Source organism: Paraferrimonas sp. SM1919, from assembly GCF_010993985.1.
Taxonomy (GTDB): Bacteria; Pseudomonadota; Gammaproteobacteria; order Enterobacterales; family Shewanellaceae; genus SM1919.
This window is the reverse complement of sequence record NZ_WINH01000006.1, coordinates 57,672-115,342: the sequence shown is the minus strand read 5'-3', so window position 1 is coordinate 115,342 and position 57,671 is coordinate 57,672. Positions and strand designations below refer to the sequence as shown.

At 42.8% G+C, this 57,671-nt stretch carries 55 protein-coding genes (2 of these 55 cut by a window edge); 31 read left to right on the top strand and 24 right to left on the bottom strand.

The features are described 5' to 3' along the window. The 7 genes in view from gspH to GFB48_RS05330 are tightly spaced (at most 3 nt apart) and all read left to right on the top strand, a layout consistent with a single transcriptional unit that may run on beyond the window. On the top strand, positions 1-34 hold the 3' portion of the coding sequence (gene gspH, locus GFB48_RS05360; RefSeq protein WP_163932252.1) for a type II secretion system minor pseudopilin GspH. 611 nt of this gene lie to the left of the window's left edge; only the last 34 of its 645 coding nucleotides appear in the window; its start codon lies beyond the left edge, outside the window; its stop codon occupies positions 32-34. Further along, complete coding sequence (gene gspI, locus GFB48_RS05355) at positions 34-402, top strand: type II secretion system minor pseudopilin GspI (protein ID WP_163932249.1); 369 nt, start codon at positions 34-36, stop codon at positions 400-402. The genes gspH and gspI overlap by 1 nt, the downstream gene beginning before the upstream one ends. After that, entirely contained in the window at positions 383-1,105 is a 723-nt protein-coding gene (gene gspJ, locus GFB48_RS05350; RefSeq protein WP_163932246.1) for a type II secretion system minor pseudopilin GspJ, read from the top strand. Before gspI ends, gspJ begins: the two co-directional genes overlap by 20 nt. Further along, positions 1,098-2,081, top strand: a complete 984-nt coding sequence (gspK, locus tag GFB48_RS05345) for a type II secretion system minor pseudopilin GspK (protein ID WP_163932243.1) — start codon at positions 1,098-1,100, stop codon at positions 2,079-2,081. Before gspJ ends, gspK begins: the two co-directional genes overlap by 8 nt. Then, positions 2,078-3,283 (top strand): type II secretion system protein GspL, encoded by a 1,206-nt coding sequence (gspL, locus tag GFB48_RS05340; protein ID WP_163932239.1) that lies wholly within the window; start codon positions 2,078-2,080, stop codon positions 3,281-3,283. Before gspK ends, gspL begins: the two co-directional genes overlap by 4 nt. Position 3,284: 1 nt before the next feature. Further along, the gene (gspM, locus tag GFB48_RS05335; protein WP_163932236.1) at positions 3,285-3,764 is read left to right on the top strand and encodes a type II secretion system protein GspM; all 480 of its coding nucleotides are present in this window, start codon (positions 3,285-3,287) and stop codon (positions 3,762-3,764) included. A gap of 3 nt (positions 3,765-3,767) precedes the next feature. Next, complete coding sequence (locus GFB48_RS05330; RefSeq protein ID WP_163932234.1) at positions 3,768-4,520, top strand: type II secretion system protein N; 753 nt, start codon at positions 3,768-3,770, stop codon at positions 4,518-4,520. A 48-nt stretch (positions 4,521-4,568) separates the two neighbouring features. Here GFB48_RS05330 and GFB48_RS05325 read toward each other — a convergent pair whose 3' ends face one another. The 3 genes from GFB48_RS05325 to trxA all read right to left on the bottom strand — a co-directional run bounded on the left by GFB48_RS05325 (position 4,569) and on the right by trxA (position 7,030). After that, complete coding sequence (locus GFB48_RS05325; RefSeq protein WP_163932232.1) at positions 4,569-5,105, bottom strand: outer membrane beta-barrel protein; 537 nt, start codon at positions 5,103-5,105, stop codon at positions 4,569-4,571. Between the two features lie 115 nt (positions 5,106-5,220). Continuing rightward, positions 5,221-6,492 (bottom strand): transcription termination factor Rho, encoded by a 1,272-nt coding sequence (gene rho / locus GFB48_RS05320; RefSeq protein WP_163932229.1) that lies wholly within the window; start codon positions 6,490-6,492, stop codon positions 5,221-5,223. 211 nt (positions 6,493-6,703) lie between these two features. After that, positions 6,704-7,030, bottom strand: coding sequence for a thioredoxin TrxA (trxA, locus tag GFB48_RS05315; protein ID WP_163932226.1), 327 nt, complete (start codon positions 7,028-7,030; stop codon positions 6,704-6,706). A gap of 216 nt (positions 7,031-7,246) precedes the next feature. On the opposite strand from trxA, the gene rhlB reads away from it, so the two are divergent. Further along, positions 7,247-8,533 carry an ATP-dependent RNA helicase RhlB gene (rhlB, locus tag GFB48_RS05310; protein ID WP_163932224.1) on the top strand — a complete coding sequence of 429 codons (1,287 nt, stop codon included), beginning with the start codon at positions 7,247-7,249 and terminating at the stop codon, positions 8,531-8,533. Beyond that, positions 8,533-9,435: an exopolyphosphatase gene (locus GFB48_RS05305; RefSeq protein ID WP_163932221.1), complete on the top strand. Its 903-nt coding sequence runs from the start codon at positions 8,533-8,535 to the stop codon at positions 9,433-9,435. The genes rhlB and GFB48_RS05305 overlap by 1 nt, the downstream gene beginning before the upstream one ends. A gap of 7 nt (positions 9,436-9,442) precedes the next feature. Here the strand turns inward: GFB48_RS05305 and GFB48_RS05300 are convergent, their stop codons facing one another. Beyond that, a complete protein-coding gene (locus GFB48_RS05300; protein ID WP_163932218.1) occupies positions 9,443-9,844 on the bottom strand; it encodes a thioredoxin family protein in 402 nt (133 codons plus the stop codon). 103 nt (positions 9,845-9,947) lie between these two features. Between GFB48_RS05300 and chrA the strand changes: the two genes are divergently transcribed. Further along, a complete protein-coding gene (gene chrA, locus GFB48_RS05295; RefSeq protein WP_163932215.1) occupies positions 9,948-11,099 on the top strand; it encodes a chromate efflux transporter in 1,152 nt (383 codons plus the stop codon). A gap of 16 nt (positions 11,100-11,115) precedes the next feature. Here the strand turns inward: chrA and GFB48_RS05290 are convergent, their stop codons facing one another. From GFB48_RS05290 to cutA, 3 genes are read right to left on the bottom strand one after another with little or no spacing between them, the layout of a single operon-like run. Then, complete coding sequence (locus tag GFB48_RS05290) at positions 11,116-12,129, bottom strand: hypothetical protein (RefSeq protein WP_163932212.1); 1,014 nt, start codon at positions 12,127-12,129, stop codon at positions 11,116-11,118. Between the two features lie 9 nt (positions 12,130-12,138). Further along, the gene (locus GFB48_RS05285) at positions 12,139-13,914 is read right to left on the bottom strand and encodes a protein-disulfide reductase DsbD (protein WP_163932209.1); all 1,776 of its coding nucleotides are present in this window, start codon (positions 13,912-13,914) and stop codon (positions 12,139-12,141) included. Further along, positions 13,911-14,216 (bottom strand): divalent-cation tolerance protein CutA, encoded by a 306-nt coding sequence (cutA, locus tag GFB48_RS05280; RefSeq protein ID WP_163932207.1) that lies wholly within the window; start codon positions 14,214-14,216, stop codon positions 13,911-13,913. Before cutA ends, GFB48_RS05285 begins: the two co-directional genes overlap by 4 nt. Before the next feature lie 163 nt (positions 14,217-14,379). Here cutA and GFB48_RS05275 point away from each other — a divergent pair, with 163 nt between their 5' ends. Beyond that, entirely contained in the window at positions 14,380-14,889 is a 510-nt protein-coding gene (locus GFB48_RS05275; RefSeq protein ID WP_163932204.1) for an FxsA family protein, read from the top strand. On the opposite strand, the gene GFB48_RS05270 is transcribed toward GFB48_RS05275, so the two are convergent. Then, complete coding sequence (locus GFB48_RS05270) at positions 14,876-16,204, bottom strand: MATE family efflux transporter (protein ID WP_163932201.1); 1,329 nt, start codon at positions 16,202-16,204, stop codon at positions 14,876-14,878. The genes GFB48_RS05275 and GFB48_RS05270 overlap by 14 nt on opposite strands. A gap of 170 nt (positions 16,205-16,374) precedes the next feature. Here GFB48_RS05270 and GFB48_RS05265 point away from each other — a divergent pair, with 170 nt between their 5' ends. Beyond that, positions 16,375-16,665, top strand: coding sequence for a co-chaperone GroES (locus tag GFB48_RS05265; RefSeq protein ID WP_163932198.1), 291 nt, complete (start codon positions 16,375-16,377; stop codon positions 16,663-16,665). A 20-nt stretch (positions 16,666-16,685) separates the two neighbouring features. Continuing rightward, on the top strand, positions 16,686-18,329 hold the full coding sequence (gene groL, locus GFB48_RS05260) for a chaperonin GroEL (RefSeq protein ID WP_163932195.1): 1,644 nt from the start codon (positions 16,686-16,688) through the stop codon (positions 18,327-18,329). A gap of 616 nt (positions 18,330-18,945) precedes the next feature. Here groL and GFB48_RS05255 read toward each other — a convergent pair. Beyond that, complete coding sequence (locus GFB48_RS05255; RefSeq protein ID WP_163932192.1) at positions 18,946-22,950, bottom strand: heparinase II/III family protein; 4,005 nt, start codon at positions 22,948-22,950, stop codon at positions 18,946-18,948. A gap of 295 nt (positions 22,951-23,245) precedes the next feature. On the opposite strand from GFB48_RS05255, the gene GFB48_RS05250 reads away from it, so the two are divergent. After that, positions 23,246-23,812: a hypothetical protein gene (locus GFB48_RS05250; RefSeq protein WP_163932189.1), complete on the top strand. Its 567-nt coding sequence runs from the start codon at positions 23,246-23,248 to the stop codon at positions 23,810-23,812. Positions 23,813-23,966: 154 nt separating this feature from the next. Continuing rightward, positions 23,967-26,585, top strand: coding sequence for a phosphoenolpyruvate carboxylase (gene ppc, locus GFB48_RS05245; RefSeq protein ID WP_163932187.1), 2,619 nt, complete (start codon positions 23,967-23,969; stop codon positions 26,583-26,585). Between the two features lie 320 nt (positions 26,586-26,905). Here the strand turns inward: ppc and GFB48_RS05240 are convergent, their stop codons facing one another. Together GFB48_RS05240 and GFB48_RS05235 are read right to left on the bottom strand one after the other, a co-directional pair. Further along, a complete protein-coding gene (locus GFB48_RS05240; RefSeq protein WP_163932184.1) occupies positions 26,906-27,118 on the bottom strand; it encodes a hypothetical protein in 213 nt (70 codons plus the stop codon). Positions 27,119-27,196: 78 nt separating this feature from the next. Beyond that, on the bottom strand, positions 27,197-27,346 hold the full coding sequence (locus GFB48_RS05235; RefSeq protein WP_163932181.1) for a hypothetical protein: 150 nt from the start codon (positions 27,344-27,346) through the stop codon (positions 27,197-27,199). Positions 27,347-28,008: 662 nt separating this feature from the next. Between GFB48_RS05235 and GFB48_RS05230 the strand changes: the two genes are divergently transcribed. Then, positions 28,009-28,695, top strand: a complete 687-nt coding sequence (locus GFB48_RS05230) for a hypothetical protein (protein ID WP_163932179.1) — start codon at positions 28,009-28,011, stop codon at positions 28,693-28,695. 58 nt (positions 28,696-28,753) lie between these two features. On the opposite strand, the gene ispB is transcribed toward GFB48_RS05230, so the two are convergent. After that, a complete protein-coding gene (ispB, locus tag GFB48_RS05225) occupies positions 28,754-29,725 on the bottom strand; it encodes an octaprenyl diphosphate synthase (RefSeq protein ID WP_163932176.1) in 972 nt (323 codons plus the stop codon). 262 nt (positions 29,726-29,987) lie between these two features. Between ispB and rplU the strand changes: the two genes are divergently transcribed. The 3 genes from rplU (at position 29,988) to cgtA (ending at position 31,879) form a co-directional block, all read left to right on the top strand. Beyond that, entirely contained in the window at positions 29,988-30,299 is a 312-nt protein-coding gene (gene rplU / locus GFB48_RS05220) for a 50S ribosomal protein L21 (protein WP_163932392.1), read from the top strand. A 14-nt stretch (positions 30,300-30,313) separates the two neighbouring features. Further along, positions 30,314-30,571, top strand: coding sequence for a 50S ribosomal protein L27 (gene rpmA, locus GFB48_RS05215; RefSeq protein WP_163932173.1), 258 nt, complete (start codon positions 30,314-30,316; stop codon positions 30,569-30,571). Between the two features lie 132 nt (positions 30,572-30,703). Then, positions 30,704-31,879, top strand: coding sequence for an Obg family GTPase CgtA (cgtA, locus tag GFB48_RS05210; protein ID WP_163932170.1), 1,176 nt, complete (start codon positions 30,704-30,706; stop codon positions 31,877-31,879). 162 nt (positions 31,880-32,041) lie between these two features. On the opposite strand, the gene GFB48_RS05205 is transcribed toward cgtA, so the two are convergent. The 4 genes from GFB48_RS05205 to GFB48_RS05190 form a co-directional block, all read right to left on the bottom strand. After that, complete coding sequence (locus GFB48_RS05205; protein WP_163932167.1) at positions 32,042-32,461, bottom strand: hypothetical protein; 420 nt, start codon at positions 32,459-32,461, stop codon at positions 32,042-32,044. Next, positions 32,458-33,132 carry an RHS repeat-associated core domain-containing protein gene (locus GFB48_RS05200; RefSeq protein WP_163932390.1) on the bottom strand — a complete coding sequence of 225 codons (675 nt, stop codon included), beginning with the start codon at positions 33,130-33,132 and terminating at the stop codon, positions 32,458-32,460. The genes GFB48_RS05205 and GFB48_RS05200 overlap by 4 nt, the downstream gene beginning before the upstream one ends. 378 nt (positions 33,133-33,510) lie before the next feature. Next, positions 33,511-33,936, bottom strand: coding sequence for a hypothetical protein (locus GFB48_RS05195; RefSeq protein WP_163932164.1), 426 nt, complete (start codon positions 33,934-33,936; stop codon positions 33,511-33,513). Continuing rightward, positions 33,923-34,345, bottom strand: coding sequence for a hypothetical protein (locus GFB48_RS05190; protein WP_163932161.1), 423 nt, complete (start codon positions 34,343-34,345; stop codon positions 33,923-33,925). Before GFB48_RS05190 ends, GFB48_RS05195 begins: the two co-directional genes overlap by 14 nt. Positions 34,346-34,615: 270 nt before the next feature. Here GFB48_RS05190 and GFB48_RS05185 point away from each other — a divergent pair, with 270 nt between their 5' ends. The 6 genes from GFB48_RS05185 to GFB48_RS05160 are packed head-to-tail and all read left to right on the top strand — an operon-like array spanning position 34,616 to position 41,551. Continuing rightward, complete coding sequence (locus GFB48_RS05185) at positions 34,616-34,990, top strand: MerR family DNA-binding transcriptional regulator (protein WP_163932158.1); 375 nt, start codon at positions 34,616-34,618, stop codon at positions 34,988-34,990. A 37-nt stretch (positions 34,991-35,027) separates the two neighbouring features. Next, entirely contained in the window at positions 35,028-36,197 is a 1,170-nt protein-coding gene (locus tag GFB48_RS05180) for an isovaleryl-CoA dehydrogenase (RefSeq protein ID WP_163932155.1), read from the top strand. A gap of 10 nt (positions 36,198-36,207) precedes the next feature. Further along, entirely contained in the window at positions 36,208-37,815 is a 1,608-nt protein-coding gene (locus GFB48_RS05175) for a carboxyl transferase domain-containing protein (RefSeq protein ID WP_163932152.1), read from the top strand. 8 nt (positions 37,816-37,823) lie between these two features. Further along, positions 37,824-38,618: an enoyl-CoA hydratase/isomerase family protein gene (locus tag GFB48_RS05170; RefSeq protein ID WP_163932149.1), complete on the top strand. Its 795-nt coding sequence runs from the start codon at positions 37,824-37,826 to the stop codon at positions 38,616-38,618. 3 nt (positions 38,619-38,621) lie between these two features. Further along, a complete protein-coding gene (locus tag GFB48_RS05165) occupies positions 38,622-40,652 on the top strand; it encodes an acetyl/propionyl/methylcrotonyl-CoA carboxylase subunit alpha (RefSeq protein ID WP_163932147.1) in 2,031 nt (676 codons plus the stop codon). Positions 40,653-40,654: 2 nt separating this feature from the next. Continuing rightward, positions 40,655-41,551: a hydroxymethylglutaryl-CoA lyase gene (locus GFB48_RS05160; protein ID WP_163932143.1), complete on the top strand. Its 897-nt coding sequence runs from the start codon at positions 40,655-40,657 to the stop codon at positions 41,549-41,551. 2 nt (positions 41,552-41,553) lie between these two features. Here GFB48_RS05160 and GFB48_RS05155 read toward each other — a convergent pair whose 3' ends face one another. Further along, complete coding sequence (locus tag GFB48_RS05155; protein ID WP_163932140.1) at positions 41,554-42,012, bottom strand: Lrp/AsnC family transcriptional regulator; 459 nt, start codon at positions 42,010-42,012, stop codon at positions 41,554-41,556. A gap of 138 nt (positions 42,013-42,150) precedes the next feature. On the opposite strand from GFB48_RS05155, the gene GFB48_RS05150 reads away from it, so the two are divergent. From GFB48_RS05150 to GFB48_RS05140, 3 genes are all read left to right on the top strand, one after another. Beyond that, entirely contained in the window at positions 42,151-45,654 is a 3,504-nt protein-coding gene (locus tag GFB48_RS05150; protein ID WP_163932137.1) for an indolepyruvate ferredoxin oxidoreductase family protein, read from the top strand. 119 nt (positions 45,655-45,773) lie between these two features. Next, complete coding sequence (folA, locus tag GFB48_RS05145) at positions 45,774-46,256, top strand: type 3 dihydrofolate reductase (protein ID WP_163932134.1); 483 nt, start codon at positions 45,774-45,776, stop codon at positions 46,254-46,256. A gap of 108 nt (positions 46,257-46,364) precedes the next feature. Then, positions 46,365-46,745 carry a DUF3718 domain-containing protein gene (locus tag GFB48_RS05140; RefSeq protein ID WP_163932132.1) on the top strand — a complete coding sequence of 127 codons (381 nt, stop codon included), beginning with the start codon at positions 46,365-46,367 and terminating at the stop codon, positions 46,743-46,745. A gap of 75 nt (positions 46,746-46,820) precedes the next feature. Here the strand turns inward: GFB48_RS05140 and GFB48_RS05135 are convergent, their stop codons facing one another. The 7 genes from GFB48_RS05135 to lptD all read right to left on the bottom strand — a co-directional run bounded on the left by GFB48_RS05135 (position 46,821) and on the right by lptD (position 55,588). Continuing rightward, on the bottom strand, positions 46,821-48,851 hold the full coding sequence (locus GFB48_RS05135) for a methyl-accepting chemotaxis protein (RefSeq protein ID WP_163932129.1): 2,031 nt from the start codon (positions 48,849-48,851) through the stop codon (positions 46,821-46,823). 88 nt (positions 48,852-48,939) lie between these two features. Beyond that, entirely contained in the window at positions 48,940-49,752 is an 813-nt protein-coding gene (locus tag GFB48_RS05130) for a symmetrical bis(5'-nucleosyl)-tetraphosphatase (RefSeq protein WP_163932126.1), read from the bottom strand. After that, positions 49,752-50,135: a Co2+/Mg2+ efflux protein ApaG gene (apaG, locus tag GFB48_RS05125; protein WP_163932121.1), complete on the bottom strand. Its 384-nt coding sequence runs from the start codon at positions 50,133-50,135 to the stop codon at positions 49,752-49,754. The genes GFB48_RS05130 and apaG overlap by 1 nt, the downstream gene beginning before the upstream one ends. Next, positions 50,135-50,941, bottom strand: a complete 807-nt coding sequence (rsmA, locus tag GFB48_RS05120) for a 16S rRNA (adenine(1518)-N(6)/adenine(1519)-N(6))-dimethyltransferase RsmA (RefSeq protein WP_163932119.1) — start codon at positions 50,939-50,941, stop codon at positions 50,135-50,137. The genes apaG and rsmA overlap by 1 nt, the downstream gene beginning before the upstream one ends. Beyond that, on the bottom strand, positions 50,938-51,924 hold the full coding sequence (gene pdxA / locus GFB48_RS05115) for a 4-hydroxythreonine-4-phosphate dehydrogenase PdxA (RefSeq protein WP_163932388.1): 987 nt from the start codon (positions 51,922-51,924) through the stop codon (positions 50,938-50,940). The genes rsmA and pdxA overlap by 4 nt, the downstream gene beginning before the upstream one ends. Before the next feature lie 5 nt (positions 51,925-51,929). Continuing rightward, positions 51,930-53,225 carry a peptidylprolyl isomerase SurA gene (surA, locus tag GFB48_RS05110; RefSeq protein WP_163932116.1) on the bottom strand — a complete coding sequence of 432 codons (1,296 nt, stop codon included), beginning with the start codon at positions 53,223-53,225 and terminating at the stop codon, positions 51,930-51,932. A gap of 89 nt (positions 53,226-53,314) precedes the next feature. Further along, the gene (lptD, locus tag GFB48_RS05105; RefSeq protein ID WP_163932113.1) at positions 53,315-55,588 is read right to left on the bottom strand and encodes an LPS assembly protein LptD; all 2,274 of its coding nucleotides are present in this window, start codon (positions 55,586-55,588) and stop codon (positions 53,315-53,317) included. Between the two features lie 180 nt (positions 55,589-55,768). Between lptD and GFB48_RS05100 the strand changes: the two genes are divergently transcribed. The 3 genes in view from GFB48_RS05100 to djlA are tightly spaced (each overlapping or abutting the next) and all read left to right on the top strand, a layout consistent with a single transcriptional unit that may run on beyond the window. Then, a complete protein-coding gene (locus GFB48_RS05100) occupies positions 55,769-56,752 on the top strand; it encodes an aminoglycoside phosphotransferase family protein (RefSeq protein ID WP_163932095.1) in 984 nt (327 codons plus the stop codon). Next, complete coding sequence (gene murU / locus GFB48_RS05095) at positions 56,740-57,408, top strand: N-acetylmuramate alpha-1-phosphate uridylyltransferase MurU (RefSeq protein ID WP_163932093.1); 669 nt, start codon at positions 56,740-56,742, stop codon at positions 57,406-57,408. Before GFB48_RS05100 ends, murU begins: the two co-directional genes overlap by 13 nt. Beyond that, positions 57,398-57,671: the start of a co-chaperone DjlA gene (gene djlA, locus GFB48_RS05090; RefSeq protein WP_163932089.1), read on the top strand. 467 nt of this gene lie beyond the right edge of the window; only the first 274 of its 741 coding nucleotides appear in the window; it begins with the start codon at positions 57,398-57,400; its stop codon lies beyond the right edge, outside the window. Before murU ends, djlA begins: the two co-directional genes overlap by 11 nt.

The following is a 57,671-nucleotide window of genomic DNA, read 5'->3' as shown; positions in this document are numbered from 1 at the left end:
TAAAGTGGGTCGTGAGTTAGAGGACGAAAGCTGATGGCGAAGCAACAGGGCTTAACCTTGCTAGAAGTGTTAGTGGCGATGGCGGTATTTGCTACTGCGGCCAGTGCAGTAATGTCTTCTTTATCGACCCAGACACGCAACCTTCCTAAACTTGAACAGCGCACCTTCGCTAGTTGGGTAGCCAATAATCAAATGGTTGAAATTAGACTGACCGAGAAATTTCCCGCTATTGGTGAGAAACGTGGCGAAGTCGAACAGTTGGGTGAGACCTGGTATTGGCGCCAAAATGTAGTAAAAACCATGGATGACAAGTTCCGCCGTATTAATATTAGCGTGAGTCCGAATCAAAATATGAATCCTGTGGTTGTAGAACTGAGTAGTTATGTCAGCGATAACAACTAAGCAGCAGGGGTTCACCCTAATTGAGGTGATCATTGCTATTGCGATTCTGGCCATGATTGGTTTAGCTACTAATAGTGTACTGAGCACGGTAGTTAATAATAATGATAAAAGTAAGGCATTTGAAGTTCGCCTAAAAGGTTGGCAACAGGGGATGTCCGTAATTGAGCGAGACTTGGGGCAAATGGTCGCTCGTACTTTTCGGGGTGAAGAAGAACATGGTACCCAAGTATTTATGCATGGTACTGGAATGCTCGATTCAGACTCCCAGGAATTAATTTTCCACCGCTTGGGCTGGTCTAATGGTGATGGCATGTTACCTAGGGGATCTTTGCAAAGCGTCGCTTATCGGGTTAGGGAAAATAAACTTGAACGCTTACATTATATTTATCCAGAAGCAGTTACTGGGGTCGAGCCTTTTGTGACTGTGTTGCTTGAGGGTGTGCTTGAGGTTAATTATGCTTTCTTTTTAGATGGCAGTTGGCAAAATAAAACCGATATGCTTAATTTGCCCCAAGGTGTGGCCATTGAGATAGAGTTTGAAAATAATCATAAGCTGTTAAGGAAGTTTTTACTGCCTGATGCCATGTTAAGTGCTGATGTGGCCGAGCAACAATATAACGAAGCTGGGGAAGGTGAGCAAAACCCAGATGGGAATAGCGACCCAAACAATCCTAACGGTGCAGGCGGGGCTGTCAATGAATAAGCAAACAGGGGTTGCCCTGTTACTGGTGCTGATGGTGATGGCTATTTTAGCCACAGTGGCGGTAGAAATATCCGGTCGTACTCAATTAGCCCTCAAGCGCACCATGCATATGGCGAACAATGAGCAGGGATATTGGTATGCCATTTCTGCTGAAGAACTTGCTAAAAAAGTGCTTAAACAAGATTTAGATGATGCTAAAGGAAAGGTTAATTTGCAGCAATTTTGGGCCAGTGACAATATTGTTTTTCCAGTTGATGAGGCACAACTTGCAGGTAAGATTAAAGATATGCGCGCTTGCTTTAATGTCAATGCATTAGCGCAAGCCCCGAGCAATGCCGAACAACAGTTGTCTAAGCAGGCACTAGCTACAAGACAGCTTCAGAGTCTATTAGAATCTTTGCAGTTAAACGGTGCGGCAGCAGAACAGCTAAGCCATGGGATTGCGGATTTTGTGGATTCAGATTCAGAAACCGCGCCTTATGGAGCAGAAGATGCTGACTATGAAGCAAGGCCAATTCCATATCGAGCAGCGAATACCTTACTACAACATAAAAGTGAATTGAGATCGATTTTAGGTATAAATGAACGAACCTATTTTGCGATCAAGGATTTGGTGTGTGCTATCCCTGGCAACCAGTCGCAAGTGTTAAATGTGAATACCCTTGATCAAGAGCACGGGGCAATACTATCGGCAATGCTACTTGGTGCTGTGACTGTTGATGAAGCTGCGAATATTATCAGTCGCAGACCGGCTGAGGGTTGGGATAGTCTCAATGATTTTTGGCAAGACTCTGGGGTTGATAGCAATGCCTTAGAGGCCAACGTAAAGAGTACTTTGGTGATCAGCAGCGACTATTTTGAGCTGCAAGCTGGTGTCCAAATTGATGGGAATGTATTTTTGCTCAGCAGCATTTTAAAAAAGAGTAATAACAATCAAATGAAAGTGTTAAGTCGCCAATTAGGAGGGCAGCAATGAGTGAGCGTTTATATCTGCATTTACCTGCGCAGCCTAATCAAAGCTGTAACTGGATGGTTTACAACCATGCTGAGCAAGAAATTATTGCATCAGGTGAGTTGGTTAATATCCAAGAATTAAATAGGCTTAAAGGCCATGCCCTTGATAAACCTGTTGATGTATTGATACCAACACAGACGACCTCTATTTTAAGTGCTCAATTGCCTGAGAAAGGAACTCGCCAAGCGCTTAAGGCGTTACCTTTTATGCTTGAAGATGAGCTATCTGAAAGTGTTGAGCAATTACATTTTTGTGCGACTAAGGTAGTAAATAATCAAGTTGATGTTTGTGTGGTTAATCACCAGCAGATGCAACTTTGGTTGAGCTGGTTGGCTGATGCTCAAATCCAACCAAACCGCATTGTGCCAGACGCATTAGCGCTGCCAACTCCAGAAATGGGTTGCTGGAGTGTGTTAGAGATAAACGGCAAGTATCTCATTAAGACTGCTAAGTCTAAAGGTATGGTAATCGCACCTGACTGGTTTCCTATGGTCGCTCAACGAACGGTTAAAGCCGCGATTAACGATGAGCAACCGATTCCAGTAATTGAGGCGTATTCACCTCTTGAAGTGCCCATGATGTCGGTAGAGCAACAACAGCTCGATTTACCAATGTTATTACTTGCTAAAGGTGTCGACCAGGTTGATATTAATTTATTATCAGGGGTTTATGCACCTAAGAGTGACTTTAGTAATTACTTACTTCCTTGGAAAAAGGTCGCTATTGCGGCCAGTGTTTGTCTGGGGCTAGCCTTGGTTAACAAGGGCGTTAATCAATACCACTATAACCAGCAAGCACAAGCCTATAAAGAACAAGCGGAAGCTACATATAGGCAGTTGTTTCCCCAAGAGAAAAGGATAATTGGGGTAAAGAGGCAAATAGACAAAAAATTATCAGAACTCAATGGCGGTAATGGTGGTGGGCAATTCCTGTCAATGTTAGAACAGCTTAGCCAGGCGTTTTCCCAGGTTAAGCAATTAAAGCCAACAGGCATGCGCTTTGATAACAAACGTAATGAACTCAGGTTGCAAGTTAGCGCTAACAGCTTTGCTGAGGTAGAAGCATTCCAACAGTTAGCTGCTCAGAACTTTAAATTAAAGGTGGGTTCAATGAGTCAAAATGATGGTTTGGTCACCGGCACTATTACGATTACGGAGCTGTAACATGGAACAATGGTGGAAGGCGCTGAGCCAGCAGGAGCAAAAGCTGCTAATGATTGCTGCAGCAGCGTTAGCAATACTGATTTTTTATGTGGGTGTATGGCAACCTTTAACGGGTTCTGAACAGGCGGCATATAACAAGATGCAGCAGCAACAAAGAACCTTACTGCATGTCCAACAAGTTGGTAATAAAATAGCCTCCCTTCAAGCAGCTGGTGGAAGTAAAAATCAAGCCGGCACAGGCTCTATTAATAGTATTGTTAATAGTACTGCTAAAAATTTTGGTATTGGTATCGCTAGAATGCAGCCACAGCAACAGCAGCTGCAGTTATGGCTTGATGATGTTGCCTTTGATGATTTATTAAATTGGTTACAAGAACTCACATCCAATTATGGCATTACCATAGAAAGTATTGATTTTAGTAATACTGATGCAGCGGGAATGGTTAAAGTCAGACGTTTGCAAATATCAAAAGGGGCTTAATTAATGTCTAAAGTAAAATGGATAGTGTTAGCCATTGTGGTTTACTTGGTGTTTTTATTGGCGAGCTTTCCAGCGCAATTTATTACTAATAATCTTAAGCTTAAGAATATCAGCTTTAACGGGGTTACCGGCACGCTCTGGTCTGGAGCATCTTCTTCTATTGCGATTGATAATATTTCGATTGAGCAGGTGAGTTGGACCCTAAATCCATGGTCATTATTGACCGGTGAATTAGCCGCAGAAATGAAATTTGGGAAATTCAACTCAAAATTAAAAGGTCAACTAAAGATGGCCTATGGATTGAATGGAGCTAAATTGCAAGATCTGCAGTTTGAGGCCCCATTGGCGCAACTGGTTGCCGGAAAAAAACTATTACTCAATAGCAAGCTAAGTGGCGCGTTGTCGGTTGATATAGCAGAATTTAGTCAGGGGCAGCCATGGTGCATGCAGTTAGCGGGTGATATTAAAGTACAACAGTTACAGGTGAATAATGGTTTCGGCCAGTTTCCACTAGGTAATGTGCAAGCTGTATTATCATGTAAACAAGGCAATGTTAATTTGGCTATTGCAGAAAACCACAATCAATTAGGTTTGCAAGCTCAGCTACAAGTAACGGATAAACAATATAAAGTGGTCGGTAGTATCGGTGTCACCAGCGAACAGCCCGAGAAATTACGTCAAGGTTTAACTATGTTAGGTAAGCCTGATGTCAATGGTCGCTATCAAATTGATTATCAAGGAAAGCTTCCCATATAAACGATTAAGGCCTCATAAGAGGCCTTAATATTCGGGGATAAGGTTCGCTTAGAACTGAAATTGCAAGCCCATCGCTAAGCCTGAACGCTCAGTGTTGAATGGATAGTGATAGTAACTGTGATGATATTTTGTTTCTAAATAATGGTAGCCCACACGCATCACAATACCACGAGACAACGAGGCTTTAATGCCAGCTTGAGCCATATAGCCAAAGCCATGTTGATGATCATAAGCACTTTTACCTCTGACATTTCTGGTTACGCTAGCCAGACCGAACTTTAAATAAGTTGCTACATTTGCATTCAGTGGAAATGACATTACCGGAGCAAAACTCAGTACTTTGGTATCACCCCACAAGCCACTGCCGTTTAAATCAAAAGAATGATAGCCAGCTTCTAAGGCGACAGACTCATTGAGATTTAAACCGCCATAAAGCCCAGTACTGTGATTACTGTCATAGATACCATTGATATGGCTGCGCTGTTCATTCAGTTCAACACCGGCATACAAACCTTCGTGAAAAATTGAGGCTTGTGAATGGAACGGCAGCATAGCCACCAAGGCTGCAAAAATCACTTTGTTCATAATGTTTCCCATAAGAATTTTTAGCAGACAATAGCGTATTTTGCTTGCGCTAAACTGAATATAAAAAAAAAGCACCCCAAATGGAGTGCTTTGTAAATAAATGTTTTTAAATCAGTTATTTCTTGGCTGTAGCTTGTTTCATGGCAGTAAAGAATTCATCATTGGTTTTAGTCATAGCCAATTTATCAATTAGGAATTCCATACCTTCAATTTCCTGCATTGGGTGGATGATTTTACGCAAAATCCACATCTTTTGCAGTTCATCGGCCTTAGCTAGCAGTTCTTCACGACGAGTTCCTGATTTATTAAAGTAAATAGCAGGGAATACACGTTTCTCAGCAATCTTACGAGACAGGTGCAGTTCCATGTTACCAGTACCTTTAAATTCTTCGTAAATCACTTCATCCATCTTAGAGCCAGTGTCTACTAGCGCGGTAGCAATAATGGTTAAGCTGCCACCTTCTTCAACATTACGGGCTGCACCGAAGAAACGCTTAGGACGATGTAAAGCGTTAGCATCGACACCACCCGTTAGTACCTTACCGCTTGAAGGAATTACCGTGTTGTAGGCACGCGCTAGACGAGTAATAGAGTCAAGTAGAATAACTACGTCTTTCTTGTGCTCTACTAAGCGCTTAGCTTTTTCAATCACCATTTCAGCTACTTGTACGTGACGTGAAGCCGGCTCATCAAAGGTTGAAGCGACTACTTCGCCTTTAACTAGGCGAGTCATTTCGGTTACTTCCTCTGGACGCTCATCAATAAGTAGTACCATTAACTCACATTCTGGATGGTTGTAGGCAATAGATTGAGCGATATTTTGTAGTAGTAGGGTTTTACCCGCTTTAGGTGGCGCGACAATGAGACCACGTTGACCTTTACCGATTGGGCTTGCTAAGTCTAAAACACGAGCCGTAATATCTTCAGTCGAGCCATTGCCTCGTTCCATGCGTAAACGCTCATTGGCATGCAGGGGGGTAAGGTTTTCGAAAAGGATTTTATTGCGAGAGTTTTCTGGGCGGTCGTAGTTAACTTCGTTAACTTTTAATAGGGCAAAATAGCGTTCCCCATCTTTGGGCGGGCGAATTTTACCCGAGATGGTATCCCCCGTTCTTAGTGTAAAACGACGGATCTGTGAAGGAGAAACGTATATATCATCAGGGCCAGCTAAGAATGATGCATCTGCACTTCGTAAGAAACCAAAGCCATCTTGTAAGATTTCTAATACGCCGCCACCAAAAATGTCTTCACCGCTTTTAGCGTGATTTTTTAAGATAGCAAAAATAATGTCTTGTTTACGAGCTCTGGCATGGGTGTCTAAACCCATAGATTCAGAAATGTTTACTAGTTCGGCTACGGATTTTTTCTTAAGTTCAGTTAGATTCATTATAGAGAAGTCTTGTTTGTGATTGGGTGGTCAGTCACCACAGTTATTATCCTACAGGGTTTGTGAAACATGCTGGATAGTTGAGAAGGTTTGTGAAATGAAACACTGGTTAATAAATTAGCACCAACTGCGGAAATCGTCCAGTGCTTTACAAAAGAAATTGCACCTTTAGCGGCTAAAGGTGCAAAAAATTCAAAATAGAAACTTAAATTTAAAGGTTTTCATCGATCAGCTTTTGCAGATCGGTTTTAGAGGCGGCACCTACTTGAGTCGCTATTTTTTCACCGTTTTTAAGAAGCACTAGTGTCGGAATACCACGGACACCAAATTTCGCTGGCGCTTCTCTGTTATCATCAACATCAACTTTAGCTACCACAACTTTGCCTTGGTTGTCTGCTGCGATTTCATCAAGAATTGGTGCAATCATTTTACAAGGACCACACCATTGAGCCCAAAAATCAACCAGTACAGGAAGTTCACTGCTGTTTACGGTTTCTTCAAAGTTTGCATCGTTAAGGTGTAGGATTAAATCGCTCATTATTGGCTCCAAAGTTTATTTATATTGTGAATATGGAGATTTATTGCTAATAATTCAAGGCATAAAGATATAAATTGCCTATAAGCAAGTATTGTTAGTAGCGCAGTTTTTTCTTAACCATATGATATCTATATGTTTTGAGTAATCTTGTGCGGTTAATGTTTAACAAGTAAGTTAGTGTTTCTTCTTTATACTGGAACTGGTATTCTATGCGCCATGAGTAGCACACATTTATCAACGCAGAAATTTTCCGAACTTGGCTTACATGAAAAAGTAGCTGAGGCTTTGGCGACTTCGGGATTTGAGTTCTGCACCCCGATCCAAGCTGGCACCTTACCCCTAGCAATTGATGGCAAAGATATTGCCGGTCAAGCGCAAACGGGTACCGGTAAAACCTTGGCTTTCCTAGTTTCGACTTTTAATCATCTAATGAATACTGCAGCAGTAGAAGGTCGTACTCAAAACCAACCAAGAGCCATAATTTTGGCGCCAACTCGTGAACTAGCCATTCAAATCCATAAGGATGGTAAAGACCTTAGCCGCATTACAGGTCTTAAGATGGGCATTGTTTATGGTGGTGAAGGTTATGAAGTTCAACGTGAAGTGTTAGACCAAGGTGTAGATATCCTCATTGGTACAACAGGTCGCATGATTGACTTCTATAAGCAAGGTGCGTTTAAGCTTGATGGTGTGCAAGTAATGGTACTTGATGAAGCTGATCGCATGTTTGATTTAGGCTTTATTAAAGATATTCGTTATTTATTCAGACGTATGCCTGCTCCACAGCAACGACTAAACTTGTTGTTTTCGGCAACACTGTCGATGAAAGTGCAAGAGTTAGCTTATGAGCATATGCAAGATCCTGTGCATATTCAGGTTGAACCTGAGCGCAAGACAGGGCAGCGAATTCAAGAAGAGCTATTCTATCCTTCGATGCAAGACAAAATGGCATTGCTGTGTACCTTGATTGAAGAAGAATGGCCAGATAAGGCGATTATTTTCTCTAATACCAAGTATGGTTGTGAGAAAGTTTGGGGTCAACTTGATGCCGATGGCCATCGTGTAGGTCTGCTGACTGGTGATGTGCCACAGAAGAAACGTCTCAAGATTTTAGAGCAATTCACTTCTGGTCAAATCGATCTGTTAGTCGCGACAGATGTTGCTGCCCGTGGTCTACATATTTCAGATGTGACCCATGTATTTAACTACGATCTACCAGATGACTGTGAAGATTACGTTCACCGAATTGGCCGTACTGGCCGAGCAGGGGCGACGGGACATTCAATCAGCTTTGCCTGTGAAGAATACGCATTAAACTTACCAGACATTGAAACTTACATTGAACATGCCATTCCTGTAAGTAACTATGATGCTGATGCTTTAATCTCAGACCTGCCTGCACCTACACGTTTATACCGTAAACCACAGCCGGCAAGTCGAGCTCGTGGCGGTAATCGTAGTAATTCAGCAAACAAACCACGTCAAAGGCAGCATAAATCTTAATGACCCAGCCGTGCTTTGCCGTTATCACCTTGGGCTCTAACTCGTTTAATATGTTAGTGGCCCAAGAGATTGATGGCCGGATCGAACAAATCGCTAAATACAAACAAAAAGTTCGCTTGGCTGAAGGCATTAGTGCAGATTTAAGCTTAAGCGACGTTGTTGCTAAGCGTGGTTTAGATTGCTTAGCATGGTTTAATTCGAAGCTGATTGAGCATGGTATACCTGCCGAGCGTACCCGTGTGTTAGCGACTGCGACCTTACGCCAAATTAGCAATAAAGATGATTTTTGTAAGTTGGCGCTTACTTACCTCCCTGTTCCTGTTGTTATTATTAGTGGCGAGCAAGAAGCCGAGTTTATTTTTTTAGGAAGCGGAATCACGGATAGTGCGGATCATGCCGTGCTCGATATTGGTGGTGCTTCGACTGAAATTATTATTGGCAATAATCATCAGATTAAACACCTAGTTAGTTTAGATTTTGGATCGGTGCAAATTAATCGCAGCTATCAAGCTGATTTTAAAATAATAACCGAGCAAGCATATCAAACTGTAAAACAACAAATTTCCCTGCATATCAATCAACAGGCGCCTTGGCTTAAACAGCACCTTGGCTTAGTTTGTGTGGGTCGTTCAGGGGCCATACAATCAGTGATCGAAGTTATGCAAGCTCAAAACTTGGGAAATAAGATCACTGATGACATTTTGAAAAGATTAAATAGCCAAGTCATTGGTCAAAACTGGATGACCCCAGAAGTAGAAGGTTTATCGCTAGAACGACAACCTACTTATTGTGCGGCCTTGATGCAGCTAACCGCGCTAATCGAACTTCTGAAGTTTGAACATATTGCGCTTTCTAAAGGTGCGCTGCGTGAAGGCTTACTGGCTAATTGGCAGCGCATTTAAACTTCGATCAAAGCGCTTGCTTGATAATATTAAATAAATCTTGCTCAAGGCTGTCTTGAGCTTTTTCTACTATCCTACCGACTTCCTGATTATTAAGCATTACTATCGTTGTTGGAATCCGTTCAAATTGATAGTCAGCAAGGGCATCGTTCGGGGCTTTTTTAGCTCGGTCTACGCCAATAAATTCAAGCTTAATATTGGCATTAGCTGCCCGCTGTAACACTGCAATCAGTGCTGGTGTGTCTCGGATGCAATCTGGGCACCAAAGGCCAGTAATTTGCACAATTTTAATTTCATCAGTAATTTTAGATAATTGGCTAATTGCCTCGTTATCGGCTTGATATTGCTTTGCCTTTTGGGCTAAGTCTTCACGGGTTAATAATTGTTCTGGGGTAAGTTTGCCTAGCATAATGACAATTTCCTAAAATTGAGATGTCTCTATTGTAATGCAATACAGTTGTCATATGTGACTGCTAACATGACCTGTTCCATAAAAATTATAAAGAGTGACTATGTTTGAAGTATTTAAACGCTTTTTCTTATTAGGCTGGGTAAGCTTTGGTGGCCCAGCTGCTCATATTGGCTATTTTCACAAAGAGTTCGTTGAAAAACGTCAGTGGCTAAGTCAGCAAGATTATGCCCAGATGGTGGCTTTGAGTCAGTTTTTGCCTGGGCCAGGTTCGTCACAGGTGGGGTTTGCTTTAGGTTATCAGCGAGCCGGTATTCTTGGTGGCCTAGCTGCCTTTTTAGGGTTTACCATTCCTTCTGTCATTATCATGCTGGTGTTTGCCACGCTAAACCAATCATTGCTAAGCAATGAATGGTTTATGGCAATTATTCATGGCTTAAAGCTATTGGCTGTAGTGGTAGTCAGTGATGCCATTATTGGTATGTGGAGCAGCTTCTGTAAGCAAAAACGCACTAAGTTTATTGCCTTAGCTATGGCGGTGCTGATGTTGCTGTTACCTGGACTATCGACGCAAATGCTTGGCTTGTTAGCGGCGGCGGTGATCGGTTCGCTATGGTTGGGTAAAGACAAAGAAGGTCATAGTAAAGCTAAAACCATCATGCCAAACTGGCTGGCGTTAAGCGTATTTGCGGGTCTTTTTGTGGCGATGCCATTTATGGTCAGTCAAGGCTCTGTTGCGGGCTTGTTTAATGACTTTTATCAGGCGGGGGCATTAGTATTTGGTGGCGGCCATGTGGTGTTACCGCTATTGCAAAATATCGTCGGCGAGCAGTTATCTAGTGATGCTTTCTTAGCGGGTTATGGGGCTGCCCAAGGGGTGCCTGGGCCTATGTTCACCCTCGCTACCTTTTTAGGTTTTGAGGCCAATCCCGATATGCCAATCATCGCCGCATTAGTGGCGACATTGGCGATATTTCTGCCTGGACTGTTGTTAGTGGTGGCTTTCTTTAACAGCTGGCAATCGCTGGCGAACAATCCAGTATTCGCAGGTGCCGCTGCAGCTATTAATGCGGCAGTAGTGGGGCTATTAATTGCTGCGCTATATCAACCCATTTTTACCTCTTCGGTCGTTTCAGACGTTGACGCTGCCATAGTGGTTTTGGGCTTTGGTCTATTGCGTATTGCTAAGCTGCCTATTCTGGCATTAATTGGCTATTTTGTACTGGCGACTCAGGCTGCGCATTGGTTGTTGTAGTCTTTGAAGGGGCAGATTACTTAGGCTGACACTTACCCACCTCAAATTTATAACCGTATGGCTGCTGTTTATCAGGGGTGATAAACAGCATTTCAAATTCATTAATTGAGATCAGGTGCTGCTTAGGCTCTAGCTCACAGTGACTGTGTGCATAGCTTTCAAAATAATAAACAAAGTGCGCCACCATTTGAGTTAATCCTTTAGGGATCCCTGTATTCATGTTTTGCATTTCCTTCAACTGCTCTGATGATGGCGCTTCATTTAAAACAACAACTTGTTGCTGATTAAGCTCTTTTGCAAGTACAGATTGCTTTTGCTCAATACCCTCAACTATCTTTTCTATCTGCTCCTTATTTTTTTCACTTTCTTCCGCGGTGGTGTAAAGGTCTTGCACTATGTTAAATAAGGAAATCATGGCAACCGGGATCAGAATAAGTCGAGCCAACATACTGCGAATCCGGTAGTGCTTATCTAGAAAGAGTGCATCTTCTTGAATCGGGGCCAAGTGCAGGATCGGACTAAACAGCATCATAATAATAAGCACGATAAGTAGTATTAGCATGCAGGCTATCGAGAAAGCGGTAAACCAAAATGGGGCTAATACCATGACCGTAAAGGTCAGGCTATAGGTTAGTGCAGTTGGTTCAACGCCAGTGGTAATGTTAATTAACTGAGCTGATAGAGCAAGGGTGAGGTTGGTACCAAAAATGTAGCCAAAAATAAGTAGACCGCGCCCTATAGTGGTATCCCATACCTTCCGGAAAATTATTTGTAATTCATAAATGAGACCAATACAGGCGAGGGTGCTAAAAACAAAAGTAAGGTTGATAGTTACAGTGACAGGAAACAGTAAAATAGGGATGACAAATGCCAGTAAATAGCATTTTTGGCTGAAATTTAATTTATGCCATATCGTCTTAGGTTTGCTGGCTAAGCTTTCAAAAAGGCCTCTAGAATTATTGGCAATGGTACTAAAGATGCTTTTTATATTGTCTTTAAAGGTACCTATCTTTAACACTTCCCTGTGCATTGAATTCCCTTACAAATTATCTAGATGGGCACCAAAGTCATTAGCATTCATAAAACCGGTAACAGTTTGTTGCTGTAGGTAGTTACCTTGCTCATCAAAAAAGATAATGCTTGGCAGCCCTAAAATATTAAAGTGTTCCAGTAGCTCAATATCAGTTTCATCATTGGCGGTGACATCGGCTTGCAGTAATAGCATATTGTCAAACCTTGCCTGTACTTCAGGGGCATTAAAGGTTTGGTGTTCAAAGTCTTTACAGGCGACACACCAATCTGCATAAAAATCGAGCATTACTACTTTGCCAGAATTTTGAACTTTAGCAAGTTGCGCTTTCACATCGGCTAGGCTTTTAACCTGTATAAATTGGCTATGGGCAACAACTTGTTGGCTGCTGGTAGCAAAATACTTATTGTTAATGGCTAGCGCACCGATAACGACTAAGGTAAATAGCAGTACTTCCCTGGTGCTTTTATGCCAACTGGCTTGGGTGTTCTTATTGTGGTGATACCAAAAGGCAATGGCACCAATACCCAGTAGTGCCCACAGTACGTCGGTCCAGATGCCCACATACATTCTCTCAATAAAGAGGATGGCCACCGCCAGTAATAACAAGCCGAAGCTGCCCTTAACAATATCCATCCAAGCACCGGCCCTTGGCAGTAATTTGCCACCGCTGGCACCAAATAACAGTAAAGGCACACCCATACCTAGGCTGAGTAAGTAAAGCGCAAAGAAGCCCAATAGCATATCGCCAGTTTGCGCCACATAAAGTAGCGCACCTGAGAGTGGTGCCGTAGTACATGGCGATGCAATCAGGCCTGATAGCACTCCCATTAGGAATACGCCGGTAAACTTGCCTCCCTTTTGGTTTTGGGAAATGCCATCGATTTTTTGTTGCCATTTGGCGGGTAGGGTGAGCTCATAAACTCCGAACATGGATAAACTCAGCACCACAAACAGCAGTGCTAATGAAATCAGTAAGACTGGATGCTGCAGTGCAGCTTGGTATTGAAGCCCTGCGGAAGCGACAACAAGGCCTAATAGTGAATAGGTGATTGCCATACCCTGCACATAGGTAAACGATAGCAATAAACCTTTTTTAATCGATAGTTTGCCCCCTTGGCCGCCAATAATGCTGGCCAGAATGGGGTACATTGGGAATACACAAGGGGTGAAGGCTAGGCCTAGGCCTAGGGCAAAAAAGATGGCCAATACCCATACTGTACTTTCACTTAACAGCAGATCTGCCAGACTTGAGCTGGTTGCTGTGGTAACTTGGGTGCCTGCAACGCGACTTACAGTCTGTTTATCAGCGAGTTCTTGGGTAGAATAAGTAAGTTCATTAGTCGTGACTTGGGCGACTACTTTGGTCGGAGGGTAGCATAAGCGCCCCTCAGCGCAGCCCATAAAGGTAATTTCAACTTGGCCCTGATCGTTAACGTTGGCTAAATCAATCGAAAATTCAACGCCCTTATAAAATACCGCCTGCTCGCCAAAAAACTCGTCAAAGTGGGATTCGCCTGCAGGTAAATCTATCTTACCTAACTCGGCATTTACGCCCTTAAACTCGAGCTTGTCGCGGTACAGGTAATAGCCTTCTTGAATCTCGAAGCGTACTAATACTTGATTACCCAGTTGTATCGAATCAAACACAAAGGCACGGTCGACCGGCAGCAGTTCGGCTTGGTTACCAAAGAGGTTAAATTTTTTAGAATCAAATAGGCTATCAGCCGTGACAGGATTTATCAGGCCAATTAAGGCAACTAAAGCAATTACTAAGCGTTTCATAAAGGGCAATTATCGTTTATCCATTTTAGGTAATCCGCCAAACCGTTATTAAGCGGAACTTGTATGATCTCAGGAACATCATACGGGTGCAAGCTCAGGATGGTTTTTTCTATGGCACCAAAGTGCCCATTAAGTGTTTTACATTGCAATTGGACCTCACTGTCTTGGCAAAGTTGCCCTTTCCAGACATACATTGAAATCATTTGAGGCAGTATTTGGGCACAAGCGACCAGTTGTTTTTCAAGTAGTGTTGAGGCGATAGCTTTGGCGCTATCTACATCAGGGCAACTACAGATTATCATAGAGTGTTCATTCATAGGGGGCTTTTATCTGTGGAAATTGTGTATAACTTAGTGGATTTTTGTGACTACCTGCAAGTTTAGTTAGCGCTTCAAGATGGCTACACCTTGAAACTTTTTGTATTACCCCCCATCTAAGTAGGGCAATTTACTTTTAGGAGCCCTTATGCGCTTATTGTTGTTTTTGTTATTTGTGATTATGCCTATTCTTGAGATCAGCGTGCTGCTGCAAGTGGGCGAAGCGCTTGGTGGTCTAAACACCATTTTATTAATCATTTTGACGGCGCTATTAGGGGCAAACCTAGTTCGCAATGAAGGCCTGAAAACCTTTATGAAGGTTCGATCACAATTGCAGGCCGGTACTGCTCCTGCTCAAGAACTGGTTGAGGCGGTAATGTTAGCAGTGGCTGGAGTGTTGTTGGTGACGCCTGGATTTATCACAGACTTTATTGGCTTGGTAATGCTTACGCCGCTAACTCGCAAACCCATTGCTTGGTATTTTCTTTCTAAGATAAATATCACAATGAGTAATAGCTTTAGTACTCATGGCAGTTTTCATAGCCACGGCCAGTTTGGTCAAAACCCTTTCGAACAGCAATCCAAAAAAGATGGTGATGTAATAGAAGGCGAATACAGTCGCAAAGATGACGATAATAATCGACCTAACCTTCACTAATATTTCTGGCCAATAGGTAGCAGGCAATACCCATTGCCAAGTTGCCTATTGGTAAAGCGAGCATTAAGCCCTTCGCCCCCAACCAGATACTGGCTAACCAAGCTAGTGGCAGCATCACCGCAAATAAACGACAAACATTAATGACTAGGCCTGCAATTGGGCGGTGATAGGCATTTAAGGCATTAGCAACCAAAATCACGATACCTAATGGTCCGTAAGCCAGTGGCAGCCATTTCAGGTAGAAACTTAAATACTCAATAACTAAAGCATCATTACTGAATACTTTAGCGATGGTTTCTGCCCATATATGCACGGGCAAAAAAATAATCATTTGCAATAGCAGCACAAAATGAATGCTGCCCAGCAATGCCTGTTTAGCCCGTTCATTGTGGCCAGCTCCTAGATTTTGTGCCAAAAATGGCATTAAAGAAGAGCTTAATGCGGTAATTCCTATCAATAACAAGGATTCAATTCGGATTCCGGCACCGAAAGCGGCAACGGCCTGAGAATTAAAACCGGCCAAAATACTTAAAAAAATGGCATTAACAATAGGGTTTAACGTGGAAGTGAACGCTGCAGGACGGGCGACATGTCCTAGTGCTTGCCAATTGGCTAGTGTTTGCTTGACGTTGTTTAAGGAGCTAAAGAGCAGTTTTTTATTTTTTAAAATTAAGCCTGCTAACAAGGTGGTTAACAGCCAGGCAATCATGCTGGCAATGGCTGCCCCCGCTATTTCTAATCGTGGCAAAGGCCCAATACCGAAGATAAGTAAGGGATCTAATATGGCATTTAAGGCTCCAGCTATTGCCATGATAATCGCCGCTAAATGAGCATCACCAAGCGCTCTTAAAGCTTGGTTTGATACCATCATTAATGCGAGTAAAGGAGCGCCAATGCACCAATACTGCATGTATTGCTCAATTAAAGCGATAGTGCTTGGTTGGGCACCAAGTACACTAAAAACAGCTTCTAATCCCCAATAGGCAAGTAAGCTAATTAAACCGATGAGTAATAACGTTAAGAGTAAAGCATCCTGTAAATAGCGCTTGGCTTCCACAACTTGTTTTTTTCCTAGCAATCTGGAAAAGCCAACAGAAACCCCTGCTCCTATACCTATGGCTATCGCGCTTATCATAAGAGTTACAGGGGAGGTAAAGCCAATGGCGGTAAGGGCTTCAGAACCGAGTTGACTAATGAAGAAAACATCCACCAAGCCGAAAGTCATAATGGTAAGAATACCAATGACATTAGGTAGAGACATCCGCACCAACAAGGGCAGAGTTGGCTCTGTGGTTAATCGGTGGCTGGTTGGCATAGTACTTCCGAAAAGGTTTAAAACTTGATTATGGTAAACTGCAACCAATAAAATTGCGAAATTTTTTAGGGGTATACCCTTGTAATTGACACGAGTAACCCCATATCAACTGCAAACCAGCTATGCTGGAAATCAATTAAATTTATAAAAACATTTAGGAGAGTTTGTTAATGAAAATTCGTCCATTACATGACCGTGTCATTATTAAGCGCTTAGAAGTGGAATCAAAGTCTGCTGGTGGTATCGTTCTTACGGGCAGCGCTGCTGAAAAATCATCGCGCGCAGAAATTATTGCCGTAGGTAAAGGCCGTATTCTTGAGAATGGCTCTGTACAACCTCTAGATGTTGCTGTGGGTGACACCGTGATCTTTAACGAAGGCTATGGCGTTAAGTCTGAGAAAGTTGACGGCGAAGAAGTGCTGATCATCTCTGAATCAGACATCCTAGCCATCGTAGAATAAATTTTAATAAGGAAATCATCATGTCAGCTAAAGACGTAAAATTTGGAAATGACGCACGCGTAAAAATGCTAGCGGGCGTAAACGTACTTGCTAACGCCGTTAAGGTAACTTTAGGTCCTAAAGGCCGTAACGTCGTACTTGATAAAGGCTTTGGTGGCCCAACAATCACTAAAGATGGTGTGTCTGTTGCTAAAGAGATCGAACTAGAAGATAAGTTCGAGAACATGGGCGCACAAATGGTTAAAGAAGTGGCTTCTAAAGCGAACGATGCGGCAGGTGACGGTACCACTACTGCAACTGTACTGGCGCAAGCGATTGTCACTGAAGGCCTAAAAGCGGTAGCTGCAGGCATGAACCCAATGGATCTTAAGCGCGGTATCGACAAAGCCGTGGTTGCTGCAGTTGAAGAGCTAAAAGGTCTATCGCAACCATGTGCAGACAGCGCAGCGATTGCTCAGGTTGGTACCATTTCTGCAAACTCTGACAAGCTAGTGGGCGATATCATTGCAGAAGCAATGGATCGCGTAGGCAAAGAAGGCGTAATTACCGTTGAAGAAGGCCAGGCTCTAGAGAACGAGCTAGACGTAGTAGAAGGTATGCAGTTTGACCGCGGTTACCTATCTCCATACTTCATCAACAACGCTGAAGCTGGCACAGTAGAGCTAGACTCACCGTTTATCCTTCTAGTTGATAAGAAAGTATCAAACATTAAAGAGCTACTGCCAATCCTTGAAGGCCTATCAAAAGCCGGTAAGCCACTACTTATCGTAGCAGAAGACGTTGAAGGTGAAGCACTAGCAACCCTAGTTGTGAACAACATGCGCGGTATCGTTAAAGTTGCTGCAGTTAAAGCCCCAGGCTTTGGCGATCGTCGTAAGGCAATGCTACAAGACATCGCTATTCTAACTGGCGGTAGCGTAATCTCGGAAGAGATTGGCCTAGAGCTAGAAAAAGCGACCCTAGAAGACCTAGGTACGGCTAAGCGTGTGGTTATCTCGAAAGACAACACCACTATCATCGATGGGCTAGGCGATGAAGAGCAAATTAAAGGCCGTGTCAGCCAAATTAAAGCTCAAATCGAAGAAACCACTTCTGACTACGACAAAGAAAAGCTGCAAGAGCGCATGGCAAAACTTGCTGGCGGTGTTGCGGTAATTAAGGTTGGCGCAGCAACAGAAGTAGAAATGAAAGAGAAGAAAGATCGCGTTGAAGATGCCCTACATGCTACCCGTGCAGCGGTAGAAGAAGGTGTGGTTCCTGGCGGCGGTGTGGCACTTGTACGTGTTGCTAGCAAGCTAAGCGTTGATACAGACAACGAAGACCAAGCTCATGGTGTGCAAATTGCCCTACGTGCGATGGAAGCGCCACTGCGTCAAATTTCTGCTAACGCAGGTGAAGAAGCGTCAGTTGTGGCGAACAACGTTAAAGGCGGTACAGGTAACTACGGTTACAACGCCGGTAATGACACCTATGGCGACATGCTAGAGATGGGTATTCTCGATCCAACGAAAGTAACCCGTTCTGCATTGCAGTACGCGGCGTCAGTTGCGGGTCTTATGATTACCACTGAAGCTATGGTGACTGATATCCCTGCGCCAGAAGCGGCAGCTGCTCCAGACATGGGCGGCATGGGTGGTATGGGTGGCATGCCAGGTATGATGTAATTTTTGCTTGTCTAAAGCTGTTATTGCGGCGTTACTTTAGGACTCGTTTAGCGAACTAAACGTCGCCCTAAAGTGCCTTGCACTAACGAACTTTATTCAGCGCAAAATACGTTAAAATTTTTAGGGCCTCTAAATGCGATGCATTTAGGGGCTTTTTTGTTGAGAGTAGTTACTGAGCGGCTTTGCTCCTCGTTTGCGAACTAAACGTCGGCAGCAAGCGTCTTGTACTCGATTAATTTCTCCTGCGAAATACATTTGCTTGTCTAAAGCTGTTATTGCGGCGTTACTTTAGGACTCGTTTAGCGAACTAAACGTCGCCCTAAAGTGCCTTGCACTAACGAACTTTATTCAGCGCAAAATACGTCAAATTTTTTTGGGCCTCTAAATGCGATGCATTTAGAGGCTTTTTATTTTCTAGTAATTTAACGTCGCCCTAAAGTGCCTTGCACTTTTGAGCTTTATTCAGCGTAAAATACGTTAAAATATTTGGAGCCTCTAAATGGGATGCATTTAGAGGCTTATTGTTATCAGGATTTTATGACTTAAATTTAACAGTCAGTGTTTTTTGTTTAGCTATGATAGTTGCTTTCAACAGTCAAAAGTAAGCCGTTTATTGTTAATGATAATTGCTATCAAAAGGTTGGTCATCAGTTAAATTAGCGACACCATCACCATCTGTATCCACTGCATAATCTAAATCTGTAGGAAGACTAACGCTATAGTTGATGCCATTAACATTTAAATCAACCTGTTGATTTAGAGGATTAAATTCGATGCTAACGATAGGGGTTAAATTACCCAGACTGTTGTCACCTTTAAAAGGCACCAATGCGGTAACAAAATATTGCTCCCCCACTGTTCTAGGAAGCCGATAGGCAATCGCCCTTCTTTCAAATTCATTCATTCCAGTGGTGATCACTCCAAAACCCGCTCCAATTGCGTAAGGACCAGTTCCTTGCATTTCATCTTCTAGCTGCAATTGTGGTTGTCCCCAAGCTTTGATCAACAGATTACCGTTCCGAGAGTCGATGGTTGGCATTTGCGTATGCAGTTGCAGGTTTTCAGCATCAATAACACTGTGGTTAGGGTTAAATGCTTGAGTGCCATCAAGTTCATTTTCATTAGCTAATTGGAAGTGAGCTCGCAGTTGGCCAGCTGTTGTTGCGCCGCTGAGTTTATCAATGATGACAAAATATTGTTTGTTGATGAGTAAAACAGTTCGTTGATGTAATAAATCGCTATAGCTTTGGTTTTGCAATTCGATCACGTCATAACTTACGCCATTATTGTTTAGATCTTCAGCAAAACGGTTAATTTGATGGCCAAAGCCTGTGTTTTGGTTATCTAAAGTGACGGTATTATGAACTCGAGTTTGCTTGTATTTATCTCGCATAGCAATGGCTTCAGGATCGCTGCTCCCATAGGTTTGTTGACTCGCATCAGAAATTAAGGTGCGGCCATAGGCAGTCAGCTCAAAGGTGAGGTTATCTGGCTGGTTATGCCAAGATGCTTCATCTCCGTTTTTTAAAATCATGCCAATGCCATCACCTTCATTAAAGCCCCAGTCACTGCGCAGGCCATAATACCCCCCCCAATCTAAAATAGTATTCCTAAAAAATAACCCGTTGGTACCATAACTGGCCAAGTATTCATGCTTAGGATCTGTTGCACGGTACTCTTTAAAGTAACGAGTGCCAGTAATTCTTGGCCAACCATCACCAAAGCTGGTTCTGCGAAAGTTTGGTAAATAGAAGCCCATAGCAGCATCAAAGGTTTTTTTAAGTAATGCTAAATATTCTGCAGAGTAATGTTCACCATAGCCATTGTCAGAGGCTAACTGATAAAAGTCTCTAAACTTGAAAGCATAATCACCATGGTAATGGGCGCTGAGTTCCTTATTCATGCCATCGGGATAGACTTCAGCAAATAATAGGTTGCTGGTTTGAGTAACAGCATCTTCAATCCAGCCAATATCGGCTTCACTGGCTCGAGTGAGTTCGTTGAACCAAAAACCATTTTGCATAACATAAGTAAGTTCATAGGTTAAATGATTACCAGAAGCAGTGTAGTTTTGGGTGACAAAATCCAATGAGTGGAATAGGCTATTTAGTAAATAGGCAAGCATTTGCTGATCAAAATGGGGAGTATTGATCAACTGCGTAATGATTTGGCCTAAATAGTTCCCCCTAATAGAATTGCTAAATGGATGATCTACCCCATAATCGTATTTTAAATGTTGATCCTCGGTAAAGGGGTAGGCATGTTCAAAATAGGAGATTATTCTGGCGATGATTTCATCAAAAAAGACCTTGTTAGCAGTTTTTTGATAAGCATCAATCATCAATTGAATATCACCAAACTCTCTATTGTGCTGTATTATCCATTCGGAATAGATAGAAGGCTGAGTAACCCAATCATAACCGTCACCCATGTAATGCATTTCTGAGTCATCCCCCCAAAACTCATGGAAAAAGTTTTGCTGCTCTTTAGTTGATAAGCTATTTGGAGTAAAGCTAAGGGCTTTATCAGAAAATTTATTTTTATAATGCTCTAGCAGTTTGTCACCTGCCAAAACAATATCATTAGCGTCATAGGCAGCTTTAACTGATGCTAAATCGACATGAGATAGATCCAATCTTAATAGCAAGGCTTGCATATCAAATTCGCTATTTATTTGTTGATTTCGCAACAAATTTAACTGTTGTTGGATCTGCTCATAACGGCCAGTTTTATTATTAGGGATGTCAATGTTGTCATCAAGGATTCTTGATTCTGTAGTACTACTGCCGAAGTGCCAAGCATCAGGCAGACCATCTAAATCTTCATCGACACTGGCAGAGTAATCATTTGGGAATGCATCAAATTGATCGCTGCTGCCATCACCATCGCTATCGAGCTGGTTGAATAAGCCTTGTACCTGAGCGGCAGTCAGTTCTGTATTGAAGATCCTTAGATCATCTAATTCCCCTTTAAAGCGGTTACCAATCATAAATTCATCAAGTAAGCTAAAACCTTGATAAAAATTGGTCCCCTGTACGAGTAATTCATTGTTTAAGAACAGCTTGAATATACCACTACTGATATTCTTGGTGATTACCCAGTGATGCCATTGATTTTTATCGAGTTTACTGCTTGGTGTAATTGATATTCGGTCATAGATGCTGGCATCACCATTGTCATTACCCATATCTGCATATACTTTGTCACCTCGATAGGGCATATGGCTCCTGGCGACTCGATTACCTTGTGCATCATTGCCATACAATACATTATTGTCATCAGTATCTTGGTAGCCTTTTTGCCAAAATGATATACTCAATTGCTCATCCACTTCAGCCATAAAGCTGTGATCCAAAACTAATTGGTTACCATCAATACTATCGTTGAAGGCAATCGCCTTACCTTTTGGGCTTGGTAATAGGCTGTGTGTATTCCCTAATTGAGCTTGTAAACCATTAATGCTGTCATAAACAGCGCCATCTTGGGCTTCATTAAAGGTCCAATGGGCAATTAAGTGTACATCGCTAGCACTAGGATCCGCTTCTAACGGTTTAGGATCTACAAGATCATTGATCCCATCACCATCATCATCCAGATCGCTATTATTGCCAATGCCATCGGCATCGGTATCTAGAGTTTCACTAGGGTCGAGTGGAAAGGCATCCAAGTTATCCACGACACCATCGCCATCGTCATCTTGGTCGGCATTATTGCCAATGCCATCGGCATCGGTATCTAGAGTTTCATTAGGGTCGAGTGGAAAGGCATCGACACTATCGAGCACACCATCGCCATCATCGTCGTTGTCACTGTTGTTACCAATACCATCATTATCAGTATCTAGCCATTCTGTAGGATCATATGGAAACGGGTCTCGATCATCTTTAATGCCATCAGAGTCACTGTCAATGGCAACCCCATTAAATAAATCAAACACCTCTTGAGCATTTAGTTCGCCGTTAAATATTTTTAGCTCATCAACTTGGCCAACAAACTCATTACCAATTTTAAAGCTATTTATTAATTTGAAATCGAATACTTTATTGGTTGCTGATAGATATAATTGACCGTCAAAATAGGCTTTAAATTCGCCACTAATAAGGTTTTTTGTCATTACCCAATGGTGCCAATTGTCAGTGCTTAGTGTAGTGGGTTTAGGGCCAGAAAGTCGGTCATATTGGCTCGGGCTAGTATTGGCATTACCCCAATCAACATAAACATTACCATTTAAATAAGGTGTGTGGCTGCGAAGTACCCGATAACCGTTAATGTCATTAGCAAAAATGACATTATTATCGTTACTAAGACCATAACCTTTTTGCCAAAAAGATATCGACAATTGCTGATCAACTTTCTCCATAAAATTGTGATCTAGGACTAACTCTGCGCCACTGTTGGCTTGCTCAAATTGCAAGGCATAGCCCCTTGGGCTAATGACCTGTGAATGGTTGCTAGTTAGGCTAGCAGCAGTACCATTGATGGTATCGAAGACTTGAGCTTGAACTGAATTATCAAAGCTCCAATAGGCGACCAGTTCTTTACCACTTTCTATGGCCAAACTGGGCCCAATATAGCTGGCTAAGGAAATAGCCAAGAGTTTATTGTACTTTTTTTTGTTCACTGTATATCTCTCACTGCGTTTATCAGTTAGAGGGTAAGGCGACACCAAAAAAGGTTATATGACATTAATTATGTAATTAATTTAAAAGGTTTTTCTGTTTTAGTTGAAGATTGCTGGCATAGTTTTGCGAGAGCGTGGGTAGCTTCTTTGTGAGGTATTGTTGTGCCTGTTTGTTGGTTGGGGCAGAAGTAGTGATTTTTAGTTGTTGCTATTGTTCAGTCATTGGCCTAAATACTCCCCATGTCTTCGCCGCCTTAATTAACTAACCGTTGTTGGTCGTTGTTGAGGTAGTACCATGTCCAGGTTAATAAAAATAATAATCAGCCTTTCCCTTTCTATCTTTTGGTCTCAAAAAACTTGGGCTTATCAGTCTCCCCTTGAGAGGTATATTGCCACTCCAACCATCCAAGGTGTTAACAATGGCTGGTCGCTAGAGGTGGGGTTACTGACAGGCCATTTCCGTGACCAATACCGAATTTCAAAGGGTAATCAACAGTGGCAGTATTTTGATTACAATGAAGATAATAAAGTCATTGGCTTGGGTTATCGCATTGGTACGCTAACTTTTGCTGCGACTACCTTTGAAAATTCCTATTTTAAGCGCTCTTATATGACCAGTGTTGAGCATGACCTGATTGAAGTAGGCAGGTTTAACTTTGATGTTAATTTAGGTTTAGTCAGCGGCTACGATAAGGACATTTATAAAAGTGGTATCTTCCTTAGCGAGGAGTTGATGCTATCGGTGTTGTTGGGTGTCAGTTATCGATTTGATTGGCTCAACTTTGGCGGCACACAGTTAGTGCCTAAATTCAGATTAATGGGGACTGAGGCCTATTTGCTTAATTTGGAGTTTGAGTTCTAATACTAAATTTTTCATGTCTAAATACTAGCCAAATTAGGGTATCTTATTTATAAATGAGAGTCCTTTTGTGGATGAATGGTTCCTGTTTGGGGTTGTTTTCTACATAGATATGACGCTAACCTAAAGTGAGTGTCAGTAATAGATGGAGCTAGTAATGACGGAAGCATATGCCGCCCTTAAGTCGAATGTTAACATAATGGGGCAGATTTTAGGTGACACGATGAAAGAGCACCTAGGCCAAGAGTTTTTAGATAAAATTGAAGCCATTCGCGCCGAAGCCAAGGCTGCTCGTCAGGGAGAGAGCGGAGCCCAGCAGCAAATGTTGGATTTGCTGACGAGTATCCCAGATAATCAATTAGCCCATGTAGTTAAAGCTTTTAGCCAATTCTTAAATTTAGCTAATTTAGCAGAACAATTCCATGGCATTGCCCATGCGTCAGATCAGTTCGCCGCTGAAAATCCATTAGTTCCTTTATTTACTAAGCTGAGCGATAAGTCACCACAGCAACTGCTTGAGAGTGTTCGTAATCTATCGATTGATTTAGTGTTGACTGCTCACCCTACAGAGGTGTCTCGCCGGACTCAAATTCAAAAATACAACGAAATTATCGATTGCTTATTCGAGCTAGAAAATCCGATTATTTCGGAGCAATCCCGCCAAGATACGATGCTGCGTCTGCGTCAACTTATTGCCCAAATCTGGCATACTAAAGAGGTGCGTAAAGAGCGCCCAACCCCGGTGGATGAGGCCAGCTGGGGACTGAGCACAATCACCAATTCCCTATGGCAGGCCATGCCCAAATACTTAAGACAGCTCAATGACAAGTTATTTGAAGCAACAGGCTTTAACTTGGGTACAGAGGCAGCACCGATTCAGTTTTCAAGTTGGATGGGGGGGGACCGAGATGGTAATCCATTTGTGACCGCCAAAGTGACTAAAGAGGTGCTGCTAAGAAACCGCCTATGTGCTGCAGAGCTGTATTTAACCGAAGTGCGTGAGCTCATTACCGAGCTGCCAATGGAGCGTGCTAATGACGAAGTAACGGCGTTAGCTGAAGGAAATTTTGAGCCCTATCGTTTTATATTAAGGCAAATAGGCAGCAAGTTGCATGATACGATTGCTTGGCTGAAGGCTGAATTAAAAGGCCAAGGCTATGAGATTGATCCTCAGGCTATTATTTCTGATAAATCTCAGTTATTAGTGCCCATGACAGCCATGTACAACAGTTTAAAAGAGCAGCATATGGGGTTGATCGCAAATGGCCGCTTGCTCGATGTACTAAGGCGTTTGGGAACGTTTGGTGTGCATTTACTTAGGGTGGATATTCGTCAAGACTCTGCCCGCCACACCGAAGCCATTAGTGAGCTTACTCGTTATTTGGGATTAGGGGATTATGGCAGCTGGAACGAGCAAGAAAAGCAAAACTTCTTATTAAATGAGCTCACCAATAAGCGGCCATTATTACCCTTAAACTGGCAACCTAGCCCGGATGTGCAAGAGGTGTTTGATACTTGCCGCTTAGTTGCCAAACAGAACCCTGCAGCCTTAGGTTCCTATGTTATTTCTATGGCGACCTCACCTTCTGATGTATTGGCAGTGCTGTTATTACTAAAAGAGTGTGGTTGTCAGCATAATATTGGCATCGTACCGTTATTTGAGACCTTGGATGATCTCAATGTTGCTAAACAAACCATGCAGCAATTATTTAATATTGATTGGTATTTAGGATACTGCCAAGGCCAGCAACAGGTGATGATTGGCTACAGTGATTCGGCTAAAGATGCGGGGGTATTTGCTGCCGCTTGGGCTCAGTATCGTGCTCAAGAACAATTAGTTGAAGTCTGCCAAGCAAAGGGCGTTGAGCTGACTTTGTTCCATGGTCGTGGTGGTACCATTGGTCGTGGTGGCGGCCCAGCTCATCAAGCGATTTTGTCTCAGCCTCCAGGCAGTGTCGATCACCGCATTCGGGTGACTGAGCAAGGGGAGATGATCCGCTTTAAATTTGGTCTCCCCAAACTGGCAATACAGTCACTCACCTTATATACCGCTGCCGTGGTAGAGGCGACATTACTGCCACCGCCACAGCCTCAGCAAAGCTGGCGCGATTCCATGCAAGCTTTAGCAGAAGATTCTGTGCTTAGATACCGCGAGGTGGTGCGTGGTGAGCCTAAATTTGTTGAATACTTTGCTACCGCTACGCCAGAGCAAGAATTAGCAAAACTGCCACTCGGTTCGCGCCCAGCGAAACGACGCGCGGGTGGCATTGAAAGTCTAAGGGCTATTCCTTGGATTTTTGCTTGGATGCAAAACCGCATGATGCTGCCAGCTTGGCTAGGCGCCGGTGAAGCCTTGGCTAATGCCATAGAGGGGGGCCAGCAACAGTTAATCAAACAAATGATTAAGGAGTGGCCCTTCTTTAATACCCGCATTTCGATGCTGGAAATGGTCTTCGCAAAATCTGATATTGCGATAGCAAAATATTATGAAAATTTGTTAGTTGATCCAGAGCTGCATCATATTGGACAAGCACTTAGACAACGCTTGCAATTAGGTATTGAAACAGTCTTAAGTCTGACGGAAGAACAGCAGTTGATGGATCATCTGCCATGGAATAAAGAGTCTGTAAAATTGAGGAACCCTTATATCGATCCGCTTAACTATCTGCAGGCGGAGTTGTTAAAGCGTTCAAGGACTGAAGATACCGAGCAAGTAGAGCAGGCGTTGATGCTGTCTATCGGCGGTATAGCTGCTGGTATGCGCAACACCGGCTAGCTGCGGCCTCTACTTCGCTCTAACTGCGTTGACGGCGTTCACTCACCCCAATCACGTAGCGAACTACGCTCATGGGGCTGAGTGAACTTGTCGCCTTGTTAGAGCTTCCTAGAGATTGCAGCTAAAATTTCTTCGCTTTTCTCATTGATACTGCGTTAGCTTCGTAAAGCCTTGTCTCAATTTCGCCTAGCTTGTAGATACGTGAAAGCTTTTAGCTTGGTAGGTTTACCCTAGGTAAATATAATGCTGTTTGACGTTTGACGTTTGACGTTTGACGTTTGACGTTTGACGTTTGACGTTTGACGTTTGACGTTTGACGTTTAACTTTCAACTTTTTCCCAACTCAAAACCATCGCACTGATAAATCCTAGGCTGACGCCTATGATCAGTTTGTCGACGCCTAATGCGCTGAAGTTGCCTTGGGCGGTGTTGATGTGGATGTCGTAAGCGCCGGTGAGGCACAGGCCAATGCTCAGGCCGAACAGTAAGCCTTTACTGGATAGGGTTAGAATTGATTTTAATTGATTGTCCATAATCATCACCTCTACAAACCATGATGCTTTTAACTTAGCACGAATGTATGGTTTGCAAAGGTGGATGATCAATAAACTTTAAATATGGATAGTGCTGCCATCGGCGGTAGTAATTTCTATGGCTAATGAACCGCCTGTGGCCTCAACAAAGTCTTTTAGCTTAGCAAGATTGGTTTGCCCTAAAGATTTGTTGCCCATTTTACTGATGGTTGATTTGTTTAAATGCATCTCTAGTGCAATCACGTCTAATTTGGTGGCATCAGTGTTTAATGTTTAATGTTTTTATGAGGGTCTGCGGACCTTTCATGTTTCCTTTATGTGCGAATTAAAGGGCAAGATAGCAAGGCACTCGAATTGAAGCATAGTTATTCTATGTAAAATGAGAGCAACGCAGATAGGTTGACCTTTAAACGCACCCGAAGGGCAGCGTTTGTTAGCCATTTCTACTGCGTTGAAGCAATAACCACACGTCAATCGCTCCGCCTTGTATAAAAGGCTAACAAACTGCTGCAGAAACAAACAGCAAAGGTTCGCAGACCCTGCTGTGTTAATACCCATTTTACGTCTCTCTTAATTCGTTTTTGGGCATTAAAAAGCCCAGAATTTTCTGGGCTGTGCACATAGGCTTTGGCGGTCACCCAGAAGAACAAGATCTCCTAGGCAGGGCATAGGAAATCGAGCTAAGAAAAATTCGAACCGAAGCTTATGTACTGTAATCTCATGGTGTTACCTTTAAAAAATGAATGATAGTAAGGCCAACAGACCCTAGTTAAACAACTTAATAACATTGGCCAGTCTAGAACGCAGTTGCATAAATAGCAACCAGCTAGCGTTGCCAAAAAGGAAACGGTATTTTATTTTGTACTCAAAAAAGACAAGGAGTGTTGTTTATGAGCAGATTATTATGGGCATTATTATTTATTTTTACCTTAATTGTGATTTGTTTTTCGGGGGGGCAGCAAGGAGTTCGCGATCCAATCACTCCAGACTCTATAGACTCAAAACCTATGCATACCTCGAGAGTGGGGCATAGTTTAGAGCTTGATTACGAAGTCATCACCACAGGAGATACTCAGCCTGAAGAAGTTGTTGATGAATTAGAATTGCCGCAAGCAATCGCAAATATCGAGGTGGTTAGAAATAATACTCCCTTATATTGGAAATTAGTTAAACTATCTGAGCAATCAGGGTGGTGGGCTGTGCTAGATGAAAAGGTTTATTTACCAGTTAAAGCTAGAGATGAAATTATCCACTTTGTATATATGAGTGAGCTTGCTAGTGAACGTTTGCAAAATGATAAAGACCAATTTATTCAGGATATGCTCAATGCTTTTGTTCATGAAGATCAATCTGAGTGGGTAGATAATTGGGGAAATTTACCAAACCAAAATTTTCTGAGTGTTGACCTACAGTATTGTAAAGTACAGCGATGCATAATAACTGGAATGCACTTAGGCTCGGAAATTACAGCTAAACGTCTAATAGAATTCAAAAAAGCTAATCCAAGTATTTATGTCACCGAATATATTTTCGATGATGAGCATGGAGGCTATATTATTGAATATGGTTACTTTTGAAGTAAAAAAGCCCGCTAGTCAAATAGCGGGCTTATCATCTTTCATAGCTTACTAGCTGTTAGTGCGAACGCTCTACAGCGATTTTGGCAAGGCCAATTAATGCCTGCTTATAATCAGACTCTGGAATGCAGTTTAGGGCCGTAATGGCTTTCTCTGACTCTGTAATGGCTTTATTGGTAGCATAGTCTAGGGCGCCAGTCTCTTTTAGGGCCACTAAGATAGCTTCTAGGTTATCGGTACCATCACCTTTTTCGATGGCTTGTTTGATCATTTCTGACTGTTCGGCATTGCCGTTAGCCATGGCGTAAATAAGCGGCAGCGTTGGTTTACCTTCAGCAAGATCATCACCAATATTCTTGCCTAGTTCGTCGGCGTCTGCGGTGTAATCTAATACATCATCAATCAGCTGGAACGCAGTACCTAGGTACATGCCGTAATCAGCTAAGGCTTGCTCTTGTTCGGCATTGGCACCTGCAAGCACCCCACCTAAGCGGGTGGCTGCTTCAAATAACTTTGCGGTTTTACAGTAGATAACACGCATGTAGTTGGCTTCATCGGTTTCTGGGTCATTACAGTTCATCAACTGCAACACTTCACCTTCGGCCAAAATGTTGGTGGCGTCTGCCATCACTTCCATCACGCGCATGTTTTGCATTTGTGCCATCAGCTGGAATGAGCGCGTGTATAAATAGTCACCCACTAACACGCTGGCACTGTTACCAAATACGGCATTGGCGGTTGGTTGTCCGCGACGCATATGCGACTCATCCACCACATCATCATGAAGTAGCGTGGAAGTATGGATAAATTCAATGACAGCAGCTAGCTTTATATGTTGGTCGCCTTGATAATTTAAAGCATTAGCGGCTAATGTCGCCAGCATAGGGCGCATGCGCTTACCACCGCTATGAACAATGTGGTGACCTAGTTGGTTAATGAGCACAACATCCGATTGTACTTGCTCAAGGATCAATTGGTTGACTGCCTTCATGTTTTCGGCAGTTAAATTACGAATTGCTTGTAGATCCATGGATGACTCGTGGTAAAATCGCTTCAAATTTTGCGAAAGCTTTAATAGTTGGCGAAATTCTACCTGAAAAAATGAACGAGGGCAGCATCTATCTGTAGCAAGATCACCTTATTAAAGATTTTATCGATCTTTTTCAATTTATGCTTGCTTGATGTTTAACCTCCATGTAGAATCCGCCACCATTGTCTAGAAATTTAAGACGCAGCTAACATTCATTCATTTTTTGAATTTAGTTTGCGCACTAATGTGGAGTTAAATGGCTATGTACGCTGTTTTCCAAAGCGGTGGTAAACAACACCGTGTTGCTGAAGGTCACACCCTTCGCCTTGAAAAATTAGATGTAGAAACTGGTGCTACCATCGAATTCGATGAAGTACTTCTTGTTGCTGACGGTGAAAACGTGCAAATTGGTGCACCTTTCGTTGCTGGCGGTAAAGTAACTGCAGAAGTTGTAACTCACGGTCGTGGCGAGAAAGTTAAGATCGTTAAGTTCCGTCGTCGTAAGCACTCACGTAAACAAGCGGGTCACCGTCAATGGTTTACTGAAGTGAAAATTACTGGCATTAACGCTTAATAGGAGTCTGACTAATGGCACATAAAAAAGCTGGTGGTTCTACTAAGAACGGTCGCGATTCAGAAAGTAAACGTCTTGGTGTTAAGCGTTTCGGTGGTGAATCAGTTTTAGCTGGTAACATCATCGTTCGTCAACGTGGTACTAAGTTCCACGCTGGTACTAACGTAGGCATCGGTAAAGACCACACTCTTTTCGCTACTGCTGACGGCAAAGTAAAATTTGAAGTTAAAGGCGCAAAGAACCGTAAATTCGTAAGCATCGAAGCTGAATAATCAGTAATTCTTGCTAAGAATTTTAAAAAGCCCTGCCTATTGGCGGGGCTTTTGTTTTTTTAACGCTATAGTTATAGCTATAAAACCAAGTTTATAGCTATAACTAGAGCATATTTCTTTTTTGGAGTTTCCATGAAGTTCGTAGATGAAGTACAGATCCGTGCAGAAGCCGGCGATGGTGGTAGCGGCTGTAGTAGTTTTCGTAGGGAAAAATACATTCCAAACGGCGGACCAGATGGTGGTGACGGCGGCGATGGTGGTGATGTTTACCTAGTTGCTAATGAAAACCTTAATACCCTGATTGATTACCGCTTTGAAAAGTTCCACCGTGCTGAACGTGGTGAGAACGGACGCGGTTCTGATTGTACCGGTAAACGTGGTGCCGATTTATTTATTCCTGTGCCAGTGGGTACCCGTGCTACCGATGAAGAAACCGGTGAGCTAATTGGCGATCTTACCCAGCATGAGCAAAAGCTGATGGTGGCTAAAGGTGGTTTCCATGGTCTTGGTAATGCTCGCTTTAAAAGCTCAACCAACCGTGCACCGCGTAAGAAGACTTTAGGTACCCCAGGTGAAGTGCGTAACCTTACCCTAGAACTGCGTCTACTTGCTGATGTGGGTATGCTAGGTATGCCAAACGCTGGTAAGTCGACCTTTATTCGCTCTGTATCTAAGGCTAAGCCAAAGGTTGCTGACTACCCATTTACTACCCTAGTACCAAACCTAGGGGTAGTGAATCCTGATCCGGGTAAGAGTTTCGTTATTGCCGATATTCCAGGTCTAATTGAAGGTGCAGCAGACGGTGCTGGCCTTGGTATTCGTTTCTTAAAGCATCTTGAGCGTTGTCGTATTCTGATTCACCTGATTGATGTGGATCCTTTTGACGGTAGCGATCCTGTTGAAAATGCGAAGGCAATTGTAGGCGAGCTTGAAAAGTACTCTCCTGAACTTGCTGGTAAGCCTCGTTGGTTAGTGTTTAACAAGACAGACCTAATGTTAGAAGACGAGCTAGAAGAGCGCATCAACCACATTGTGGCTGAACTAGGCTGGGAAGGGGATGTTTACCAAATTTCTGCGGTAAACAAGCAGGGTACCCACGAGCTAACCCGCAAGCTGATGACCTTCATTGATGAGTTACCAGAAGAAACCGCAGTTAACCCTGACGAGCAAGAAGTTGAATTCAAATGGGATTCTTACCATAAAGCGCAGCTTGATGAGACAGGCGACGTGTGGGAAGACGATGACTGGGATGATGACGATTGGGATGAAGATGATGATCATCCAAACATCATCTACACCAACGAGTAATCGTTAAATCAGATTAATCCTAAAAAGCACCGACATTGTTCGGTGCTTTTTTATAGTTAGCGAATTGTGATTTATACAAATTGCTATCGGCCTACATTGAGAGGTAAATTTTTAACTCGTATATTGAAGTAAAGCCCCGACTAGCGAGGCTTTGGATTCAAATTAAAAAGTTACTCCGTTAACCGAAATATCTTCATAGCCGTTAAAAACTATTCTAAATTGTTGCTGTCCAGAAGTATCAACTAAGTCAAAGCCATTTTGGGAATTTAAATTGAGTCTTATAGACTGATTAGTTTTCAACCCCAAGATCACCACAGGCTCACCAATATCCAAGCTTGTGATAGAAATCACGTAATCTGGAGGAGTACTACTTAATGTTAATTCTCCATCTAATTTATAGAGTTTAACTCTAGCCAACTCATTGTCTAGATGCTTGCCAACTTCGGATAATGCAACAAAAGCATTGTTTGATAGGCATTCATATCTAGCAACAGTGCTAAGTTGATCACTCCCTAAACATTTTGAATTAGCTTGAGTGCAAGCTGAAATTAAAAGCAAACTCAGTGCGATAATTATTCTCATTGCTGTCCCGATACGTGTATGTGATTTCTATGTTTTCTAACAACATTTCTGTTGTAAGCCCTGCTTCCCCAAGGAGTTTTCGCAGTAGAATTAGGGTTTGCTCTATTTACAGTTGTTCCATTAGCTCCTGTAACTTCAACTCTAGAAGGGCCATAGTTCTCTCGGATATTTCCTTGATTTGCGAAAGCATCTTGTAGATCTTGAACTCCCTGACCATTTTGGTCAACAGGTTGTCCATTGACAGAGTTGATGTCTGCCGCTTGCCCATTTCCATGCCTAGGGGAACTTCTGTTTACTCCTGCACTCCCTGAAGTACTATTTATATTAACACTATCAACTCCCGAATCCCTCACAGCGTTTTCTATCATAGTAGCTGTCTCAGTAGTGAAGTCATTTGGAGGAGCTGGTGCTCCGCTTACATCGTTTACAAATGTAATATTAGTTTTTCCATCACCATTAACGTCCGTATCTACTGATGATCTGCTGCAATCTTCATTTAAGCACGTAGTCATGCCCGTAGGATCTGTAGCATTAACTGGATCATTCCCCACATAAGCATAAAGATTCATCTGATCTTCATAACCTATTGGGTCAGTCTGAAGGAATCGACCTAACTTTGGATGATAAATCCGTGCTTTGTAGTAGTAAAGGCCAGTAAGCGGGATTTGCAGCTGCCCTGTTTAAGAAAATAGATTAGAGCCTAAGTTATCTGCTTTACGGTAAGCATTGAGAGCAATAACCACATGATCAGTATTTTAGACAGTTTTTAGGGATAATTATCCCTGTTTTATTTTGTATGCTATTGTCAAAAGCTGGCAATAGATAGCATCTAGCATTGGCGTTAGCAGGCAAGAACAACTTGGAATGCAGGAAGCTTTTAGGATTTAAAGCGCCATACAAGTTTAAAGATCTTGTTTATCGAAAAGGTTTTCAAACATCATCTACACCAACGAATAATCGTTAAATCAGATTAATCCTAAAAAGCACCGACATTTCGGTGCTTTTTTATAGGTTATTTTTAGGGGGGATTGAGCTGCAACTAAGCTAATTTATTGATTAATATTCCGTACTCTTTCAAGTGTAACTGGGATTGAGTAAATTACATTCTTATCATTTTCTTGATGATAGACAAACTCAGTTCCAAAGATTCTATCATTTCTACTAGTGCTCCATCCCGAGAGCACAATATTACTAAATAGCTTTCCTTGGTAGTAACATTCTGAAACTGATAAATATTCCAAATCATTTAACTTTATTTTTGAGCAAGAAATATATTGACTATCACCATTGTCATCCAAAAAATAATATTTTAAAGAGCCATCAACTGAGATATGAATATATGATGGGGCAATATCTTGGTGCATATTTTTCCAGTTACCCGCAAATTCAGTACCATAAATCCCATCTGAGATTACTTTGAAAGGTGAAAGAGTCATCATTAATAAAAAGTAGTAGCAAGGTTTACTTTTCATCATTTCTTTTCCTATAAAATTGAACAGGGGTGCCAAAATAAACATAATCTGCCTCATCTCTCTTGTGACTTCCATGCATGTACTCAAAGCCAACAATACTAGGGCTACCCGCAACTTCTGAAATGGTTAACGATAAAGTTCTATATAACTTGTTATCAGAGTAGCACTGGTAAATTATTGCAAGGCTAACCGCTGTAGTTTCATATAAGTGACAATCCAAAACCGCTTGCCCTTCATAATAGTTCAGCTCTTTCCCTACAAACTCAATCTTGCTGACTCCCGTTAATTTTTCCATTTTACTATCAAGATACCAAACGCCTTGAAAATCAGTGAAGTTAAAGTAAGTATTGGCTGATACATTTATAGATAAAATCAAAGTTAAGCTAGTTAAAAGGTTATAAAAAGTATTCATATTTATTTATCACCTGCCGACTTCTGACATCTTGATACACATTGTTCATTAACATAGCACTCTTGAGTCGCAGTTGAATATACTCAGCTTCATTTTTTAGCTACTCGCGTATCCCATGCCTACCTATACATCTTCACACTAAGCGGTACTCTCACAACACTTCTAATAACTCTTTCTGTAAAATAGCTTTACGTTAACGTAAACGTAAAGTAGTATTTGGGTGTAATTTAACCAAATTAAATCATTTTAACTAAGCCCAATAAGAGAACTATGAGCCGTTACAGCATTTCCGATCTCGCTAAAGAGTTTGATATTACTACCCGTACTATTCGTTTCTACGAAGATAAGGGGTTGTTATCCCCACAGCGGAAGGATCAAACTCGTATTTATAACAGTGCCGATCGAGTGCGCCTAAAGCTAATTTTGCGAGGTAAGCGTTTAGGGCTGAGCTTAGATGAAAGCCGAGAAATCATTGAAATGTATGATCACTCAGGCAATAACATCGAGCAGCTGCAAACCCTAATTGCTAAAATCGAACAGCGTCGCCAGAACTTGCTGCAACAGCTTAACGACATTGAAATCTCTTTATTGGAATTGGACGAGGTAGAGGCACGTTGTAAAGAGGCCATTAATCAGGTTTCTTAGCCGTTCTGCCCTTAAGCTGAAGCATTAAGGAAAGACGATGAATACGCTATACCCAACCCTAAATTTTGATTTAGGGGAAGACATCACCATGCTGCGCGACATGGTGTATAAGTTTTGCCAAAACGAATTGGCACCCATTGCCCAAAGCATAGATAAAGACAATGCTTTCCCTAGCCAAATGTGGCAACAACTTGGCGAGTTAGGGTTATTAGGTATCACCGTGGATGAACAATACGGTGGTTCCAATATGGGTTATCTGGCCCACTGTGTGGTAATGGAAGAAATCTCCCGCGCCTCGGCCTCTGTCGGCCTTTCCTATGGCGCCCATTCCAATCTGTGCGTCAACCAAATACACAAAAATGGTACCCATGAGCAAAAGCTAAAATACCTGCCAAAGTTATGTTCGGGTGAGCATGTGGGGGCGCTCGCCATGAGCGAGCCTAATGCCGGTTCAGATGTGGTCAGCATGAAATTAAAGGCTGATAAACAAGGGGATAACTATATCCTTAACGGCAGTAAGATGTGGATCACTAATGGCCCCGATGCCCATACCTTTATTATCTATGCCAAAACCGATGTTAACGCCGGCTCTAAGGGCATTACCGCTTTTATTGTGGAGCGTGACTTTGCCGGTTTTAGCCGTAGCCCTAAGCTAGATAAGTTAGGCATGCGTGGCTCTAATACCTGTGAATTAGTGTTCGAAGATTGCGTGGTGCCAGCAGAGAATATCCTTGGCCATGAGGGTGGTGGCGTACAGGTGCTAATGAGTGGTTTAGACTTTGAGCGTACCGTGTTAGCTGCCGGTCCAGTGGGCATTATGCAAGCCTGTATGGATTTGGTGGTGCCCTATATTCATGATCGTAAGCAATTCGACCAAGCCATAGGTAAATTCCAGTTAGTGCAGGCCAAGGTGGCCGATATGTACACCGAATTAAGTGCCTGCCGTGCTTATCTGTATGAGGTTGCTAAAGCCTGTGACAGAGGCGAACAAAGCCGTAAAGATGCTGCAGGAGTGATCCTTTATACCGCCGAGCGTGCCACCCAAAAAGCCCTGGATGCCATTCAGTTGTTAGGAGGCGTGGGTTATACCAATGAATTCCCGGCAGGCCGATTATTAAGGGATGCCAAGCTGTATGAGATTGGCGCTGGCACTTCTGAGATTCGCCGCATGTTAATTGGTCGCGAGCTGTTTAACGAAACACGATAAGGGAATATCCATGGCAATTTTACAATCGAAAATTAATACCCGTAGTGATGCCTTTATTGCTAATAGCGAGCATATGCTCACTCAAGTGCAAGACTTGCAGGCCAAGGTAGAACAAATTCAACAGGGTGGCGGCGACAAAGCCAGACAGCGCCACCTTGAGAGGGGCAAGTTATTGCCAAGGGAGCGCATCGATGCCCTATTAGATATAGGCTCGCCCTTTCTAGAGATAGGCCAATTGGCAGCCTATGGCATGTATGGCGATAACATTGCGGCCGCTGGGGTGATTGCTGGGGTGGGCAGGGTGAATGGTCAGGAATGCATGGTGGTCGCCAATGATGCTACGGTAAAAGGTGGCACCTACTTTCCTATGACAGTAAAAAAGCACTTAAGGGCCCAAGCCATTGCCCAAGAAAATAACTTACCCTGTATTTATTTAGTGGACTCTGGCGGGGCTAATTTGCCCCATCAAGATGAAGTGTTTCCCGACAGAGACCACTTTGGCCGCATCTTTATGAATCAGGCGACCATGTCATCGATGAATATTCCCCAAATCGCTGTGGTGATGGGATCTTGCACCGCGGGTGGGGCGTATGTACCAGCGATGTCGGATGAATCCATTATTGTTAAAAATCAGGGCACCATCTTTCTGGCAGGGCCGCCATTAGTCAAAGCCGCCACCGGTGAAGAGGTAAGCGCCGAAGAACTGGGTGGCGGCGAAGTGCACACCCAAACCTCAGGGGTAGCGGATCATCTGGCGAATAATGATCACCATGCCTTGCAGCTCGCCAGAGACGCAGTTAAACGTTTTAACCGAGTCAAACAACCACAGTTAGATATTAAACCAAGTAAAGAGCCGTTGTTCGATGCCAAAGAGATATATGGCATTGTGCCTAAGGATGCCCGCCAAACCTATGACGTGCGCGAGATCATCGCCCGTATCGTTGATGGTTCAGAGTTCGATGAATTTAAGGCGTTGTTTGGCACTACCTTGGTGTGTGGCTTTGCCCGCATTCATGGTTTTCCAGTAGGCATTATTGCCAATAATGGCATTTTGTTTAGTGAGTCTTCGCAAAAAGGGGCGCATTTTATTGAACTGTGCGCCCAGCGCAAAATCCCACTGGTGTTCTTGCAGAACATTACCGGCTTTATGGTGGGTAAGCAGTATGAGCATGGTGGTATCGCCAAAAATGGCGCTAAGTTGGTGACCGCCGTGGCTACCGCTAAAGTGCCTAAGTTTACTTTGCTGATAGGTGGTTCATTTGGTGCGGGTAACTATGGCATGTGTGGCCGTGCCTATGATCCGCGCTTCTTATTTATGTGGCCCAATGCCCGCATCTCAGTTATGGGCGGCGAACAAGCGGCTAATGTTTTGGCTCAGGTCAAAAGTGACCAAAAGCAAAAGGCTGGTGAACCCTGGTCAGAAGCGGAACAAGCCGAATTTAAACGTCCGATAACTGAAACCTACGAGACCCAAGGCCACCCCTATTACGCTTCGGCAAGGTTATGGGACGATGGCGTGATTGATCCTGCCGACACTCGTACCGTGTTAGGTCTAGCCATTTCTGCCAGTTTAAATAAGCCGATTGAGGACACTCAATTTGGCGTGTTTAGAATGTAGGGGGCAGCATGTCAAAAGTACATTTTACGATTGATAAACGCGGCGTCGCGACCTTGACTCTAAATAATCCTGATAAACATAATGTGTTTGATGATCAGCTGATCGGTCATTTAACCGAATTACTGGAACAAGCCAATCAGGATGACAAGGTTAGAGTCTTAGTATTGGCAGCAACGGGCAAAAGCTTCAGCGCTGGGGCGGATTTAGCCTGGATGCAGCGGATGGCAAATTATGATTACCAGCAGAATCTGCAGGACAGTCGAGCCTTAGCTAAGTTGTTTTATACCCTTAATTTTATGTCTAAGCCGAGCATTGCCAGAGTGCAGGGCGCGGCATTTGGTGGCGCAGTGGGTTTAGTCAGCTGTTGTGATATGGCGGTTGCCAGCACCAATGTCAGCTTTTGCTTAAGCGAAGTCAAAATTGGTTTGATTCCTGCCACCATTAGCCCCTATGTCATTGCCGCCATTGGTGAGCGCGCCTGCCGCCGTTATTTTACCACCGCCGAACGCTTTAGCGCTGAGCGTGCCTATCAATTGGGATTAATTAGCGAAGTGGTGGAATCACCACAATTAGATCAAACCATAGAGCGTCTTATTAGCAGTGTATTACTAAACAGCCCTCAGGCAATTACTGCGGCTAAGCAGTTAGTCTTTGACGTGGCAACCACAGACATCAACCCGGCATTAATCGAATCAACCTGTGAAGCCATTGCCAATATCAGGGTATCAGCAGAGGGGCAAGAGGGGCTCAATGCCTTTTTGCAAAAGCGCCCGCCAGCATGGATAACTAGGGAGGGGAACTAGATTATGACTAATACTCAATTTTCAAAAATACTCATTGCCAACCGGGGTGAGATTGCCTGTCGAGTGATTAACACCGCCCGTAAGTTAGGGGTTGCCACTGTTGCGGTCTATTCCGATGCGGATGCCAATGCCATGCATGTTTCTATGGCCGATGAGGCCGTTTATATTGGCGCCGCCAGTGCAAGGGAGTCCTATTTAGATTATCAAAAGGTGATTGATGCAGCCCTTTTAACCGGGGCGCAGGCGATTCATCCAGGTTATGGCTTCTTATCTGAAAACGCCGAGTTTGCGGCGGAATGTCAGCGTCAGAACATCGTCTTTATTGGCCCGCCTATTGCGGCGATAGAAGCCATGGGTTCTAAATCCGCAGCCAAAACCATAATGGAAAAGGCCGATGTTCCTTTGGTGCCGGGTTACCATGGGGATGATCAAAGCCGAGAAAATATTCATGCCCAAGCCTTAAAAATTGGTTATCCGGTATTACTAAAGGCTGTCGCCGGTGGCGGCGGCAAGGGTATGCGCCAAGTGCATCATGATGATGAATTTGATGCCGCCTTTGATGGCGCCAAAAGGGAATCATTAAACAGTTTTGCCAATGATGATTTGTTAGTAGAAAAATACCTGACCCGGCCCCGCCATGTGGAATTTCAAATCTTCTGTGACAGCCAAGGCAATGGCGTGTACCTATTCGAGCGAGATTGCTCATTACAGCGCCGTCATCAAAAGGTGATTGAAGAAGCGCCAGCACCCGGCATGACAGAAGCGCTTAGGGCAAAAATGGGTCAAGCGGCACTGCGCGCAGCTAAAGCCATTAATTACCAAGGGGCTGGTACAGTAGAGTTTCTGCTTGATAGCGACGGCAGCTTCTATTTTATGGAGATGAATACCCGTTTGCAGGTGGAGCACCCGATCACCGAGATGATCACAGGGGTCGATTTAGTGCAGTGGCAATTGCTGGTGGCGGCAGGCGAACCACTACCAATGGCACAAGCTGAGCTCAGTATTAAAGGGCACGCCTTTGAAGCCCGCATTTACGCCGAAGATCCAGCTCATGACTTTTTACCCATGACGGGCAAATTGTCCTTTTTACAACTCCCACAACAGAGTGAGTTTGTCAGAGTAGATACTGGGGTGCGCCAAGGGGATGAGGTCAGTGTTTATTACGATCCTATGATAGCCAAACTGATCACCTGGGACACTGATAGAGACAGGGCGCTGCAAAGATTAACCACGGCGTTAAAGCAGTATCATATTATCGGGGTCACCACTAATATCTCGTTTTTGCATAACCTTGCCGATAGCCAACCTTTTAAGGATGGCTTGCTTGATACCAGCTTTATTGAAACCCATCATAAGTTAATTTTTAAAGAAGAGCAGATCAATACTCAGCGCCAGTTATGCCTGATTGGCTTGCTATTGGTGCTTGCCCACAAACTAAATCAGCAACAGCATAGTGCTAGCAATCAATTAGACAATATCTGGCACAGTGCTTTGGCATGGCGCATGAACGCCAGCGCTCAATTAAGTTTTAATGTTGAACTGGCAGGGCAGGAATACACATTAGTGGTAGAACCGATTGCTACAGGCTATCAAGTGATAATAAATGACGAGGTATTTGTCTGCCGTGGTGAGTTAGACGGCCATAACCTTAGGGCTTGTACTAATGGCCATAACAGTCAGTGTGTGATCAGTACGCTCGATTATGCTGGGCTACTACAAGGCGCAGCTTGCAGTATTTTTGATAATGGCACAGCCATTGATTTTACAGTATTACAACCAGACCTTGGTGATAATGATGCAGCTGCCAATGGCAACAATCTTTTGGCGCCCATGAATGGCACCATGGTGGCATTACTGGTAGAGCCGGGGCAAAGGGTTAAACAAAATCAACCGCTTCTGGTAATGGAAGCCATGAAAATGGAGCACACAGTACTGGCTCCAGCCGATGGTCAGGTTATCGACTTTTATTATGCCCAAGGGGATATGATTGATGGCGGCGCCCAACTGGTGAATTTTGAATTGGAGCAGGGTTGATTATGGCTTTTCCAAAACAGGTTTCTATTGTTGAAGTTGGTCCAAGAGATGGCCTGCAAAACGAGCCTACAATCATTTCCAGTGATATCAAAATTGCCCTGATTGAGCAATTGGCTGCAGCGGGTCTAAAGTCGATAGAGGCTGGCAGTTTTGTCAATCCTAAATGGATACCGCAGATGGCCAGCACTCATGATGTCTTAAAGGGAATTAATCGCCAAGCCGGTGTTTGCTATAGCGCCTTAACTCCTAATTTACAGGGCTATCAGGGGGCTATCGCTGCCAATGCCGATGAAGTGGCTATCTTTGCTGCCGCATCGGAGAGCTTCAGCCAAAAAAATATTAATTGTTCAATCGCACAAAGCCTACAGCGCTTTGAGGACATTATGGCCGTAGCCAAAGTAGATAATATGAAAGTACGTGGCTATGTCTCTTGCGTGATTGCCTGCCCCTATGAGGGCGAGATTCATCCACAAAAAGTAGCGCAAGTGGCGAAGCAATTAATAGATATGGGTTGTTATCAGGTGTCCCTAGGTGACACCATAGGCACGGGCACCCCTAAAACCGTTAAGGCCATGCTAGAGGCTTGCTTAAGCTTGATCCCTGCCAAGCAACTGGCGGTCCATTTTCATGATACCTATGGACAGGCGGTTGCTAATATTTATGCGGCACTTGAGTTTGGCATAAGTACCATTGATGCTGCGGTAGCAGGACTCGGCGGCTGCCCTTACGCCCCCGGCGCTTCGGGTAATGTTGCCACCGAAGATGTGGTGTATTTGCTCAATGGTTTGGGCATAGAACACGGCGTAGAGTTAGCGAAACTGGTTGAGGCGGGTAATAATATCAGTCGCCAACTTGGCCGTGACAATGGCTCTAAAGTGGCTAGAGCTTTAAGCGTTTAAATTTAAATTGGTAGCCTAGTGGTGTACTTAATTTGTTTAAGGGCAAAGGTGGAGTGAATGGAGTCAACATTGGGTAAATGCATTAGGGTGCGTTTAAGCATTTGCTCGTAGTGTTCAACATCTTCCACCACGACCCTTAATACATAATCCTTATCACCGCTGGTGGAGTAACATTCCACCACTTCTTCTATATTCTGCACCGCCCCTTCAAATGCATTTAACGACTCTTCATCATGGCTTTTAATGGTTAAGTAAGCATAAACGCAGACACTAAGGTTTAACTGCTTGGGGTTAAGTAAATTGACCTTTCCTAGAATAATTCCTTGCTCTTGCAAACGTTTTACCCTACGCCAGCAAGGTGTATGAGAAAGCCCGACTTTGTCGCCTAATTCAGCCATAGTTAGATCGGCATTTTGCTGCAATTGTCGCAGTATTTTTTTGTCGAAGTTATCCAACGTCATAAGTCAATTCCTTACTCTATTGCCAATATATTAGGACAGCTATCCTAATATGATGGTAAATATTGATATGTATGCAATATTTTCCTAAGGCAATAGGAGTAACATATTTGGAACAATATAGCCACAATGGTGACAACTATGGTCAATGTAAAGGAAATTACCCTAGATCATAAATATCAGACTTTATCTGGACGAGTGCTGCTGTCAGGAATTCAAGCACTGGTTCGTTTGCCTATCGATCAAATGCGGCTCGACAGAGCTAATGGATTAAATACCGGAGCCTTTATCTCGGGCTATCGGGGCTCCCCTTTGGGGGGTTATGATCTCAACCTAATGCGCAACCAAACCTTGCTGGAACAGCATAATATTAAGTTTCAGCCGGGATTAAATGAAGAGTTAGCAGCTACGGCCGTATGGGGCTCGCAACAGGTTAACTTATTTGAGGGGGCGACCGTCGATGGCGTGTGTGGCATCTGGTATGGCAAAACCCCTGGAGTCGACCGCTCAACGGATGCTTTTCGCCACGGCAATGCCGCAGGTTCCTCTGCTAAGGGAGGGGTATTGGTGGTGGCTGGTGATGATCACGGTTGTAAATCTTCCTCTTATCCTGGCCAAAGTGAATTCGCCTTTGTGGATATGCACATGCCAATTCTGAATCCAGCAGATGTGCAAGAGGTGTTGGATTTTGGTTTATATGGCTTTGAGCTCTCCCGCTTTAGCGGTTGTTGGGTAGCCATGATCACCCTTAGTGAAAATATGGATAGTGCCGCAACAATTAATGTTGACCCAGAGCGGCTGAGCATAGAGCAACCTCAAGATTTTGAGATGCCGAGCGATGGCGTCAATATTCGTCTTGGCGACACGCCTTTGGCCCAAGAAGAGCGTCAATGGCGTTATAAACGCTATGCCGCGCTGGCATTTTGCCGTCATAACAAACTCAACAAAGTCCTATGGGATAACCCTAACGCTAAGCTTGGCATTATTTCTGCTGGCAAGGCCCATCTTGATTTAATGCAGGCCCTTGATGAGCTAGGTATCGATGAAGCTAAAGCTAAACAGCTAGGGATAAAAATCTATAAGGTAGCCATGACCTACCCATTAGATGTACTGAACATTCGTGAGTTTGCGAGGGGCTTAGATTATCTTTTTGTGGTGGAAGAAAAACGCAGCCTAATGGAGGTGCAGTTAAAGGAAGAGCTGTATAACGTGGAAATAGTTGACCCACATTTTCCTAAAATTATTGGTAAATTAGACTCCTTAGATAACCCCTTGCTGCCAAGTTATGGCGAGCTCTCACCAGGGATTGTGGCTGATGTGTTAGTGCGTGCATTGCCAAATAATTACCAAGACCAAGGGATTCTAGCCCGCCTAGAAGCGATCAAAAAACATAAACAACTTGCTTGCCAAAATAAAATTGACACCGTTCGCAGTCCTTTCTATTGCTCTGGCTGTCCCCACAATACTTCCACTAAAGTACCTAAAGGTTCGCGCGCCTTAGCCGGTATTGGTTGCCATTATTTAGTGCAAAATATGGAGCGAGAAACCTATACCTTTTCGCAAATGGGCGGTGAGGGCATCAGCTGGGTAGGGCAATCCCATTTTACCAAGACCCCCCATGTGTTTGTGAATTTAGGGGACGGCACTTACTTCCATTCCGGCGTATTAGCGATTCGTGCTGCCGTCGCTGCTAAGGTCAATATTACCTATAAAATTCTGTTCAATGGTGTGGTGGCAATGACCGGTGGTCAGCCCCATGATGGCGAAGTGAGGCCCGATATGATTGCCAGACAAGTATTGGCAGAAGGGGTGACTAAGCTGGTTATCGTGATGGATGATATTAATAAATATCGCGGCCAGTTTGAGTTCCCACAGGGCATAGAAATAAAACACCGGGATGAACTAGACGACATTCAGAAGCAAATGCGTGAAATCCCTGGGGTTACTTGTATTTTGTACGATCAAGCCTGTGCCACAGAGCTTAGGCGTAAGCGCAAAAGAGGCTTGCTTGAAGATCCTAAAAAGCGTGTTTTTATTAATGATTTAGTGTGTGAGGGCTGCGGCGATTGCTCGGTGCAATCTAACTGCATATCTATCGAACCTAAGCCAACCGAGTTTGGGGTTAAGCGCCAAATTAATCAGACTAACTGCAATAAAGATATTTCCTGTGTAAAAGGGTTTTGTCCGTCGTTTGTTACGGTAGAGGGGGGCGAGCTTAGCCCGCCCGTTGGCAGTGATGTCGACTTTACTGCCCTTGGTGAAACGTTAAGCCTACCTAATCCTATTAATTTAGATAAACCATGGGGAATACTGGTCAATGGTATTGGCGGCACCGGGGTGGTGACCTTTGGTGCGTTAATGTCGATGGCGGCCTTTATTGAAGGTAAAGCGGTAACCACTTTAGATCAAACAGGTTTGGCTCAAAAAGGGGGCTCGGTATATAGCCATATTCGCATCGCCAAACATGAATCACAGCTGCATGCGGTGCGTATTTCAGAGGCTAATGCCGATGCACTTATTGCCGGAGATTTAGTGGCTTCAAGTGTTGACGCAACTTGTCTATCTAAGCTTAATAGCGATAAAACCCTAAGCTTAGTAAACACTAGGGTGATGCCAACGTCGATGTTTGTTTTGGGAAAGAATATTAAAGATGAGTCAGCGCAAATGTTGGATTTAATCGATGTGCGCTCGAAACAGTTAAAAGCCATTGATGCCACTAAGTTAACCGAAAAAGCCCTAGGCGCGGCGACAGCAACCAATACTTTTATGTTGGGTTACGCCTATCAAATGGGTATGATCCCCCTTAATTTTACTTCCATTTATAATGCTATCGAACTTAATGGCGTGGCGGTAAAAGAGAACATAAAAGCCTTTAACCTAGGTCGTTATGTGTGCGCCAAACCTGAGCAAGCGCTGCAATTATTAAATCAACAACAAAAGGATACTCAGCATCCTAGTTTGCATGACTTTATTGCTAAGCGAGCTAAGTTTCTAACTGATTACCAAGATGAGGCGTATGCCAAGCGTTATCTCGCTTTAGTTCAGCAAGTGCAAGTGGCAGAGCAAAGCGTGGATCAATATTCACAACAATTAACCCGCGCCGTGGCCCGCTATGGCTTTAAACTAATGGCCTACAAGGATGAGTATGAAGTTGCAAGACTGCACAGCAGTGATGAGTTTAAACAGCAGTTACAAAGGCAATTTAGTGGTAGCTATAAGCTTAATTATCACTTAGCGCCGCCCGTGTTTGATTGGTTTTCAGATTCTGCTAAAACACCAAAAAAGATCGCCGTAGGCCCATGGTTCAAAACCGTATTTAAGCTGTTGGCTAAGTGTAAAGGTTTACGCGGCACTGCCTTTGATATATTTGGCTATAGCGCAGAACGTAAGCAAGAACGATACTTGATAGAAGAATATGCGGCAACCATAGATGAATTACTACCAAGATTGAATAAAGATAACCTAGAACAAGCTACTGAGATTGCTGGTTTACCTGAAGGTATTAAAGGTTATGGCCACGTTAAGCGGGCATCCTTAGCTGAGGTGTTACCTAAGTGGCAGCAGTTGTTAGATGACTTTAAGTTAGGTAAAGCGTCTAAACAGGATTTAGCTGTGGGCCATATCAGCCCTGAGGAGCTAAGTTGATCTTGCTCTAGTTCTGGTTAAATTGAACTTAAGCCGAAGCAAATGCTTCGGCTTTTTTGTACCTGTTAACTTTTATTTTTAGTAGAATAAACTCACTATTTTTAAAAGGATCTTCATTTATGCAAATTTCTCTTATTGCCGCTATGGCCCATAACCGCGTGATTGGTAAAGATAACCAAATGCCATGGCACCTGCCTGAAGATCTGCAGCACTTCAAAAAGATGACTTTAGGCAAACCTGTGGTGATGGGGCGTAAAACTTTCGAGAGTATTGGTCGCCCTTTACCTGGTAGGCACAACATTGTTATTAGCCGAAATCCTGACTATCAGCCAGAGGGGGTAACGGTAGTTGATAGCTTTGAGAAAGCCTACCAGTTAGAGAAAGATACTGAGGAACTGATGGTGATGGGAGGGGGGCAACTGTACCTGCAAACGCTGCCAAAAGCCGACAATCTTTATTTAACTTTTATCGATTTAGAAGTGGAAGGTGATACCCAATTTCCGCACTGGGATGATGGTTGCTGGACTCAGGTTTGGGCTGAAAAGCACACTAATCTTGATGGCTTAACTTATGAGTTTGTAAAATACAGTCGAGCTGATTAAGTGATAATCCGCTGCTCTGGGTTTATTTAGGCCGTTGTTTTAGCGTGCAGATAAGTAACCATTTACCCTTCTATTTTAAATTCTAATAGTGGCAATGAAGGAACTTAAATGCACAAAATAAGCACCTTAGCAGCGATAGTGATTGCTGGAGCTTTGATGCTTCCAAGTGAAGCAAAAGCGACAGATGATCTTGCTTTGAGTATCTGTAACGATATTAAACTAGATAATAAAAAAAGGTTACATAAAACCTTACGCTCTAACCGAATTAAACTAAAAAACATCTATTCTAAATTTCAGTGTAATGGCCAAAGTCTTTTAGAATTTGCTTTTACTGAGAGCTCAGTTGAGGTTGGTTCATATATAGTAAAACGCATGCCCAGTAATGAGCTTGCGGCCTTAACACCAGAAGGTAAACCGTTAAAAGCTTGGATTGAAGCTAAGGGCTATAGTGATAGCCCAATTAATAAGGAATTGAGTGCTAAGCTCTAATGCCTAAAAAAACGAAGCAGTTAAACTGCTTCGTTTTTTTATGGACTTAATTTTAAAATAAGACCACTTAGGGGATTAAAGTTTGAATTCTTTGACCGAGGCTTGCAACTCTTCCGCGAGTTGAGCCACTTGTTGACTCGATTGCTCGGTTTGGTTAGCGCCAAGAGAGGCCTCTTCGGAAATGCTTGCTATTTGCTCTAGCTTTTCAGATATTTCAGAACTCACTTTATTTTGCTCATCCGCAGCTTGAGCAATATGGGTGCCAGCTGAGAAAGCTTTATGAACCGAGTTATTGATCGCCTCTACGGCAGTAGTTGCCTGTTCCGACTTTTCAACACAAGAGTCAGCAGAGCGGCGACCAGCTTCCATTACTTGTACAGCTTGCTCTGCTCCAGTTTGCAATTTTTCAATCATTTGCTGAATTTCTTGAGTTGAAGCTTGGGTTCTTGAAGCTAAACTTCTCACTTCGTCGGCTACAACAGCAAATCCACGACCTTGTTCACCTGCACGAGCGGCTTCAATTGCAGCATTCAGGGCGAGTAAGTTAGTTTGCTCTGCAATTCCTCTGATCACATCCAAAATTTTACCAATTTCTGCGCTATCATCATGGAGTGTATTAATGACCAGCGACGCTTTCGCCACCTCATCGGCGAGAGAAAGGATAGTTAGTTTGGTTTGCTCAGTAATTTCTTGGACATAACTGGCTTCCTCATCTGCTTGTTTAATTTCACCTAAGGCATCGTTAGCATTAACGGATACTTGTTGCGCGCTGGAGCTCAGTTGTGTGGTTGCACTAGCCGCTTGTTCTACTTGGTATTTTTGCTGTTGAACACCACTGCTACTTTGAGCGGTAATGGCCGATGTTTCTTCAGCGGCGGTGGCGAGCTGATTGGCTCTGTCTTGGATGCCTTTAATTAGGTTCGTTAGAGCATTGATTAATTTAGTAATATTTTCACCAAGATGACCAAATTCATCTTCCCCTAAATCTTCAAGTTTAAAGCTTAAATCACCTTTGGTATAAACTTCTAAGGCATCATTGATTACATTTAATTTATGAAGAATCGAACTAATAATGTAATAAGCAATACCGATAGCAGCAATAATGGCGAGCAACATAAACAGCCAACTGGTTAAGCGAGCACTGTCAGCAGACGCTAAGGTCTCTTCATTTAAAGTAATCGAATTTAGCTCAACTTCGGCCTGTAAGGTTTCCAGTAAGACTTGATTTGATGCTGCTAATTGGCCAATGCTATTACTTTGCTCAAGGATCTTGGCATTAAAATCAATTTGCTGATGCTTATATTGATTAATTTGTCCTTGTTCACCAACTAGTGAGTTGAGTTTATTGACTATATCAACCAGCTCTTTACTGATATTGCTGGTGACAATTCGACTATCAAGTTCAACTAATTTGCTAGTGTTAGAATCGATACTCTCAAGCAAGAACAATATTTCGCTGGCGTAATCTTCTAAATCTTCAACAGTCTTTACCCTCAGCATCTCCTGGCTATCAGACAGTAAAGAGAAAAAGTTGTCATCTAAATCTTCACTAAGGGTATAGGCTTTTTGTGAGTTACGATTAGAAAATTTGTCAGCATTATTCATTATACTGATAAGCAGACTGCTGCCTTGATCTGTCAGTATTTGCACCATTTCTGAAGATTCTTCAATAAACGTCAGGTTGTCTAGGCTTTGCATCTTTAATGCTAAAAACTGCTGTAAGTGCTCTTGCTGCTGCTTTGATGATTGACTTAAACTGCTAAGTAAGTCAGTTAATGAATCTTGGTTAGCGACTAACTGGGTAAGTTGCTTACTTGAATCATTAAAAGCACTGCTACTTAGGGTAAGCTGTTGTTTTAAAATATTGATATTGTCTGTTGTGGTTGCAAATTGTGCGGCAACTCTAATCCTTTCCTGCTGGGCCAATTGAGTCATTAATTGGGTGCTTGATTTAAGTGCAGGTAAGGAAGAGTTTTGTATTTGTTGGGTACCGCTTTCAATGGTGCTGATATTTGATAGTGATACTATCCCTGATATTAATAGCATCAATGCTATCGCCGCAAAACCGGCAATAATTCTAACGGCTACAGTGAGTTTTAGCCTCATGAACTTCTTCCTTAACAATAAAATAAGCTATAGTTTATAGCGTCATTTTTCTGCAATTGTTTAATTTATGTTGGTAATTAACAGGCTGTTAAGTCAATGATTTTTGATGAATAACTTGCTTAGTTTGCAGATCGAGTAAAGTCAGGTAATTACCCCAAACACAGCCAGTATCTAAGGCGATATAATCTGGATTATCGGTTCTGCCCATTAGTGCAGCCCAGTGCCCAAATATAATGGTTTGTTGTGTTTTTTGTTGGGGATGGACAAACCATGGCATTAAGCCCGCCACGGTTTGATTATATGGTGAGTGTTTGTACTCGAAGTCTAAGCCGCCGTTAATGTCTACAAATCGCATGCGGGTGAGTGCATTGATCGTATACCTCAGGCTCTGTTGTGGCGAGAGATCGGCACAGTAATACTTAGGTTGTTTACTGTACATGTTGCTCAGCAGCTGCAAGTAATCACTGCTTTGCAATTGTTGTTCAACCCTTTGTGCATGAGTCTTTGCGTTCGCAAGGTCCCAAGCTGGTGGAATGCCAGCGTGGGTCATAACAATATTGTGCTTTTGTGAGTGGCGCAACAAGGGTTGCTGCCTTAACCATTGCAGATAGATTGGTAGACGAGAATCATTGAGCAGTTTATTGAGCTTATCTTTGGGGTTTGCTTTTTTAAGGCCATGGGCAACAGCTAAAAGATGAAGATCATGATTACCTAAAACGACTTTAGCAGAGCCTTCCAATTGATATAAGAACGCCAACGTTTTCAACGAATCTGGACCGCGAGCAACTAAGTCACCCACGCACCAAAGCTCATCTCTCGAAGGATTAAAATCAACTTTGCTAAGGAGTTTTTGAAGTTCTTTATAGCAACCTTGAATATCACCAACGACATATTGCGCCATTAATGTATTACCCTTGGGGTTGCCAGTACGAAAGGGGGAATGCTAACTTTAAATTGATGACCTGAAGCGTCTGTAAACAAATAAAAGCCTTGCATCGTGGCAGTGTCACAAGAGACGATGGCACCTGATTGATAACTAAAACTTTGGTTAGCAGTTAAAGTCGGCGTTTTACCGACGACTCCCGGCCCAGACACTTGTTGTTGCTTGCCATTACTTTCTTGGATTAGCCAACTACGCTCAATGAGTTTTATATTACTAGGATTATTGTTCGTTATCGTGATGTTATAAGCAAAAACGTAACGGCCATTTTCTGGCTGACTTTGTTGTTCAATAAATTGAGTTTTAACCTCTATTTTTATGTTGTCAGCCAGAACGCGAGCCATTATTTATCCTTTGTTAAATAAAGGTTTGCTAAAGCCACATATTGCTCAACGCTGATATCTTCTGGTCGTTTAGTCGCATCAATATTCAAGCTGGCGAATTCTTCATCACTGAAGAGTTTTTTTAAGTTGTTGCGCAAGGTTTTTCTACGCATGTTAAAAGCGTTACTGACCACATGGTTTAGGGTGCCTAAATCCTGACATGGATGGGGATTAACTTTGTGTGGCACCAAACGCACAACCGCAGAATCAACTTTTGGTGGTGGCACAAATGAGCCTGGCGGGACTGCAATAACAGGAACCACTTGGCAATGATACTGGGCCATTACCGTTAATTTTCCATAAGCTTTGGTACCAGGAGAAGCCGATAATCTTAGTACCACTTCTTTTTGTAGCATGAAGTGCATTGAGTGAATATGCTCAGCATAATCAAACAAATGGAACATTAAAGGGGTCGAAATGTTATAGGGTAAGTTGCCGAAAACTTTCATTTGCTTGCCTGGTTCTACTAATGAACCAAAATCAAACTTGAGGGCATCCCCTTGGTTGATCTTTAACTTATGGCTTAGGGTTGGGTGAGACTGTAAGCGCTCGACGAGATCTTTATCCAGCTCTACCACGTTTAATGTATCTATTAATGCGGCAACGGGCTCAGTAATCGCACCAAGACCAGGTCCAATTTCGACACAAGTATAATCATTCGAAGGAGCAATAGCAGCGACGATACGACCGATAATACCTTCATCGGTCAAAAAGTTTTGACCAAAACGCTTACGAGCGGTATGGCCTAAGTGTACATTGTTACTCATTGGCTTTTTTCTGCTAATTCAATCGCGCGGTTTAGAGCGCATACAAAGCTGCCAAGGTCCGCTTCTCCAGTACCTGCCAGTTCAAGAGCAGTGCCATGGTCGACAGAAGTACGAATGTAGGGCAGACCTAGGGTAATATTGACCGAATTACCAAAACCTTGCGATTTTAATACTGGTAGTCCTTGGTCGTGATACATGGCTAACACCACGTCTGCTTCCTGCAAATATTTGGGTTGAAAAATGGTATCAGCTGGTAATGGCCCAACAAGATCAAGCCCCTGTTCCCTTAGCTCATTAAGTGCTGGAGTGATCACTTGAATTTCTTCAGTGCCTAAATGACCATCTTCACCTGCATGGGGGTTTAATCCACACACATAGATTTTAGGTTTGTCGATACCAAATTTTTCTACTAGTTCACTGTGAAGTATACCAATAATTTTATGTAATCGTTCACGAGTGATAGCTTTTGAGATGTAGGCCAAAGGAATATGGGTCGTTACCAGTGCAACTTGCATGATATCGTTAGCCAGTAGCATCACCACATCATTGCAACCGGCTTGATGGGCAAAGAATTCAGTATGACCACTAAATGAAATTCCGGCTTTATTGATGATGCCTTTATGAACTGGACCTGTGACCACAGCGTCGAAGTCACCAACCATATTTTTCTCACCTGCAAAGGTAAGCGTTTCCACTACGTAAGCACTATTGCGATCATCTAATTGGCCACAAATAGATTCCACACTCAGTGCAAATGGAGCAATAGTTAAGGTGCAGGCTTCTTGAGGCTGTGGCGGCTGTGTGGGTTGGTAGGGTCTCAATTGTAAAGGCAATCCTAACTTTTTAGCTCGTTGAGCTAACAGTTTTGGATCGGCACAAACGACCAGCTCAACTGGCCATGCCTGTTGAGCTAGTTTTACAGTAAGGTCTGGACCAATACCAGCGGGTTCCCCAGGGGTAATCGCAATCCTAAATGTCACAATATCTCCTAGCCGCGTCTTTTTAACGGGCTGATTTCTTCGACGTATGCTTCGCTGCGTATTTCACTGAGCCAGCTTTGTAGTTCATCATTAAATTTACGTCGATAAATAAGTTGATAAGCTCTATCGGTATTAAATTTGTCTGTAGCGTCACTGGTACGGCGATCAATAATTTGTACGATATGCCAACCATGACTGGAACGGAACGGTTTAGAAATACCGTTAATTTCTAATTGGGCCATAGCATCTTTAAAGGCTGGCACATATATGTTGGGATCAGCCCAACCGAGTTCCCCACCTTTTAAAGCGCTACCAGGATCTTCAGAGTATTTTTTTGCAAGCTCTTCAAATTTGGCTTCACCGTTATTTATCTGAACCAAAAAGCCCTCTAGCATTTGCTTGGCTCTGTCTTCAGAAAGAATTGGAGAAGGTTTGAGTAAGATATGGCGAGCATTTGACTCACTAATCTCTTGAATTTCTTGTCCCTTTATATCAAAGATAGTGATGATGTGAAAGCCTGCAGCACTTTTGATAGGACCGATAATATCGCCTTTTTTGGCGGTATTAGCAACTTCTGCGAATAAGGTCGGCATTTCATTGGCATTCATATAACCCCAATCACCTCCTTCGAGGGCTTTAGGGCCTGAAGACGCGGCTATCGCCGTGCGACGGAAGTCTCCTCCATCCTTTAGTACTTCTAAGGTTTTTTCTGCTCGTTTCTTGGAAGCTTCTAATTCTTCGCTGGAAGAGTTTGAACTCGCTTCAATTAGGATATGACCAATATGAAAAGCGGTATTTTGCATGCCTTGCTCTTTGATCAATTCAACCAAAGAATTCATTTCTTGAGGAGTGATCTGAATACGACGGCGGACATTAATGCGTTGAACTTCACCAATGGTAATTTCTTCACGCACCTTCTCACGATAAGAGGCATAATTCATACCACTTGCTTCAATTTGCTCTCGCATTTGATTAAGTGTTAATCCTTGCTCACGGGCAATATTCTCGATAGCTTGATCAAGTTGCAAGTCACCAATTTGTAAGCCCATTCTTTCTGCCATTTGCAATTGCAATTGCGTCAATACTAGACGTTCGGTGACCTGCACATTCAAGGCATTATCAGAAGGTAATTGTTGCTTATTAGCCTGTGCTGAACGCTTGATTTCAGCAACCATATTGTCGATATCGCTTTGTAAAATGACTCCGTTATCTACTTGTACGGCAATACGATCTAACACAGGAGCGGCATATAAGTTGCCACTAATCAGTGTTGCTGCGAGTAATAAATGTTTAAACGGCTTCATCCAATAAATCCTATTTGATACGTTTTCTATGTGCATTATCAGTTTATGACTCAATATTTTGCCTATAGTTCAGCAAGCACTATAGAGGTTTAATTTTTTAAATACAAAGGTCGACGATAATTAAATAAGCCTTCATTAAGCATATCGTCTATGCTGTTGCGATTGCTACCGCCTAAGCCTTTAATACTAAAGCTTAATGATACTCCTTCTTCAAACAAATCTCTTTGCTCAATTGGGGGTAAATTTTGGTCAGCATAATTGGTTTTAATGTGGCGGTGGTATGCTAAGCGAATAGACCAGCAACAGGTCTCATACTGAAAGCCGGTATAAGTTTCGACGCTGCGGCGCTCATTCAAGTCGTAATAAAAATTACCGACAAAATTCACTTTATCATTTATTGGCCAAACGGTTCTGAGACCCGCTTGGGCAATATCAGCCTCTTTAGCTAAATCAGGAACATAACGATAAGACATTTGCATAAGCTTATCGGTACCTGGACGGTAGTCTAATGTCACCTCAGAGCGCTTTGTGGATTCATTATCAGTATCATATTGCATCGCTGAGCTGAACACCCAGTCTTTAGTTAAGTGCAGATCAACTTCAGCAGCGAGTGCCGAACGGCCTGTTTGGCTCGTTACATTCTTAAACAGATTGTTTGTATTTTGATCTAAATAAAAGATCTGACCAAGGCTAAAACGACTCTTCTCAATATTAGCGCTATCGAAAAAGCGTGATGTTAAGCCTAAAGTGAATTGATTAGCCGCGGCAATTCTATCTAACCCAGAAAAGCTGCGATCTCTGAATAAACCGTCAAAATCTTGATAGAGCAAAGAGGTGTCATAAATACCAATATTTGATTGATCAACATCATCAACAAAAAGGTACTGTATTTGTGGCTCTAGGGTTTGCCTGAAGTTCGCACCAAACAAGTTTGAATCTCTCTCAAGATTGAGTTTTCCATGAACTTTAACTTGTGGAATAAAACGGTCAACAGACCGAGTCAGATCAGTTAATCCAGTATCAGGATTTACCCCCGCGCTTTGGTTATAGAAAGTTTGCATTAGTTTTACTTCACTAAGTAACGATCCTTGGGGGCTGTGCAGAGGCAAAGTTAAACTTGGCTCTAGATGCAGCCGAGTCGCAGAGTTATACAGTTTGTTTTGATGACTAAACTGGGTCAACTCACTATTAAATTTGAAATCTATTAATGAATAGAAATTATCTTGGCGATAATTAAAGTTAAGTTGAGGTAATACCTGATAGGGAGATTCTGTTACTCCTAGCACCTTAATGTCTTGTACTTTCGCAGAGAAATTCCAGTTTTCCTGGAAATAATCTACCTCACCAACACGATAGAGTTGATTGGAGGTTGAGCGATTTACATCTGATCGTAAGTCATTGAAATAATTGTTATCAGAAATGTCAGTATAGTTAGCGTGAATACGCCAATTATCATTTATTTTGCCAGCATGTTGCCAATGGTACAGGTATCTCTCTGGTTTACCCAACAGCTTCTGATCAGCATCTAAATATTCTATGTTAAATTGCCCTAACTGAGCCTCACCAGCTAAGTACCTAAATTCAGTCTTTAAATGTAAGCCCCTATTGGACATATAGTGTGGGGTGATAGTGGCATCATATTGGGGGGAAATATTCCAGTAATAAGGTAAGCCTAATTCCACCCCCTTGGTAGTACTGGTACCAAATTTAGGAAACAGAAAACCAGATTTACGTTTATTAGAAATCGGTACAGTCATATAAGGCATGTAGAAAATTGGGACACCATAGAGTTCTAATTTAGCGCCTTTAATTGCCCCCCACTGTTCTTTAGAATCTAATTTAATTTCTCTTGCTTTTAAAATCCAGGCCAAGTCATTATCAGGACAAGTGGTAAAATCAGCTTGGTTGAGAATAAGATCATTATTCTCATTGAGCTCCAATTGTTCAGCTGAACCATGTAATTGTTGACCATTAATCCAGTACTTAGCTTCAGACAGATTAGCTTGCTTATTCTGTAAGCTTGCCCTTAGATCTTCAGCGGTAATGGTAAACATATGGTCTTGGAATACCAAAGATCCGTTTGCTTTGAGTTCTTGGTTGAGGTGATCAATTTGAGCTTGGTCTGCTGAGATTTGTCTAAGACCTTGGTTAATTTTAACCTTACCTTTAAATTGGGCGAGCCGATCTGCAATTGCAGCGCTTTTATCAGAGCTTATTTTTATCTGCTGCTCATCAGCGAGATTTGCATCATAGCTAATGGTTGCAACAGGTGGGAGAATTTGGCACTGATTGGTTTCAGCAGCAAACGAAGACAGGCTGCTAAGGAAAAGTAAACCAGTAAAAAGAGTTGTGCGGTTATGCATTAGAGTAATTATTTGTCCATAAATCTGGTGGCTTTACTGCTAAGAGTCGCCTTAAAATAATAGATTAATGTTAATCAGTTATTTTAGCAGTTAATATAGATATCCTAAAAGGATCCTTTTTGCCTTAGTTAAGATATGATAAAACAATTTTTAAGTTTCGACCATTAAAGGATTTTTATTTTGGATCCTAGAATTGATGCGCTGGCTACTTGGTTAGCCAGCTTTATAGGAAAAAAGCCACAGCTTGAAGTAGTGAGTGGTGATGCAAGTTTCAGACGATATTTTCGCTTTTCCCATGATAACTGCAGTTATATAGCTGTTGATGCTCCTGTGGATACGGAAGATAGCCGTTTGTTCTGCGCTCTAGCAAATGCCTATCAACAGCAACAGATCAATGCTTCTGAGGTTATAAAGGCCGATTTTGAATTGGGTTTTATGTGGCAGAAAGATTTAGGTGATCAATTGCTGTTTAATTACTTAACGCCAGAGTCCATGCCCCATTGGTATCGTAAAGCTCTGAATATATTGCCTAAAATTAATAGGATTTGTGTAACGGAGCTGGGTTCTCTGGACAGTTACAATCACCAATTGCTCGATGCTGAATTAGAAATATTTAATGAGTGGCTGTTACAGCGGACCTTAGCGTTTGAGTTTACTGAACAATCTTTAGCGGCATGGCAGCAGCTTAAAGATATTTTAATTAGCTCTGCATTAGCTCAACCTCAAGTGGGTATTCACCGAGATTTTCATAGTCGCAATTTGATGGTCAACAATGATGAGCTAGCTGTTATTGATTTCCAAGGTGCTCTGATAGGGCCAATAACTTATGATTTGGTATCCTTACTCAAAGATTGCTATATCAATTGCCCACAACAAGTGCGTGCCAAGTTATTATCTGATTTCTATCAGCAATTAGATTTGCAGGGAGTGGAATATAGCCAATTTGAACGTTGGTTTGACCTAATGGGAGCCCAAAGGCATCTAAAAGCTGCTGGAATTTTCTGTAGGCTTAATTTGAGAGATGGAAAATCAGGTTATTTAAAAGATGTTGAGGCTACCCTTAATTATCTTGTCGAGATTGCCGATAAGTATCGGTTACCATTTATAACAGAAGTGCTAGAGAGTCAGGTGTTACCGAGTTGGAGAGATCAATGCGGGCAATGATTTTAGCCGCTGGCAGGGGCCAAAGATTAAGGCCAATAACTGATTCAATACCTAAGCCCTTAGTTGAGGTGCAGGGACAACCATTAATTGTGCATCATATTGAAAAGTTGGTTAAACAAGGGATCACAGACATCGTTATCAATCATGCTTGGTTAGGCGAAAAAATTGAGCAAGTTTTGGGTGATGGAAGTCAATTTGGTGCGACTGTGCATTACAGTCCTGAGTCCGAGGCCCTAGAAACAGGAGGGGGAATTAAAAATGCTCTGCCTTTATTAGGAGATGAGCCTTTTATTGTTGTCAACGGTGATGTTTTTTGTGACTGGAACTTTGATGATTTACCGCCATTGCAAGTGGGGCAGTTGGCTCACCTTTTTTGTATTGATAATCCTGAATTCAACCCAGAAGGTGACTTAAGCCAGAATGATGGCTTTCTGTGTTCTGTGGGTGAAAAGCTGACTTTTAGTGGTATTGGTATTTATCATCCAAGTCTATTTGATGGCAGTCCCCAAGGGGCTTTTAGGCTACCAAGCTTGTGGTGGCCGCATGTTGATAAGCAATTGATTAAGGTTTCAAAGCTAGAGCATTATTGGTGTGATGTGGGTACGCTAGAACGGTTACAACAGGTCAATAAAAGAGAGCGAAATCATGGCAATTAAAGGCAAGCTCTGGGGAGCTTTAATTGGGTTTGCTTTGGGCCGAATTTTCGGCGCTCTTATCGGGTTAGTCATTGGGCATTGGTACGATTTGCAGAGGCATCAACCCGCATTGCAAAAGCAGAATGCTTTTCTTTACGCCACTTTTTCAGTTTTAGGGCATATCGCTAAAGCAAGTGGTGTCGTCACTCGTTCGGATATTAATCTCGCGGTGGCTTTAATGGATAAATTAGAGCTTAATACCGAAGCAAGGCGGTCTGCACAAC

Excerpts from the sequence above, each read along its gene's own strand:
- gspI (WP_163932249.1), top strand. The coding sequence starts at position 34 with ATGGCGAAGCAACAGGGCTTAACCTTGCTAGAAGTGTTAGTGGCGATG.
- gspJ (WP_163932246.1), top strand. The coding sequence starts at position 383 with ATGTCAGCGATAACAACTAAGCAGCAGGGGTTCACCCTAATTGAGGTG.
- gspK (WP_163932243.1), top strand. The coding sequence starts at position 1,098 with ATGAATAAGCAAACAGGGGTTGCCCTGTTACTGGTGCTGATGGTGATG.
- gspL (WP_163932239.1), top strand. The coding sequence starts at position 2,078 with ATGAGTGAGCGTTTATATCTGCATTTACCTGCGCAGCCTAATCAAAGC.
- gspM (WP_163932236.1), top strand. The coding sequence starts at position 3,285 with ATGGAACAATGGTGGAAGGCGCTGAGCCAGCAGGAGCAAAAGCTGCTA.
- GFB48_RS05330 (WP_163932234.1), top strand. The coding sequence starts at position 3,768 with ATGTCTAAAGTAAAATGGATAGTGTTAGCCATTGTGGTTTACTTGGTG.
- GFB48_RS05325 (WP_163932232.1), bottom strand. The coding sequence starts at position 5,105 with ATGAACAAAGTGATTTTTGCAGCCTTGGTGGCTATGCTGCCGTTCCAT.
- rho (WP_163932229.1), bottom strand. The coding sequence starts at position 6,492 with ATGAATCTAACTGAACTTAAGAAAAAATCCGTAGCCGAACTAGTAAAC.
- trxA (WP_163932226.1), bottom strand. The coding sequence starts at position 7,030 with ATGAGCGATTTAATCCTACACCTTAACGATGCAAACTTTGAAGAAACC.
- rhlB (WP_163932224.1), top strand. The coding sequence starts at position 7,247 with ATGAGTAGCACACATTTATCAACGCAGAAATTTTCCGAACTTGGCTTA.
- GFB48_RS05305 (WP_163932221.1), top strand. The coding sequence starts at position 8,533 with ATGACCCAGCCGTGCTTTGCCGTTATCACCTTGGGCTCTAACTCGTTT.
- GFB48_RS05300 (WP_163932218.1), bottom strand. The coding sequence starts at position 9,844 with ATGCTAGGCAAACTTACCCCAGAACAATTATTAACCCGTGAAGACTTA.
- chrA (WP_163932215.1), top strand. The coding sequence starts at position 9,948 with ATGTTTGAAGTATTTAAACGCTTTTTCTTATTAGGCTGGGTAAGCTTT.
- GFB48_RS05290 (WP_163932212.1), bottom strand. The coding sequence starts at position 12,129 with ATGCACAGGGAAGTGTTAAAGATAGGTACCTTTAAAGACAATATAAAA.
- GFB48_RS05285 (WP_163932209.1), bottom strand. The coding sequence starts at position 13,914 with ATGAAACGCTTAGTAATTGCTTTAGTTGCCTTAATTGGCCTGATAAAT.
- cutA (WP_163932207.1), bottom strand. The coding sequence starts at position 14,216 with ATGATAATCTGTAGTTGCCCTGATGTAGATAGCGCCAAAGCTATCGCC.
- GFB48_RS05275 (WP_163932204.1), top strand. The coding sequence starts at position 14,380 with ATGCGCTTATTGTTGTTTTTGTTATTTGTGATTATGCCTATTCTTGAG.
- GFB48_RS05270 (WP_163932201.1), bottom strand. The coding sequence starts at position 16,204 with ATGCCAACCAGCCACCGATTAACCACAGAGCCAACTCTGCCCTTGTTG.
- GFB48_RS05265 (WP_163932198.1), top strand. The coding sequence starts at position 16,375 with ATGAAAATTCGTCCATTACATGACCGTGTCATTATTAAGCGCTTAGAA.
- groL (WP_163932195.1), top strand. The coding sequence starts at position 16,686 with ATGTCAGCTAAAGACGTAAAATTTGGAAATGACGCACGCGTAAAAATG.
- GFB48_RS05250 (WP_163932189.1), top strand. The coding sequence starts at position 23,246 with ATGTCCAGGTTAATAAAAATAATAATCAGCCTTTCCCTTTCTATCTTT.
- ppc (WP_163932187.1), top strand. The coding sequence starts at position 23,967 with ATGACGGAAGCATATGCCGCCCTTAAGTCGAATGTTAACATAATGGGG.
- GFB48_RS05240 (WP_163932184.1), bottom strand. The coding sequence starts at position 27,118 with ATGGACAATCAATTAAAATCAATTCTAACCCTATCCAGTAAAGGCTTA.
- GFB48_RS05235 (WP_163932181.1), bottom strand. The coding sequence starts at position 27,346 with ATGCATTTAAACAAATCAACCATCAGTAAAATGGGCAACAAATCTTTA.
- GFB48_RS05230 (WP_163932179.1), top strand. The coding sequence starts at position 28,009 with ATGAGCAGATTATTATGGGCATTATTATTTATTTTTACCTTAATTGTG.
- ispB (WP_163932176.1), bottom strand. The coding sequence starts at position 29,725 with ATGGATCTACAAGCAATTCGTAATTTAACTGCCGAAAACATGAAGGCA.
- rplU (WP_163932392.1), top strand. The coding sequence starts at position 29,988 with ATGTACGCTGTTTTCCAAAGCGGTGGTAAACAACACCGTGTTGCTGAA.
- rpmA (WP_163932173.1), top strand. The coding sequence starts at position 30,314 with ATGGCACATAAAAAAGCTGGTGGTTCTACTAAGAACGGTCGCGATTCA.
- cgtA (WP_163932170.1), top strand. The coding sequence starts at position 30,704 with ATGAAGTTCGTAGATGAAGTACAGATCCGTGCAGAAGCCGGCGATGGT.
- GFB48_RS05205 (WP_163932167.1), bottom strand. The coding sequence starts at position 32,461 with ATGAGAATAATTATCGCACTGAGTTTGCTTTTAATTTCAGCTTGCACT.
- GFB48_RS05195 (WP_163932164.1), bottom strand. The coding sequence starts at position 33,936 with ATGATGAAAAGTAAACCTTGCTACTACTTTTTATTAATGATGACTCTT.
- GFB48_RS05190 (WP_163932161.1), bottom strand. The coding sequence starts at position 34,345 with ATGAATACTTTTTATAACCTTTTAACTAGCTTAACTTTGATTTTATCT.
- GFB48_RS05185 (WP_163932158.1), top strand. The coding sequence starts at position 34,616 with ATGAGCCGTTACAGCATTTCCGATCTCGCTAAAGAGTTTGATATTACT.
- GFB48_RS05180 (WP_163932155.1), top strand. The coding sequence starts at position 35,028 with ATGAATACGCTATACCCAACCCTAAATTTTGATTTAGGGGAAGACATC.
- GFB48_RS05175 (WP_163932152.1), top strand. The coding sequence starts at position 36,208 with ATGGCAATTTTACAATCGAAAATTAATACCCGTAGTGATGCCTTTATT.
- GFB48_RS05170 (WP_163932149.1), top strand. The coding sequence starts at position 37,824 with ATGTCAAAAGTACATTTTACGATTGATAAACGCGGCGTCGCGACCTTG.
- GFB48_RS05165 (WP_163932147.1), top strand. The coding sequence starts at position 38,622 with ATGACTAATACTCAATTTTCAAAAATACTCATTGCCAACCGGGGTGAG.
- GFB48_RS05160 (WP_163932143.1), top strand. The coding sequence starts at position 40,655 with ATGGCTTTTCCAAAACAGGTTTCTATTGTTGAAGTTGGTCCAAGAGAT.
- GFB48_RS05155 (WP_163932140.1), bottom strand. The coding sequence starts at position 42,012 with ATGACGTTGGATAACTTCGACAAAAAAATACTGCGACAATTGCAGCAA.
- GFB48_RS05150 (WP_163932137.1), top strand. The coding sequence starts at position 42,151 with ATGGTCAATGTAAAGGAAATTACCCTAGATCATAAATATCAGACTTTA.
- folA (WP_163932134.1), top strand. The coding sequence starts at position 45,774 with ATGCAAATTTCTCTTATTGCCGCTATGGCCCATAACCGCGTGATTGGT.
- GFB48_RS05140 (WP_163932132.1), top strand. The coding sequence starts at position 46,365 with ATGCACAAAATAAGCACCTTAGCAGCGATAGTGATTGCTGGAGCTTTG.
- GFB48_RS05135 (WP_163932129.1), bottom strand. The coding sequence starts at position 48,851 with ATGAGGCTAAAACTCACTGTAGCCGTTAGAATTATTGCCGGTTTTGCG.
- GFB48_RS05130 (WP_163932126.1), bottom strand. The coding sequence starts at position 49,752 with ATGGCGCAATATGTCGTTGGTGATATTCAAGGTTGCTATAAAGAACTT.
- apaG (WP_163932121.1), bottom strand. The coding sequence starts at position 50,135 with ATGGCTCGCGTTCTGGCTGACAACATAAAAATAGAGGTTAAAACTCAA.
- rsmA (WP_163932119.1), bottom strand. The coding sequence starts at position 50,941 with ATGAGTAACAATGTACACTTAGGCCATACCGCTCGTAAGCGTTTTGGT.
- surA (WP_163932116.1), bottom strand. The coding sequence starts at position 53,225 with ATGAAGCCGTTTAAACATTTATTACTCGCAGCAACACTGATTAGTGGC.
- lptD (WP_163932113.1), bottom strand. The coding sequence starts at position 55,588 with ATGCATAACCGCACAACTCTTTTTACTGGTTTACTTTTCCTTAGCAGC.
- murU (WP_163932093.1), top strand. The coding sequence starts at position 56,740 with ATGCGGGCAATGATTTTAGCCGCTGGCAGGGGCCAAAGATTAAGGCCA.